Below are 57,152 nucleotides of genomic sequence, written 5' to 3'. Positions count from 1 at the left end.
TCGATGAAAGCGGATGCCGAACGAACCGGCCGCCACCACCACCGAGGCCAGGTCCAAGCCGCAGCCTGCTTCGGTTGAGCAGGCCCGAAGCGATCGCCGGCCTTCACCGTGGTGAATGAGACGACGGAACAGTTGGGGACAACGGTTCCGTCTCTGCTGCGCACACTCGACCGCAATCGCGAAGTCGACGCCTCTGAGCAGACGATCAGCTCGCACAATGGCAACAAGACAGCGGGAGTTGTCCCCAATCTGCCGCCGTAAATGCCAAACATTCGGCGCGATCAAACAAGTAAGGTGGCTGGCACCATATTCAAGGGGGCAAACAGATTGCCTTGCATGGAGTATCATTCGTCGCCCATGAATACACCGATCTCACCCCCGTCGACATCAACCGACCGTTCCGTATCCCCTGGCAAAGGAGGGTGGCGGGTACTTGGTTCACTGCCAATGTTCGTGTGCCTGCGGGTGGTGGTCGTGGTCCAGTGCGTTGGGGTGGGCGGACGCTATCTGTTTTCATCACTTGAAACGGAAAGCGACGTCTATGGCTGGCTGTATTTCGATTGCCATTGGCCCGAAGCACTCGCTCAGTCGATTGACAACGTTGGCGCTCTGATGACGCTGGTCGCCGGTGGCGTCTTTGGCTTGGCCGGCTGGCTGATGTGGAAAATGCCGAGTGACTCGCGGTGGTTCAACGTTGTTCGCAGGTTCGATCAGGCCGCTGCCGGATGGGTTGCTCTTTGGATGCTGTTGATCGCCGCGGCGCACATGATGCGTGCGGCGGTGTTCGCGGAATTGTCCTTTCCCGAACATGCGGTCCGCTACGTCGCGCCCATGACACTGGCCATCTGTGGCGGAGTCGGTGCCGCATCGTGTTCCTCCTCCAAACGGACTCGATTCGCGGTGTTGATGTTGACCGTCGCGGCCGCATTCACCTTCGCTGCGCATGGCTACAAAGCGTACGCATGCTACGCCCCGTTCACCGATCTGATTCTGCTATCAGATATGCAATGGACCGACATCGGTTTCACTCAGACGACGGTCGAAAATATGTTGGTCGTGATTGGCGTGGTCGACATCCTTGTTGCGGTGGCTTTGCTGGTCTTGCGTTCACGTGTCGCGGCGTTCTACATGGTCGTGTGGGGCTTGGTGACGGCGGCGAGTCGCATGACCGCTCTCGGCATCGAGGCTTGGCCGGAAACGTTGATTCGGATCGCCAACGGTGGCGTGCCGCTCGCAATCTTCATCCACTGGACGTTGAACCGGAGGTAAGCAGGAGTCTTTCGGCATTTGAACTGTTTTGGCAAGCGTTGTTGCTCCCACGTGCAGTCGGGGCTGACGCCCAAGCGGCTCACAGGGTTACGCTCGTTCATTCCTGCCGACCTGCTTCGCGTTTGCTTCTAAACCCACGGGGCCTTTCGTCGCGAGTGGCGGCAGATGCAAATTCGTCCACTGGGTGGGGTGAGATTGGTGTTCGATGGACGTCGCAACCGAAACCTTTTCATGCCTCAGCGGTTGAATCAGCATGAACATTCGAAAACTACTTGCGCTGCTGCTCTCGCCACTGTTCCTGGTCTCGTCTGCCTTGGGCGAGGAAGTTGAAAAACCAATCGGCACCTATGCCAGCGTGATCACTCGTGGCGCTGTTCAAAACAAAAACATGAAGGGCGGGCTCGTCCGGGTCACCTGGAGTGAGATTGAACCCAGACCCGGGCAGTTCAATTTCACTCGCATTGAGGAACAGATTCGTCTGCTCCAACCCAACATGAACTGGACGCTCGCCATCCACGGTGGTTGGACTTCGACTGAATCTCGCGAACGCACCCCATCGCGAGCGAACATCGCTCGAGGACGGAGACGACCTCTTTCGCTGTCGCCGAGCTGGTTGGTCTCCGACCTCCATGTTGAGACCTTCTCGATGAGCTTCCGCGGAAATCCGGTCGAGATGCCCAAGTACTGGGACCCGATTGTTCAAGAACGCTTGAAAAAGATGTTGCAGGCTGTTGGCAACCAATACCGCACCGAGCGTTTGAAACTGATCTACGTCCCGCAGATGACCAGCAATGGGACTGAAGGTCATTTCAACGGTGTCCCTTCGGAAACATTGCTGCGTGCCGCCGGGATCAATCCACGTGATCGGGACGCGGAGAAAAAATTTGGCGATCTCTGGCTCCAAGCAGCCACCGAGGCGACGCAAAGTGTGCTCAGTGCCTTCCCCGGAAAAGCCGTCGCGTTCGAGGTGCATGAACTCTTTCGCAGCACCGAGATTCCGGAGCGTCTGATCAGCGAGTTCCAGGAGCCTGAGTATGAAGATCGCGTCGGCATCGGCATGTGGTGGATCTCGGGTAAAACGACCTACCAAGGCAACTTGATCTCTCTCCTGAAAAACTACCAAGGTGATCTTTATGGTCAGGTGATCGGTCGCTCCGACCAACCCAACCGATTTGAGAACAACGACTACACGACCGTGTTCCAACAGGCAGAAGAGCTCGGGATGCGGTACATCGAACCGTGGAACTACGAGTTCGAAAATCGTACCTTCGACAAGGCCTTGCAGGAATTCAATGCGTCCGCCCACTCGAAGTACGCCACTCCCTAAGGACACGTGATTGGGTGAGTCAGCCGAAGAGAGTTCGCTCACGACTCGCGAGAACGAGACGCTGAGACGTTCGGACCATCAAGGTTTTGCCGAATAGGGTTGGCTCAGGTACGAAGGAATCGTTGGGGAACAAGTTCGTCCTCACGAAATGGGGCAAGTCGCCCGGTGGGTCGCCGGAGGGCTCATGGCCTTTTGCACTCACCTGAATTCTAGAAATTGTCGCCCACGGTTCCTTCGATGGGTCATTTGGAGGTTGGTGGTTCCAGCGAGTAGAATGTAGACTCCTGAGCCCCTACCGCGTTTGCTGCAGCATTCGGCAGCAAACGCACCCCCACCCACCGATTGGCCTGACCCGCAGATGAAATCTAGGAAATGCACGCGCACGCTGATACTTGGCCTTGTTTGCAGTCTGATGCTGGGAAGTGGGGCAGTCCGCGCGGATGCTCCCCTGACCGGAACCCAACCAGCTCAGTGGCGTGTCATTTGGACCGCTGACCCGGCGACCCAAGCCACCGTTTCTTGGAGCACGAAAGAAGCGGGGAGCTCGCACTCCGTTCGGTTTCGCGTCCGAGGCAGCGAGGACAGTCCGGCCGAGCAATTGGCCGAATCGGGACGCTACACCGGCGGCGAATTCGAGTCGTATTACCATCACGTTCGTTTGACGGACTTGCTGCCTGCGACGGCGTACGAGGTGCAAATGGTCAGCGACGGGAATGAGTCGCCTGGGTTCTATTTTGTGACGGCCCCGGCAACGGACCGTGCATTCAGCATCTTGCATGGGGGGGATTCCCGATCCGATCAAGACGCCCGCCGGCGGATGAACAAAATGATCGCCGGGTTGGTCGTGGATTCCTATGACAACGATGACTTGGCCGATGACATTTTGGCGTTCGCCCACGGCGGAGATTACATCGTCACGGGAACCAAGATGGAACTTTGGTCGATGTGGTTGTCCGACCATGAATTGACGACCGCGCCTGACGGTCGCTTGCTGCCGATCATCCCGGCTCGTGGCAACCACGACAAAGGGAAACCGTTCAACGAAGTGTTTGGTTTTCCCGATGGCGATCTGAATTACTTTGGGTTCGACATCGGTCCTCAGGTTCGCTTCACGACACTGAATTCCGAGACCAGCACGGCGGGCGATCAGGCACATTGGTTGAAGGCGGAGCTGAAGGAATCGCGTCCCACTCATCGCTGGTTGGTCACTCAGTACCATCGCCCGGTTTTTCCCGCGGTCAAAACACCCGGTTCCGGCTTGAAGAGTTGGGTGCCGTTGTTTGAAAAGTACGACGTGGATTTGGTCTGCGAAGCGGATGGGCACAACATCAAACGCACGGTTCCGATCCGTGATGGAAAGCACGATGAAACCGGCGTCGTCTACATCGGCGAAGGAGGCTTGGGCGTGCCACAACGGACTCCCAAGACCGACCGTTGGTTCTTGGAGTCACCAGGGATGGCCGATCAAGGCAACCATGTGTTTGTCTTGAAATTCACCCGGGACGCGTTGCAGGGCACCTGCTTGCTAGAAGATGGAACGGTCCGCGACCAGTTTACACGCCCGGTCCGCGAGTAGGCGATTTGGTTTTTCAGCAACGGACTCCTCCCTGAGTTCGGTAGGTCAGTTCTCACCAGCAGATGATGACTGACCGATGAGTATCCCCTTTTTGATTCGAGTAGAATACGAACATGACAAAACCAAAGAATCTCGGCCGGCGTCGCTTCGTCATTCGTTCCCTTGCTGGGTCACTCGCGTTGCCAGGATTGCCGTCGTTGATGGCCGATACCGTCGATCGCAACTCACCGGTTCAGGCAACGCGTGGTGCGGGCACCGGGACACGTCGGTTCGTTGCCGTTGGGAACTTACTCGGCTTTCAGCAAAAGCATTTTTTTCCGGAAACACCTGGACGTGATTTCGAAGAGACGACGCTGTTGAAGCCGTTGGCAGAAAACCGCGACCACATCAATGTGTATCGAGGCTTGGATCATGGGATTCGCGGCGGGCACTTCGCAGTGCACACGTTTTTATCGGGCGTGCTGCACCACGAATCCAAGCATCGCCGCGATGGCAATGTGACGATTGACCAATTCCTCGCCGATGAAGTTGGCAAGCAAACTCGGTTTGCGTCGTTGACGGTGGGATCGGAAGGCGGCATTCATGGCGGGTGTCAAATGTCGTGGACCAAATCTGGCGTTCGCGTGCCACCGATCACTGGGCCAGCCGAGTTGTTTGACCGTCTGTTCATGACGGAGTCGAAGCAACGACGCTCGCAGATGGTCAATGAGAACGCTTTGCAAGCATCGATTCTCGACTCGATCACCGAAGAAGCTGGGGCGCTTTCGAAGCGAGTCAATCAAGAGGACCGATCGAAGCTCGATGAGTACTTCAGCTCGATTCGCGAAGTGGAAAAACAGCTGGAAGTCCGCCGACGTTGGGCTGATCAGCCGAAACCGGAAGCTCCATTTGAGAAACCAGCGGACACCAACACGGTGGACGATCTTCCCATGTTGTATGAGCTGATCTCGCTGGCCTTGCAAACCGACTCGACACGGATCGCGACCCTGGAAATCGGTGGGAGTTTCTTGCCGCAGAATCTGGGAATTGACAAGTCTTATCACAGCCTTTCGCATCATGGCAACGACGAGGAAACGGTCGCACATCTGATCACGCTGGAAACCTACCAACTGGAACAGTTCGGGAAGTTTCTGACTCGTCTGGCAGGAATCCAGGACGGTGAGCAGACGTTGCTCGACTCAACCGCCGTGCTCTTCGGCAGCGGCATGGGCAACGGCAGTTCTCACACAAACTCGGATTTGCCGATTGTTTTGGCGGGCGGTGGTTATGGTCGTGGTGAATTCAAGAAGGTTGGATCGGGCAACCGAAACAAAATTCCTTTGTGCAATCTGTATGTTGACATTGCTCAGAAGATGGGGGTCCAAACGGATTCGTTCGGCACCAGCACCGGGACCTTCTCTTAAACGTGATCATGATGCATTCGAGTCTTTCGATCCGGTCCATCGCGTTTCTCGCAACTTGGGTCGTGCTTTCCCTTTTGAACACGCCGGTCGCTTTCGCTGCTGAAACCGAGGCGGAGACGGACGCTGACAATCCCGCGATCGTCGCGAATTTCCTGGGGAAGTACTGCCTGGAGTGTCATGACAAAGCTTCGGCTGAGGGAGAACGCGAATTCGAGTCGTTCAGCCTTCCGATCTCGTCGGAGCAACAACTGATCACGACGGATGAGATCATCGATCAGGTGACGTTGAGATTGATGCCACCGGAGGAATCGGATCAGCCGACCGACGAAGAACGCTTGGACTTGCTTGAGGTGTTGCGAGACGGCATCACGGATGCCCGCGATCAATTCAAGGGGCATGCGGGACGAACCGTGATGCGTCGGCTTTCCAACCGTGAATACGAAGTCACTTTGGCGGCGTTGTTTGGTCGTCGCGTCGACACGTTGGGGCTGACCGCTGACTTCCCGAAAGAAAATACCAGCCACCATCTCGACACCATCGGCGAATCCCTGGTGACGTCGGGTTTTTTGCTGGACCAGTATTTCCAGGCGGCCTCGCGATTGGTGGAAACGCGTCTCGGCAAGCCGACGATGGAGCCAAAATCTTGGCACTTCACCGACAATTTTCAGCAGTACGAAGAGCTGACGGGCGCCCACCGAGCTGTCTTCAAGTTTCAATACTTGTGCCTGTACGAGCAACCCAACACGGACACCCGACAAGGTGGCTATGGGCACATCGAAGACTTCCTCGAAGGTGTCCCCGTGTCAGGGTTTTACGACATCGAAGTGAATGCCCAGGCGATGCACCGCGACACGCACTACGATCCGAAAATTTACCGCATCGATCTTTCGGAACCCTTTCAAATCGCGGTGGTTCCTGGTGATGCCACCAAGGGACACATTCATTACCCCCAAGCGATTGAGCCGATTTTAGCCAGTGCCGTCGTTCCGGATGAACAACCCGAGTGGTTGCCGTTTCGTGTCTGGCTGGAGGCCGGGCAGACACCTCGATTCATTTTCCCCAATGGACCCTATGAGTCACGGGCCTCTGTGATCGAAACCAACCGGCGTTACAAGGACGAATTTAAAAATCCAAAGGAAGGTGTCAGCCGCACCACACTGCTTCGCGAAGGCAAGTTGCCGCACATTCGTATTGGCGAGATCAAAGTCCGAGGACCGGTGGAAGAACTCCACGGCAGCGAAGAAGAACGGGCCGTTTTTGGGAGCGAGGGATTTCAAGAAGATCACGCACTGGAACAATTGTTTGCGTTCGGCCAACGAGCCTACCGTCGCACGCTCGAGCAGGCGGACCGTGATCGGATTGTGGCGATCTACGAGAAACGGTTGTCTGAAAATGCGACTCCGCGACAAGCCGCACTCGATACGTTGAAGATGATTCTGTGCTCGCCATCGTTTCTTTATCTCAGTGAGATCACACCGGAAGAGGAACCGCTGCTGCGTCCCTTCGATCTGGCATCGCGTCTTTCCTATGCAATGTGGGCCGCACCACCGGACGAAGAACTGTTTGAAGAGGCCCAATCGGGCCGGCTGACCGAACCCGCTGTGTTGAAGAAGCAAGTTCAACGAATGCTTCGATCGGAACGCTCCAACGAGTTCGTGAATGGTTTTCTCGACAGTTGGTTGAACTTGCGAGACATAGGGAATCTGCCGCCGCCACGAAAGTCTGTCCCAGACTACTACGCGGAGAATCTGCCGGAGTCGATGAAGCAAGAGACGCGTCTGTTCTTTCGGAACCTCCTGGATGAGAACGGGCCGGTGACGGATTTGTTGGACGCGGACTATTCCTTCGTGGACAAGAAGCTGGCCAAGCTCTACGGGCTGCCAGAGAAAGAGACGTTGCGGTTGGCCGATGGATTTCAACGTGTCAGCCTAGCGGAGAACCGCCAACGCGGCGGTGTGCTGGGGATGGCTGGAGTGTTGACCGTCAGTGCAAATGGCGTCGACACATCACCCGTGACTCGTGGCGTCTGGGTGCTCGAGAATATCCTCGGTACCGTGCCGCCACCGCCACCTGATGAGGTGCCCGCGATTGATGCCAACACGAGCGGAGCGACGACGATCCGAGATCGGCTGGAAAAACACCGTGAGGACAAAGCTTGTGCGGTGTGTCACCGCAACATTGATCCACTGGGATATGCCCTGGAAACCTTTGACCCAATTGGTCGCTGGCGGAGCAAGTATCCCAAGGCGAAGGGGAAGGGCATCGCGGCAAAGGTCGATGCGACAGGGAAGTTTCCTTCTGGTGAAGAATTCACCAATTTTTCAGACTTCAAGCAGAAGCTGCTGGAAAGCCGCCAGGATCAATTCACTCGCAGTTTGATCGAGAAGCTGCTTGCGTATTCGACGGGGCGTCACATGGAACGCGCGGATCAATACGAGATCGATGACATTTGGGAACGTGTCCAAGCGGACGGTGGTGGGCTGCAAACGATGGTGACCGAGGTTCTGACCAGCGATCTGTTTCGCTCCCGCTAAGGAGCCCTTTGATTCCTTGATCTGGTATAAAATTGGATGTGGCTGGTGGCGTTTGTCTTCCGTGCCAACGACGCGATTCCGTTGTCCAGGAATCAAGACTTCAATGTCCCTCCATGCCTGAAAGCCCTGTCCCAATGAAATCGCTGTTTGTGGCCAACTTGTTTGTCTTCGGCCTTGCCATGGTGCTCTGTTCACCGGGACGTGCGGAGGAAGTGGCCTCGGCCGACCTGCCCCGTTCCGAAACGCCCCTTCCGGAGGTGACAGCGATTGCGAAGGAGGCCTACATTTATGGCTACCCGTTGGTGGACAGCTATCGCATCCAGCACGCCTACTTCGTCGATCAAAACAGCCCCTCGTTCAAGGCGCCTTGGAATCAGCTGACCAACATTCCCAACGTTTACACGCCGGCCGACACCGCGATTCAGACGCCGAACTCGGACACCCCGTATTCCTGGGCGGGTTTGGACTTGAGGGCCGAGCCGATCGTGATCTCCGTGCCCAAAATTGAAAAGAATCGCTACTACAGCATTCAGTTCATCGACGCGTACACGTTCAACTTCGCCTACGCCGGCAGCCGCACCACCGGCAACGACGCCGGATCGATTCTTGTCGCAGGGCCAGGCTGGGAAGGGGAAGAGCCCGAAGGGATCGAGGAAGTGATCCGCTCGGAAACCGATTTCATTCTGGCGGCCTTTCGAACTCAGTTGTTCGATCCGGCCGACATCGACAACGTCAAAAAAATTCAGTCGCAGTACAAAGTACAGCCGCTGTCGAAGTTTCTTGGCAAGGCCGCTGCTCCCGCCGCGCCATTGGTTCCGTGGATCAAACCGTTGACGACGGAAGAGCAAAAGACATCGTTGGAGTTCTTCAATGTTCTGAACTTTGTGCTGGGTTATTGCCCGGTCGATCCTTCGGAAGTGGAGCTTCGTCAACGCTTTGCCAAGATCGGCATCGAGGGCGGAAAAACGTTCGACCCCGCCAAGCTGACACCTGAAATGACGGCTGCCTTCGAGCAGGGACGAGCCCAAGCGTGGAAGGCCTATGCTCAGGACGCTCGAAAGTTGCAGGAAGGGGTGATCACGTCAGGCGATGTTTTCGGCACCCGTCAATACTTGAATGGCAATTACCTGCGGCGTTGGTTGGCGACGATCGGCATCTATGGCAACTCGAAGCAGGAAGCGATGTACCCGGTCTATCAAGTGGATTCCAGCGGCGATCCGTTGACCGGCACCCACCGTTACACCCTGACGTTTCAACAAGGTCAGTATCCTCCTGTGAAGGCATTCTGGTCGTTGACCATGTACAAGCTGCCATCCAGTTTGCTGGTGGCCAACCCAATCCATCGCTACCTGATCAACTCGCCGATGTTGCCGCAGTTGAAAAAGAACGCCGACGGCGGTGTCACGATCTACGTTCAGAACGAATCGCCCGGCAAAGAGCGTGAATCGAACTGGTTGCCCGCTCCCGACGGACCTTTTTCGATGTACATGCGACTGTATTGGCCCAGCGAAGCGGCGTTGGATGGATCTTGGAAAGCACCCAAGTTGGACAAGGTGAAGTGACCGAGTCAACGTATCTGCTGACCGCAATCCCAAGCCAACCGACCTCTGACAGCCGCACACTGGACAAAAGCAAGATGAAGACCACTCACCAACGATTTGCCCTCTTCCTGATCGTGGGCTTTGTTACCGCACTGACGTTGCCTGCCTGCGATCAACCGGGTGACCCGATCACCGAGGCCGCAAGTGCCGATGGGCAAGCAGGGATCAACATGCCGAGCTTCGAAGAAACCAGAGCGATCGCCGAAGAGGGCTTCATCTACGGCCTGCCGCTGGTGATGAACTATGCGGTCATGAACGAGTTTTGTGTGGACAAGGAATCCGGGCAGTACAAAGCCCCCTTCAACCAGATACACAACGAAGCACGCGTGTTCACCTACAAGGACACCGCGGTGGTCACAGCGAACAGTGATACGCCCTACTCGAGTCTGTGGTTGGACCTGCGCGCCGAACCCATGGTGATCTCGGTGCCGGCGGTCGAGAAGGAACGTTACTATTCGGTTCAGTTGGTGGACGGCAACACTTTCGTCTATGGCTACATCGGCACTCGCGCAACGGGCGTCGAACCGGGCGACTACCTTGCGGTGGGACCCGATTGGAAAGGGGAGACACCGGCGGGGATCAAGAAGGTGTTTCGATCCAGCACTCCGTTTGGCTTGACCATTTTCCGCACCCAGCTGTTCAACCCCGATGACATGCCGAACGTGGTGAAGGTGCAATCGGGGTACAAAGCTCAGCCGCTTTCCGCCTTTCTCGGTCAACCCGCGCCACCGGCAGCGGCGAAGATCGACTTCGTCCCGGCCAATACGAAGGGGATCAAGGACAACTTTTACGAATATCTCGATGCCGCATTGCAGTTTGTGCCGGAGACGCCGGGCAACAAGTCCATCCGTGCAAAGCTTGCCTCCATCGGCATCGGACCTGGGAAAACCTTCGACTTCAAAGACCTTTCACTGGAACACAAAGCAGAAGTGCTGTTGGGCATGAAGGCTGGTTCTGAAAAGGTCGATTCTCTTGTAGCCGACGGGGGCAATGATCAGAACGGATGGCAAGTCGGTGGACTCGCGGGCGGAGACGAAGCGTTCTTTGGCGGCAATGCTCTGAAGCTCGCAGCGACGGCAAAGGCGGGGATCTACGCCAACGTGCCGGCCGAAGCCATGTACCCCGCGACCCGCAAAGATACCCATGGCGATGCGATCGAAACCAGCAAACACAACTACACGCTGACCTTCCCGGCCGGACAGCTCCCGCCAGTGAACTCGTTCTGGTCAGTCACGATGTACGATGGCAAAAGCCAGTTGCTGATCCAGAATCCGATCGATCGATACTTGATCAACGCGCCGATGCTTCCCGCCATGAAAAAGAATGCGGACGGATCGCTGACGCTGTACATTCAGAAGGACAGTCCGGGGGCTGAGAAGGAGAGCAATTGGCTCCCGGCGCCGAACGGCACAGCCTACTTGGTGATGCGTCTCTACTGGCCCAAAACCGAGGCCCCGTCCATTTTGCCGCCGGGCGAAGGCACTTGGTCCCCTCCGGGTATCGTGAAAGCCAACTGATGTTGGAATAGCGGGGTGTTCGCGGCCCCGTCCAGCTGTCTGCAAACGTTGGGCGGTGCGATCGTTCGCTGATTCACGAAGGTGTTTGCAGGACACGGGGGAGCCGGCGCGGTTGTGATCCAGTGACCGACCACGTGAGTCCCCGCTCCACGATTCGAAACACGCGACAATGGGAATGGCCGAGTCAGATCAATCGATCGAGTCTCGCAGCCATTGGTTAGTGGTTTCGAATCTGCCATCCGCTTCGGGTTTCGGGGCATTTGATTTTCCGCCGGGAATTGCGTTCAACAGCCCGCATCCGAGACCGGTTAGGATCAGCAACAGGCGGAAACCATTGATTCGATCATCTCTCAAGGAAAAATCAGATGCGTTTGCGAAAGTTCTTGGCCATCGGCTTGTTGACGGCACCGTTGAGCCTCGGGTTTGTCTTCCCGGCAATGTCGTACGGGCAAGACTCGACCGACGCTCCCGAAAAGAGTGCCGAAGACGTTGCGGAAGTGGAGCCTGAGGTCCTCTCGATTCCCGATCAAATCCTGCAGTTGGTGAAGGAGGGGAAGCCTGCCGAGGCGGCCAAGGTTCTGGAGACGGCGATGGAATCGGATGCTGTCGCGGAGAAGCTGAAACCATTGCATCAAACGATTGCGACGGGCTTTGTTCGGGCACGCCAATACGACAAGGCGATGGCGCAGTTTGGGGCTGCGGTTGAATTCGAACTGGAGCGGACGGAATCGCCTTCCGACGCAGTGCGGCTTTCCAGTTTGATTCGCCAGGTCAGTGTCTACGGTCTTCCTGCTGCTCAACCCGAGTTGGCTGCCCAGTGGTCCGACCAAGCCATTGAAAAGGTGCAGGCGTTGGAAGCGAAGCATCCCATCGAAATTCAAATGCCGCTCTCTCGTCTGATCCAAGTTCGTGCCTCCATGTTGGCGCGGGAGGATGAAGACGCCGCCAAGGACATGCTGGCCAAGCAAGTCGCGAAGTTAGAAGAGATCAACGCGACGGAGGATCGATCTGAGAAGACAACCGTTGAGTTGATCAATCTGCTGACCACTCAAAATCGTCTGTTCGACGAGGTGGATGGGCAAGAGCGTGTCGCATCCGCTTTTGAACAAGCATTGGGGGCTTATCCGGAGTCCTCCGTTTTGATGGGACAATACGCGAGCAACGAATACTCGGTGATCAGCGGGCTCGCTCGGGTCAGTCCTGACGAGGCGATCGAGCGAATGGAAGCTGCGGTTGCGAAGTTGACGCCCTACGAAGAGAACCGGGGCGTCGCGTCGATCCTTTCTCGAATCAAGTCGTTGGAAAGTCGCATCGAGTCGACCCGAAAGCAACTGGAGATGATCGGTCAGCCCGCTCCTGAGTTGGACATCGATGGGTGGGCCAACGCCGAAGGGATCAGCTTGGAGGACTTGGACGGCAAAGTGGTCTTGTACGACTTCTGGGCGATCTGGTGTGGCCCTTGCATCGCAACCTTTCCGCACTTGCGAGAATTTCGCGAGGAGTTCGGCGATCAAGGCTTTGAGGTCGTGGGGATCACCCGGTACTACGGCTACACATGGGACGAAGAAAGCGGAAAGGCAGTGAACGGATCCGAAGATCCGACGCCCGAAGAGGAACGCGAGGCAATCACGAAATTCCTGCAATCCAAGGACATGGAGCACCCAACCATCGTCGCTCCCAAGGTCACCGAGATGCAATCCAACTTCGGCGTGACCGGTATCCCGCATGCGGTGCTGGTTGATCGCGAAGGCAAGGTGCAGATGATCAAAGTTGGCAGTGGGCAAGCCAATGCGGACGCACTGCACGCCAAGATCAAAGAGTTGGTGGGCGAATAGGCCAGAGCGAATCGTCTTGGGCGAAAAGCATGACGAATTGTTGAGCGACTGGCCGCTGGGCAAGCGAGGGATTCCGATGGTTCACTTGCTTGCGAGCCGGCCGGTGTTGGTCCGCCGGGGCAACTGATTCAATCGAGCGATCAGCGAGGTGCCGGTTCGCTCGAATTGGACGCAGGGTGCTTGAGCGATGTTCGCTCCAGTCGATAACCCAGGACAGCGAAGAGGGTCCAAGCGATCATCGCTTGTCCGATCGAAGCAATGGTTTCGTCGTTGGCAATCGTGACGTGCTGCCTAAATCGAACGTCCAGCCATGAGACTGGAGCATTGAAGTTCGTTTGAACCATCGAGCGAAAATGCCACTCGGTGAAAAATCCATGCGCGAACCAGGTGACCCACGTCAGCAGAATCATGGTCACGCCAAGGACCCATCCCCAAAAGCGACTTTGGTGGCCTGGACGTTGGGTCAATTTGCCCACGCTTGCAATCGACAATGCGATGGGCACGGCCGAGGTCATGCGAACGAACTCCTGCGGTGAGGCGGACCATTGCAACCAACGCAGAATCGCAGCGAAGCCAGCAGCCATCGCGGTCAACGCCATCAGGCGTTGAATCGTGATGGACTTCGTTATCTTTTCGCGGGTGACGTCCTTGTCAACCGAAGTTGATTGCAAGGCGACATTTCGCCACCCGGCTATCAGCCACAGTGCCCCAATTGCGATCAGCCAGGCGATGGAATCACCGAGGAAGTCAAAGACACGACCTTCGTTCCAATCGTCGTCCAGTCGCCAAAGCAGCAGGTCCCAGGAATCAGGCCGAATGTGCCAAAACTTTTGGATCGAGTTGGTCGCAAATGGAAAGACGGCAATGATGAGCAGGATCGTGACCAATCTTGCGATTGTTCTGCTCGCGGTTGCCTGAGCCGGTGGACCATAGGCAAAGAAGATGGCTGTCACCACGTACAGCACCGCGGTGGCCCGCGACATCCACCACTGAAGCGACGATGCGGTTTCCGGGTGCATCATCCAGTGAACGCTCGACCAAGCCAGGGGCAGCGAATTCATCGCGAGGACGATCGCAGCCAAAGCGACCACTGCCCCGATCAACGGAATTCTTGTCGACCGGATTCTGGAACTCATCGTCGGGCAGGGGAAACTGGTGGCGACTGCTTCAAATCATCGAGCAGGTTCAATAGGGTTTCCCGGATTTGGGGTTCCGCATCGACCGCGAGGTAACTCGACTTGGCTCGCCAAGTTTCGTATCCGCCCAAGGCATGTTGATCGGGAGGGGGCAGGTACCCGTTGTAGCCATTGGCGAGTTCGATTGTGAACGTCGGCTTGAAGGGGCTGGACTGTTTGATTGCCAGTCCGGTTTCCACAAACGTTTCGCAGGGGCTGCTGACGATGGCGAGCTCGCCGATTCGAATCGCTTGCAGTTTCACTTTCACGGTCGGCAGGTACTCAGCGAGCTCCAGAGTTTCTCCCGCGTAGATCAAGCGGCGGTCACTCCAGGGGCCCGGACTGGACTCGGCGATCAACTGTTCTGCACGAGCGACCTCATCGGCAGTGGGGCGACGCACGCCGAGTTCGATCTCGGTTTCTCGCATCGCCAGCGGCACCCAGTCTTCGAATTGAATGCGCTGGTAGGCGACACGTGCGGAAGCCGCCACATCGTTGGCGACCAACCGGATCTGTTCGAAAGGTTGTTGGTGGTCGCGGCCTTCGAAGAAGTTGATGTTGTTGATGTTTCCACTGGTGCCGTTGGTCATCGTGGCAACGAAGGGTGGCTCGCTTTCCCCTGCATCGATCATGTTCGTGAATTGGCGAGCAAACTCACCAAAGTAATCAGCGGAAAGCGATTCGGGAGGAACACCGCCGACGTAGTGCAGCGAATAATTCGCCCACATCGCAATCGGTCGACCATCGAGGGCTTGGACGGCGAGCACAGGAACCTCCGGGTCGACTGGACCAGCCGGCTGCAACAGCGTGGGACTGTTCGCACTCGGGTTCACTCGCACTCGATCGGTTCCCAAATCAAATGGGTCATTGATTTCGACTCCTGGACGCAGGAACCAACGACGATTGAAGACTTGGTTGGGATTGTTTCCGATTGCCCAACCGATGCGTGCCGGTTCCAATTGCGCATGGGCTTGGACGATTCCTTCAGCGATTCGTTTGGTGAGAAACGGGAGGTAGTCTTGCTCGACCAAGCTTTGAAAGGTCGGCGCGACCGAGACCGCCGTGTGCGTGTGGGTTGCGGAGCAGAGGATGTGGTCGGTTGCGATGCCGGTGGCTTCGGCGGCCATCTGTTTGGCGGAGTCGTAGATCTCACGCGGGATCATGCAACTGTCACAGGTGACCAACGCGATGCTTGTCTCACCGTCGTTCAGCACCAGACAACGAGCGTGCAAAGGGTCGTGTGCTTGCTTGGCCGTTCGGTGCGTCATGCTGCCCGAGGAGCTGACGGGGAATGTTTCCGGCGTGATGTCGATCGCAACCGCACCGGCGCGAAACACTTTGTCCGTGTCGGCTGCCATCGCAACGCCAGTCACACAGATGGACAATGCAAACCATGCCAAGGTCATCGTCCCGAACTTCGCAAATGAGGGCTTGGTCGCGGATTTGCTTTCGCAACACGGTTGTATCGAGAGTGTCATCCGTTGCATCATCGTGCCTTTCAATCTTGAAGTCGCAATTTGCCAATGGCATTGAGCAATCAGTCCATGATAGGCCGAACGAGGTTGGTCCGCTCGTCGATGCCAGGTCAACGTTCACGAGTTCGGTGGAGATTTTGGCCAAGGTGATTTGGGTTTTGGTTTGGCCGGTTCTGGTGCGGCGTGTTTGCTGGTGTTGGTCTCGCGAACGGAGGGCTCACTTGTGGTTGGTTCGCGTGTGATCGGCTGAGCAGGTGCCGGAGATTTCTCGGTGGCTGGGCGGTCGCTCGCGTAGGGTTTGGGGCCTTGGTATTGGTAGTACGTGCATTCAATACGGCCGTTGTAAAGTTTCCGACGGCGATTCGCGGAACGACCCATCGCCCGTTCCAAGTTTGAGTACGCGGTCAAGATGTACTTCGACCAGGTGGGCAGCTTCTCAAAGATCTGGGGCAACGATTCGTACAACTCGTCGAGTTCCCAATCTTCAGGTCCCTCGCTGTCTGGGTCGCCATGATCGGCGGCATCGAAGCGAGACGAATGGCCGGATCCGATGCGTTGGCCGTAGGGCGGGTTGGTGATCACGCAGCCGAAGCGTTTGCTGCTGCTGATTTCGTGAACCGGCATGGCTTGGAAATGAATGTCATCTTGGACACCGGCGCGAATCGCGTTGTCTCGGGCAGCGGTCAGGACACGACCATCGATGTCGCTGCCCAACAGCTTTTCTTCCAGCGGCGGCAAGCTTTGGTTGGCCGCCGTGGAGCGGGTGTCGGACCAGAGTTCGGCGGAGAAATTGGGCCAGGCTTGGCAAGCAAATTCTCGCTCGAGTCCAGGTGCTAGGTTGCGACCGATCCGGGCCGCTTCAATTGGAATTGTGCCGCTGCCACAGAACGGGTCGATCAGAGGGCGACCGGATCTCCAGTAGCTTAGCAAGACCATTGCGGAAGCCAAGGTTTCTTTCAGGGGGGCTGAGGAGATGTGAGTTCGGTATCCCCGGCGGTGCAGGCTGCGGCCGGTTGTGTCGATCGTCAATGTGGCGACGTCTTTCACGATCGCCACGTCGACTTTGTAGAGCGGTCCGGTTTCGGGCAATTCACTGGTCCGGTGGTCTCGCATCATCGCATCAACGATGGCTCGCTTCACGCTTCGCTGGCAGGCTGGAACGCTGGTCAACGTCGACTTGATGGAGCGGCCTGTGACCGGAAACGCAGCGTCGGCGGGCAGCAGCTTTCCCCAGTTGATCTGACGGGTTGTTTCGAACAAAGCATCAAAATCAGCGGCAGGGAATTCCGCGACGCGGATCAGAATCCGGTCGGCCGTTCGGAGCCAGAGATTGGCTTGGCAAACCATCTCGGGTGTGCCTCGGAACGAAACGCGTCCGGAATCACTGATGGTGGCCTCGATGCCCAGTCCTTTCAATTCCCGTTTGACGATCGCTTCCAAGCCAAACGCGCAGGGGACAATCAAGTCAAATGGCTGGGGGGCGGTTGCGGGGGAGGAAGCGATCGATTCGCTTGGTTTCTTTTCCATCAGTGGTCAGACGTGGACGAAGTGTGGTTCAGAGCTGTTGATGTCGTCAAATTGGACATGGTTTTTGACTGCGTGGACGAGGGACACCATAGTCGATTGGTCGTCCATTTGGACGCACGGTTGTTTGGGAATCACTCTGTTTCGCGGTGGTTATCAGGTTTCGACAGGCCTGGTCCTTGCTTGATCTCAGCCGGAAACTTTGTCTGACCCTCGCGATGCGCCCATTCGCCTTGAAGCGGTCCGGGGTGGCGGCGAATCGTTCTTCCCATTCACCTTCGATACGATATGCTGCGGGACGATCGGAAACACGGCTGCAGCCGATCGAGTCCAAGCACGAGCCGTGAAACTACCCCAGGTATCAGAATGACGACTGAGGCGGCAACCATCCCAACCAATCCGGGCCAGAGCGATTCAGAGGCTGATTGGCAGACGCCAACCGAGTCTCAGAGTCTTGCCTCGGCGAGCTCTCCTGCCCAGGCGGGAACCTACAGCGATCCAACCAAACGCTCGATTCGCTGGGATTACACGATCTTTTTCGTGACCCTGCATTTGCTGACGCTGTTGGTGCTGCTTCCCTATTTCTTTTCTTGGGCCGGCGTCGCCGCGTTTGTGATTGGAGTAGTTGTCTTCGGGCAATTGGCGATTCCAATCGGTTACCACCGGATGCTTTCGCATCGTAGTTTTCGGTCACCCAAATGGTTTGAGCGGACGCTGGTGACATTGGCCATGTGCACGGCTCAAGAAACGCCGGCGCACTGGGTGGCTTGGCATCGCATGCACCACAGTCATTCGGATCACGCGGAAGATCCCCACTCGCCGCGAATCAGTTTCGTGTGGGCCCACGTGCGATGGCTGGTTCACGAAAGTCGGACACGCATGGCGACTTTTTCGATGTACGAAAAGTATGCCCGCGATATTCTGTCGGACCCCTATTACCGATGGATTGAAAAACTGCCCAGCCCAGCGGGAATGTTCTATCTCGCTCACGCGTTTGTGTATGCGTTGTTGGCCGTCGGGATCTCAATGCTCGTTTACGGCAACAATGCAGACGCCTATCAGATGGCGGCCAGCGTATTTGTTTGGGGAGTGATCGCACGAACCGTTTGGGTTTGGCACATCACGTGGTCGGTCAATTCGTTCACGCACGTGTTTGGATACCGGAACTACCAAACGACGGACGACAGTCGCAACAATTGGTTTGTCAGCTTGCTGACCGCGGGCGAAGGTTGGCACAACAACCATCACGCGGATCCGGCGAGCGCGTCGGTTCAACATCGCTGGTGGGAAATCGACCCCAACTACTACATGATCCGGTTGTTCGGAGCCCTCGGTTTGGCAACCCACATCATCCGCCCTCGCCACGTGCGAAAGAGCGGAGCTGAAAGCTAAGCAGGTCGGCAGGAGTCATTCGGCATGGGATCCGTTTTGGGAAGCGTCGTTGGTTTTGGTTCTGTCCCACGCCCCAACGGGGCAGCCCTAACAAAGAGTCCCAAAATGCGCTCGTGGTCTGTCAGGACTTGTTTTTAGGGTAGTGGACGAGGCCACGAGTCCTGAACTGGCGTCAAATCCAAGGACTCGTGGCCTCGTCCACTACGATCAACCCTAACTTTTAGCTGTGACAGACCACTAGGACCGCCCCGTTGGGGCGAAGTCGAGGAACAGAACTTTCGCAGTCCAGAACGGTGTCGTCTCTCAGGTTTTCACTGTCCGGCTAACGCTGGGCTGCGAAATGTTTGCTATTGGCGTTCTGGTAACGAAAGCAATTTTTCTTCCGGCTTCTGTCGTTTTTCATCCCGGTAGGGATTTCAGATGGTAGCCGGGGGTTGCTGCGTAGCAGCGTACCCCCGGAAAACGAACTCCCATAAAACTCTCCATCCCGCCGTGGCCAATGGCCACGGCGGGATGGAGAGTGGCGGCGTGGGGGGCGTGTCCATCGGTGGCGCTATCGCTTACCGACGGCTACCATCTGACATCCCTACCGGGATGAAAACTTGCGCAAACGAATACGCTCCACAACACCAAACATTTCGCGGTCCAGCGTTCGTCTGTCCTCGCCCCAGTCATTTTGCAGTTGCCGGCAAAGTTTGACTTCACGTCGCAGTTTGACTGATCCGCAGTGTTTGCCTGGCCGATAAAGACGATGTTCGCGCGATCGGTGCGCCGGAAATGTCTGGCGAGCCGACCTGACGCGAGGTGTCTTCACGTCATTCAACCATGGGTTTGTCTTCGTCGCTATGTCGGAGCAACAGTCCACGACCGAATCCGTTCTTCGCGTTCAAACCGCGAAGCCGGAGCTGCCAATCGATACCCCGATGCGGCGATGGATCATGCAGTGGGGAACCGCGGTGGTGGGTGGGGTGACTGCGGTCGGTGACTTGGCCATGTTCACCTGGCAAATGTTTGTCTGGATGTTCACACGGATGCCGCGCCGCGACACGGTGCTGGTCAACTTTTACCAGGTGGGCGTGCTGAGTCTGCCGGTGGTGGCATTGACCGGTTCCTTCATCGGGATGGTGTTGGCCGTTCAGAGCTACTACCAATTCCACACCATTGGTTTGGAAACGCACTTGGGAGTGGTGATCAACACCTCTTTGGTCCGCGAGTTGGGGCCGGTTCTGGCAGCGACGATGTTGGCCGGCCGAGTCGGTGGTGCGATGGCAGCGGTCTTGGGCACGATGCGAGTGACGGAACAAATCGATGCGTTGACCACCATGGGCGCTGACCCGATCCACTACTTGGTGGTGCCGCGGTTCATGGCCTGCCTGCTGTTGATTCCCGCGCTGACCATTGTCGCGGACTTCATGGGCATCGTGGGTGGGTACTTCTACAGTGTGATCATTCTTGGAATCGACCGAGCGGCCTACTTGCATCACTCACGCGAAGGCGTCGTTGCGTTTGATTTGTTCAACGGGATCTTCAAAAGCATATTCTTTGGTGGCGTGATTGCAATCATCAGTTGCTACCGCGGTTTCAATTGCCAACCCGGCGCCGAAGGCGTTGGCAAAGCTGCCACGGAAGCCTTTGTGTATTCGTTTGTGATGATCCTCGCGATCGACCTGTTCCTGAACATCGTTTTGGACTGGGTGTATTTCAGTTTCTACCCGGAAGGCACGAGTCTGTTCTAGTGAGCGATCCCAACCCTCCTATCGATCCATTCGACCAAGAAGCTTCCCAAACGCAGGCTGAGGAATCAGCGGTTGCGGTGAAGGAGCCTCCTTTGGTGGAAGTCGAAAACCTGGAAGTGTCCTTCGATGGCCAAGCGGTCTTGAAGGACATCAGTTGCCAGATTGAACGTGGTCAAACCGTTGCTGTGATCGGCGAGAGTGGCTGCGGCAAAACGGTGTTCATGAAGACGATCGTTGCCTTGGTGCAGCCAACTGTCGGTCGGGTGCTGTTCGATGGCGAAGACTTGTCGCTTCTCAACCCAGCGGAGCTGGCAGTGATTCGGCGGCGATTCGGATTTGTGTTTCAGCACGCCGCGTTGTTCGACAGCATGAGTATCTTTGACAACGTTGCGTTCCCGATCCGGCAGAACGAAGAGGGCACGGACGAAGCTGAGATCAACGACCGGGTCCGCCAGCACATCAGCGAAGTGGGATTGCCAGAAGAGGTGATCTACAAGCGGCCAGCCGAACTCTCAGGAGGCATGCAGAAACGGGTGGGGTTGGCTCGCGCGTTGGTGCTGCGTCCTGAATTGGTGGTCTACGACGAACCAACCACTGGGCTGGATCCGATCATGAGTGATGTGATCAACGAATTGATTCTGCATACACGGCGGATGTACCCGGTGACCAGCATCGTGGTCACGCACGACATGCACACCGCACGAAAAGTGGCTGACCGAGTGATGATGTTTTATCCGCGACGTCGGCTTGATGCCGACCAATCTCAAATCCTATTCGACGCTCCACCCAGCCAACTCGAGCACGCCGAAGACCGGCGAGTTCGTCAGTTTGTACGGGGGGAAGCGGGGGATCGCATCCGCGAAATGACTCAGGGGATGGCTTGAACCATGGATGACAGCAAACTTCGTTTTGGTGTGGGCGTGCTCGTGATCGCAGCGATTGGAATCGCGGTGATCCTCACGTTTTTGTTCGGTGCGTTTCCCGCGATTCTAAATCGCGAGTACACGCTGAATGTTTATTTCCCGTCCGCCGACGGGATCAACGTCAATGCGGCGGTGTATCGCGACGGCGTCAAAATCGGACGCGTGGATGACATTCAGCTGCAAGAGAAAGGCGGCGTGATGCTGACCTTGTCGATGGATGAGAGCATTCGGATGACACACGAATACATTCCACAGATCGGGATCGGTTCGTTGATCACCGGCGATTCGAAGCTGGAGTTTCGGAAAGCCGATCGCCGAGAATTGGCTCAGTTGTTTGCGAACAACGAAGACATGATCAATCAGCTTTACACCGATGACGAAACATACCGTTACGGAAGTAAGCGGGAGGATCCGTTCAACTTGATTTTTGGAATGGAAGATGAGCTCGTCTCGACCTTCCGAAGCGTTCGAGGAGCGGGCGATGCAATCCAAGACATCGGCAGTGATATCAAAGGGTTGGTTCGTGACGTTCGCGGTGTGATCGGAATCAGCCCAGCGGCTCCCGCAACGACTCCGTCTGTTCCGATGGGAGGTTTCCCGCAATCGATGGCACCTGCACCAGCATGGGCGCGGCCGATCGCCTTGGTGAGCCAAACAAGTGTTCCGGGGAATGCTTCCAACAACGTGGTTCAGACTGTGGCGATGCAGCAGACGTTCCCTCCGCAAAGCACGCCTCCCCAGGGATTCACGCCGCCCCCTGGGTTCGGCACGCAGCTGGGGACGCCTGTGCCGGGCCAGTCTGGATTGCAGACACCACCCACCATCACGCAGTTGGCAGGGGAGGCTTCCCAGGCGGTCAAGGAGTTCGGGTTCTTGGTGCGAGATATCCGGTCGATCATCGGCGATCCCCGAATTCAGCAAAATGTCAGCGACACGGTCGACCGTTTGCCGGGTGTGTTGGATGAGGTGAAGGTGACACTCGAAGACGCTCGCGACACCTTTGAGACGTTCCGCGAAGTCGGTGGTCAGTTCGAACAGGTTGGGATTGTCGCGGAAGACGCGGTTTCGCAGACTGCGGCTGAGTTGCAGTCGACATTGGAGAGCGTCCGCAGCACGGCCAAGAGTTTCGAAGGCACCGCCCAGAACATCGAAGCCTTCACTGAACCTCTGGGTGAGCGTGGCGCCGAGCTGATTGAAGCGGTGCTGGTGAGCTTGGCCAACGTTGACAACGCGTTGGTGCAGTTGGACACGTTTGGTCGGACCCTCAACAGCAGTGACGGAACAGTTCGGCGCTTGCTGGAAGACGATGAGTTGTTTTACCAGGTCCAGCGAACGGTTCAGAACATCGAAGCCGCCTCCGCGAGATTGCGACCAATCCTGGATGACGTTCGTGTGTTCTCGGACAAGATCGCTCGCGACCCAAGGCAGTTGGGCGTCCGGGGTGCAATCACGAATCGGCCGAGTGGAATGGGGCTGAAGTGATTCAAAACCGGTGTCGCTGGACTCACTCAGCACCTGAGAAGGAGTGGTTCGGCAGCTGATTCGAGAGTAGCGAAACTCGTCAAGAGTTTCGATTTGTTCGACGAGACCCCGAAAGTCTTGACGACTTCCGCGACGGTGATGCCCTTTGGGATCACGCACCGGGCGGCTTGGGCCGTTCCGCTCGAAGAGGAAGTATCAGGGGCAGTGGCCTACGTGAAGCGTGAGATCGTCTGGTAGGCGATCAAGGCGGCAGCTGATTCGAGAGTAGCGAAACTCGTCAAGAGTTTCGATTTGTTCGACGAGACCCCGAAAGTCTTGACGACTTCCGCGACGGTGATGCCCTTTGGGATCACGCACCGGGCGGCTTGGGCCGTTCCGCTCGAAGAGGAAGTATCAGAGACAGTGGCCTACGTGAAGCGCGAGATCGTCTGGTAGGCGATCAAGGCGGCAACGTAGGCCAAGACGGTCATGTAGCCGAATTGGAACGCGGCCCATCCCCAGGATCCTGTTTCCTTTTTCGTGACCGCTTGCGTGGGCAGGCACTGCATTGCGAGCACGAAAAATACGAGCAAACTGACGCAGGTTGCGGGCGTGAAAACACGGTTCCCGTCCGCGTCGGTGGCCGACATCAGGCGAGCGTGCAGCGACGATTCGTCTTCGGGTTCAGGTCCCAGTCCATACAAGATGCTGAGTGTCGAAACGACCACTTCGCGAGCAGCGAAACTCGTCATCACACCGACGCTGGTCTTCCAGTCAAATCCCAGCGGGGCAAAGACGGGCTGCACAATTTTACCCATTCGCCCGATGACGGCGTATTCTTGCGACGCCAGAGCGCGACGGTTTTCAAGGTCCGATTCATCCAGGGTTTCGGCGTCCAGACCGGCTGTCTGAATCTGTTCGGCAAAGCGTTCTTCAGGCAGTTTGGGATACGTTGACAGCACCCAAATGCCAATGCTGATCGCCAGGATCACGACGCCAGCGTCTCGCAGGAATCCCCAGCCCCGTTCGTAGGCATGGCGAAGGGCATTGCTGAGCGAGGGAGTTCTGTATGGCGGCAAGTCCAGAATCAGCGGGGCGGCTTCGCCCGGCAGAATCGATTTCTTGAGAATCCATGCGACGAAGAAGGCGGCCACCATGCCGAGTGCGTAGGCCGACGCAAAAAGCAACGCTGCCAACCATGGGCTGGATGGAAACAGCAACGCAGCGACCATCGTGTACACGGGCAAGCGGGCCGAGCAGGTCATCAGCGGGATGACCATGATGGCCGCCAATCGGTCTCGCCGATTTTCGATGACCTTGGTCGACATGATCGCTGGGATGGCGCACGCATGAGCGGCCAGCAGCGGGACAAACGCTTGGCCGGGTAAACCGACGCGTCGCATCCATCGGTCGATCACCACCACGGCACGTGAGAGGTAACCTGAATCTTCGAGGATGGCCAGCATGAAAAACAGAATGCAGATCTGCGGCAAGAAGATCACCACGCCGCCAATGCCTGCCAAGATCCCGTCGGTGACCAGGCTGTTGAGGTCACCTTCGGGCAGCCAGCCTCCCACTGTTTCGGTGATCAAGCCGAAGGTGGCATCGAGCCATTCCATCGGGTATTGAGCGAGATAGAACACGGATGCGAAGGCGGTGACCATCACGGCGACAAAAATCACCGGGCCGAGAAAGCGGTGCGTGGTCAATTGGTCGACTCGGTCCGTCCATTCGTCCGAGGCAACGTAACCGGTTCGGGTGCTTTCGCGAGCCAGGGTGGATGCCCAGCGGTGACCGTCTGCAAACGGACAGGCTCCGCAAGCTCCGCATTCCAGTTCGGTCGTTTGGGCGTCAGCCCCCAACACAACCATTTTACGTGGTTGGAGTAATTGACGAAGGCTCGCCTTGAGTTGGGGGAGGCCTTCTCCGGTGCGAGCAGAAACGCCAATGACCGGGCAGCCGAGTTTTTGAGAGAGGATCTCCAAGTCGACATCAACGCCGCTTTTCCGCGCCAGTTCGATCATGTTGACCACAACCAGTGTCGGGCGTCCGCACTGGATGGCCTCGCGGGCAACGGCAAGGCTGCGTTGAAGGTTGGTCGCGTCGACCACGACCAACACGCCCTCGGGAGGGCACTCGGATTCGCCGGTGATGAACGCTCGTGCGATTTGTTCTTCGGGAGACGACGCCGTCAGGGAGTACAACCCAGGCAAGTCGACCAGCGTGCAGGACTGACCTTCCTCCAAATCCACGGTGCCAGTTCGACGGTCCACGGTGGTGCCGGCAAAGTTGGACGTCTTCGCAAGCAGATTGGTCAGTCGGTTGAACAGCGACGTTTTGCCGACATTCGGGTTGCCAACCATGGCAACCACACGAGCTTGGCAAAGCTGTTTGGGGGATGAATCTTCCGAAGAGTTGCAACTCGCAACCGGTGAAACGTTCATCCGTCGGTGGCCCGCACGAAGATCTGCTGAGCGATCTCTCCGGCGACGGCAATCCGGCTTCCAGCGGCTTTCAGGATCAGCGGGTTGCCTCGGCGAGACAGCTGGACCAATTGACCTTCAAACAGACCCAACGCTTTCAAACGTGACGCGCAGTTCTCCGGCAGGTCCAATCGAATGATTTCGGCACAGTTGGATCCACAACGATCCAGAGCGAGTTCGGCTATCAAAGCATCACCTGTAAATGAGAACGATTCTCGATTGCGTTCACTTTAGATCTTCGGAGCCCGCATGGGTAGAGGGACGGTCCACCGATTGCGCTTATATTTTTCGGTGGTGCTCCGCTGGCTGGCCCCCCGAACGAGCTGCTCTGCCGGATTCGAAGACGCTGGTTGACGGTGTCGCTGCGGGATGTTGCTGAGGGCTTTGTCTCGATTGGTGGCTCTGACGCGTCGTTTTTACCTCGCTTGTCTCTTTGCGTGGTTCTCATCGAGCTCCCTTCAAACTGTCCTCTGCACGCAGTTCTCTGCGCGCAGCCTGGCTCGATTCGGGAGAGGGGCATCCCGCGAAAATCCGCTGGAAAACGGTATCCAGAGGCCGCACGACCTCGGAGAGTGGGAGGGGCACCGGGTGGTGTACAATTGATGGCGGGAAGAGAAAGGGATTTGGCGGTGGATTTTTGTGCGTCTCGCTGCGTGTATTTCGCGGGGAAGATCATTGCCGTCGTGGCCCATTGGTCCTCGATCACGCAAATTCATGGAGCGAGACCGGAGAAGGAAACACTCGAAGTCCATGGGGGTGATTGAGCAGTTCGGTTTGAGCGTTTCGTTGAAGGAAGCAGATTCGATACGCTAGCCAACCTGCTCGCAATGTGCGTCTGACCAAGACGTTCTTCGACTTTTCATGATTTTCTTCATTGTGCGAGCTCTTTTCTTACGCCGGGTTGATTGATATGTCGCATACGACGGTTTCGAGTTTAGACGAGGTTCACATCTTGCTTGTCGAGGACAACGAAATCGATGTGATGGCGTTTGAACGCGGTATCAAAAAGAATGAGGTTCCAAATCCACTGACGGTGGCCGAAAATGGTCAAGTCGCATTGGACATTTTGCGAGGCGAGCATCCAACCAAGACGGTGGGGCCGCAGCGGATTGTTTTTTTAGATCTCAACATGCCAATCATGACTGGCGTGGAGTTTCTCGAAGAGATTCGGCGAGACCCGGAACTCAATTCGACCGTTGTGTTTGTGTTGACCACGTCCGATCACGAGGTGGATTTGGTCGCCGCGTACAAGAAGAACGTCGCGGGGTACATCTTGAAGTCTCGCGTTGGCGATGCCTGTCGGAACCTTCACGACCTGATGCGTTCTTACTGGCGAATTGTTGTGATTCCCTGATGCAATTGTTCGCTGGAGCGACCGCCCGTACCTGACGCCTCTTCTAGCAAGGAGTCGGTGGTTTGAGGTGTTCGCTTTCGTTCGCGATGTCGAGTCGTCCGTTCAGTCCAGCCAATCAAGTTGGGCTTCGTCGATGACAACCGAGTTGGAAACGTTGTTTCCGAAGTCTTGGAAGCGATCGAGTTGCCAGACGACTTGCTTGGTGGAAGGTTCCAGTTCAATCAGGATCGGTTGCCCGGGCCCTGCATGACAGTTGCCGATCACGTAGTTGCCATTCTCAAGGATTTGCAGGGTGGTGACCCAGGCCAGGCGGATTCCTGGGAGATCGTTTTGGTGGATTTCCCAAACGATTTTCTTGTCCGGTGTGACTTCGAGGACACTGTGCCCATTTCCGGACGCGATCAGCGTGTTGCCGTTGTCCATCCGCAAGGCGGTGAACAGGCGGTTGCCAAACGCTTCGGGGCCGTGGCCACCAGCTTCTTGCTTGCCGAACATCGGCACTTCGTATTCCCAGACCACGTCGCCGTCAGGGTTGTATTCGCGAGCCTTGCCATCGGCTTCATGGGCGACCAGGTAATTGCCTGATTTAAGTCGTCGCACCAAGCGGGTGTCAGTGTGTGCGTGGGGGTGCTCCACTTGGAGTGCAATCTTGTGGACGATGTCTCCATCGCGGTTGACTTCGATCAATCGCTGGGCGCCGGATTCGGCGATCATCAGGTTGCCGTTGGGAAGTGGTTCAAACGCGTGGATTTCGATTCGTTTGCCCTCGTTGCCTCCCTCTTTGCCACAATCGTAGCTCCGCACCACTTCTTTCGTGCTCGGATCGATTTCGACGACGGTTGCCGGGCCTTGGCGAGTCAGGATGTGACCGTTGGGAAGCAGATGTAGATCGTGAATGCCGCCCCAGTCCATTTGCCATCCAGTCGAACCGTCGGGTTCAACGACGACCAAGCCTTTTTTGCCGTGCAACAACACCCGGTGCTGAGCGGTCGTTTCCTCGGCCGACACCGGGCTGGTTTGCATCGCAAAACCAATCAGCGTTGCGGCGATGACCGGCAAGATTGCTCGGCGGGTGGTTCGCAATTGGGATGACGCGGTCGTCGCGCTGGATGAGCCGATCCAAGCTTGGAGTCTCTGAATCATGGGGACTTGCTTCTGCGGGGAGGGGATTTGGGAAGGGATCTTAGCGATCGCGTCCGATGATAGACGAATCTGCCGCCGGGGAGGCCGCGAGGGAACAGATTCACGCAATGATCGGATTGCAGGACTGCCCAAATCTGGCATGGCAAGAAAACTGAGGGTTTCGCGACTTTTATTGCGGGCCGGACGTGTTCTGCGGGGAATCAGACAGGTATTACTGCCGTCGGAGAACACTTTTGTGCAGCAATTCGGTCGGTTCTGCCGATCTTTGCCCGAACAGCCCGTCGCGTTGCGGCCTGTTGATTGAATCCTCACGCGTCGGGTTGTGAACTCGAGTGAATCAACAGGCCAGTTGTGGAGGGTGCGGTCATTTCCACACGGACAACTGCACTGAAACCGGGGCAACCGGGCAGAAACCGGGGGGTCGCCCTAGCAGCTTCCAAGACAATCCGATATGCTTCCCCGCTTCGTTTTTCGAAAATCACCATCCAACCAGTGTTGATGCCCTCATGGGAAACAAAATCAAAACGCACAAAGGGACCAAGAAACGGTTCCGCCTGTCGGCCACCGGCAAGGCAATGCACCGTCAAAGCGGTACAAGCCACTTGGCCAAGGGTTTGAGCAAAAAGCGTCGTCGTAACTTGCGTGGAACCACCTCCGTCGCCGTGTGCATGGAACCGACCATTCACGCAGCTCTGAACGGCCACAGTTACTGATTCGACCGGACTTTCACTTCATTTTCCACCACGGAATCCTACGGCCACCTGGTTGGGCGGAACTTCGGAGATCGAGCGGTCGCGTTGACCTTTCTTTCTGCCGGGGCCTGAATCAGGACGACCCGAAAGATCACCCCAGCATTTAGGAATTCAATTCGATGCGTACGACCAAAGGTGCCGCTCGCCGGCAATCCAAGAAGCGTCTGTTCAAACGAGCCAAAGGTTTTCGCGGTGGCCGCGGGAATCTGACGCGTACCGTCAAAGAGACCCTGCTCCGTTCGGGCGCGTTCGCATTCCGCGATCGTCGCGTCCGCAAACGTGAATTCCGCAAGCTGTGGATCATTCGGATCAACGCTGCCGTCAAGCAACATGGGTTGCGCTACAGTGAGTTCATTCACGGCCTGAACAAAGCCGAGATTCAACTCGATCGCAAATCGTTGTCGGAAATGGCGATTCATGACGCTGCCGGCTTCAAGCAAGTTTGCGACAAGGTCAAAGAGACTCTGGCTGCTTAAGTCGCCATCATGTCACTTGATCCATTCCTCTCCCGACTGGACCAGCTCCAGTCGGACGCTGAATCCGCGTTCGCGTCCGCTTCCGATGCGGCCGCGCTCGAGGAGGCTCGCGTGGTGTTTTTGGGGGCCAAGAAAGGCCAGCTCAAAGACATTCAGAAGATGCTGGGCGGAATCGAAAAGGCGGACAAGCCTGCCGCGGGTGCCAAGCTGAATGCGGTCAAGTCGGCGATCAACGTTGCTTTTGAAGACGCACAGCAGAGCCTTTCCGGTGGGAGCGATTCCGGGGCGGACCCGACCTTCGACCCGACGCTGCCAGGCACTCGCCCGTCATTGGGCCACATTCATCCGATCACGCAGACGATCAGTCACCTGACGGAGATCATGGGGCGGATGGGATTTGAGGTCGCCGAAGGACCCGAGGTCGAAGACCCGTGGCACAACTTCGTCGCCCTGAACATTCCCGAAGATCATCCCGCTCGTGATCCGCTGGACAATTTTTACCTGGCGACCGCGAAAGATCCATCGGGCAAAAGTTCGGTGAGTGCTGGTGATGAAGGCTCGCAGTTGCTGCGAAGTCAAACCAGCACGGTTCAAATTCGTGTGATGAAGCAGGTTCAGCCGCCGATCCGAATCATTTCGCTCGGCCGTGTCTATCGGCCCGACGCACCGGACGCGACGCACTTCCCGATGTTCCATCAGATGGAAGGGTTGCTCGTCGACACCAACGTGACGATGGCCAATCTGAAGACTGTCCTGCGAGTGTTCGCGAACAACTATCTCGGCGAAGACGTTGAGATTCGCTTCCGTCCCTCGTTCTTTCCGTTCACCGAACCCAGCGTCGAAGTCGACTTCTTGTGGAACGGAACGTGGATCGAATTTGGTGGCGCCGGGATGATCGATCCCAACGTGTTTGCCGCCGTTGGCTACGACCCTGAAAAGGTCAGCGGATTCGCATTCGGTCTTGGCGTCGAACGTCTGTGCATGCGGCGTCATGGAATCACCGACATTCGCGATTTGTACAGTGGCGACTTGCGATTCTTGAAACAGTTTTAAGTGGTTGGTGCGAGCGAGTCTTCGCTGGAGTGAGTTGGCTTCCGGCGAGCAGCTTGCCGTCCGAATTCTGGCGAATCCGGCTACCGGGTGTCACTCGTGTTGAAACACGGTCGACGCCAGATTCCGTGATGCTTCCTGTGATTTTCACTCCCTCCGACTTCAACTTCTGCCCACTTCGCTCTCATGCTTGTTTCTTGGAAATGGTTGTCGCGATACGTCGACCTGACGCTGCCGCACGATGAGTTGGTTGATCGGCTCAGTCTTTCGGGCCTGAATCACGAAGGCAGCGAAACGGTTGACGGCGATGTCGTGATCGATCTGGAGGTCACCAGCAATCGCGGCGATTGTCTGGGCCATCTCGGTGTCGCTCGAGAAATCGCGGCGTTGACGGAGCAGAAACTCAAGATCCCAGCGATTGAGTACCAAGAGTCCGGCGCGGCAGCGGATGAATCGCTCGCGGTTGCCAATGAAATGCCCGAAGCCTGCCCTCGCTACACCGCTCGCGTGATTCGCGGCGTGAAGGTGGGCGACAGTCCTGAGTGGCTGCAGGAATCGTTGAAGTCCGTTGGCATTGGGGTGGTCAACAATGTCGTCGACGTCACGAACTACGTGATGATGGAATGCGGCCAGCCACTGCATGCGTTTGATTTGGCGAAAGTCAGTGATGGCAAGATTGTGGTTCGCGCCGGCCGAGACAAGGAGCATCTCGAGGCCATCGATCACCGCAATTACGACCTGAATGATTCGACTTGCGTGATCGCGGATTCCTCCGAGGCATTGGCCGTTGGTGGCGTGATGGGTGGAGCTTCCTCGGAAGTCACCGAAGCGACGACCGAGATCGTCTTGGAAGCCGCCGAGTTTGTGCCTTTGTCGGTTCGCCGCACGGCTCGTCGATTGAAGTTGCACAGCCCATCGTCGTTCCGATTTGAACGTCGCGTGGATCCAGTCGGGATTGATTGGGCCAGTCGCCGGGCCTGCCAGTTGATCACCGAGATCGCCGGCGGATCGGTTGCACCGGGGGTCATCGACACCGCTCCCGAAATTCCTGCTCGTGAGACCGTGTTGCTGCGTCCCAAGCGTGTTGCGGCGCTGTTGGGTTTGGAAATCGAGACCGCGGAACTGGACAAAATCCTGCGTTCGCTCGGTTGTGAGGTTTCCGCGTTCGCGGATGGCTTGCAATGTGTCCCGCCAAGCTGGCGTCATGACCTGACTCGTGAGGTGGACTTGATCGAGGAAGTCGCGCGGATTCACGGCTACGACAAGATTCCCGAGGACTCCCCGATTCCGGTGGCTCCCAGCAGCAAGCGTCGTTTTGACACCGCGATGGAACGCATTCGTGGCGTGTTGACAGCGTCCGGAATCAGCGAAGCGATGACGCCCAGTGTGGTCACCGAAAAGCTCGATTTGATGGTCTCGCCGTGGACCGAACTGCCTGCCCTGCAGACTCGCACGACGATGTTGGAAGGTGCTCGCACGTTGCGGCGATCACTGATCCCAAGCTTGTTGCAAAGTCGCGCCGCGAACTGGGCTTCGGCCAGTTTGGTCGCGGACTTGTTCGAGATCGCTCACGTTTACTTGCCCGCGCCCGCGGGAAGTGACAGTGCGTTGTTGCCGGACGAGACCTATCACATTGGTCTGATCGCCGGGGAAGACTTCTTCTCGCTCAAGGGCACGATTGAAACATTGTGCGATCGCCTGGGCATTCCTGGCGAGCTGACCGTCCGTCCCGTGGATCGCGATGGGTTTGCCAAGGGCGGCGCGGTCGAGTTGTCGCTCGTCAGTGACGATGGCGAGGCTCCCCTGCAGTTGGGCTTCTTGGGATTTGTTGATGACAAGTTGGTCAAGCAGTGGAAGTTGACCGGGCGCGTTGTGGCAGCGGAGTTGTCAGCGGACGTGCTGGTCAATGAATCGCGATTGGTGCCACAGCAACAAGCGGTCAGCCCATTCCCATCGATTCAGCGTGACCTCAACTTGGTGTTGCCTGAGTCAGTGCGTTGGAACGAGCTTTCGGTTCTGGTTCGCAAGGCAGCCAAGGAGCGTTTGGCGGATTTGACCTATCGCGAAACGTATCGCAACGAAAAGGTCGACGGCCCCGACAAGAAACGCGTGCTGTTCTCGATGGAATTGCAAAGCCAAACGGAGACACTCAGCGGCGGCGACGCCGATGCGATCATCAACGAGTTGGTCGCGTCGTGCGAAAAACAACTGGATGCCGTGTTGCTTCGTTAGGTCGCTCTCCAAATTCCGTAGGTCAGGCCCCGCCTGGCAAGGTGATTGGCTGGCAGGTTTGGGGCTTGATGGCGGCGTTGCTGGTCGCCTCGCTTTGTTCCAAAGCATCGGCTGGGTGCCAGGTAGTGACCTGGCCTACTTCGATGCTGGATCTCTGCTTGCAATTTTACAATTTAAAATTGTCAATTGAACTTTTTCAATTCCCAAGTCTGAATCGTTGCAATCGTAGGCCAGGCCCCGCCTGGCAGCACGATTGGCTGGCAGGTTTGGGGCTTGATGGCGGCGTTGCTGGTCGCCTCGCTTTGTTCCAAAGCATCGGTCGGGTGCTAGGTAATGACCTGGCCTACAACGGTGCTGGATCTCTGCTTGCAATTTTACAATTTAAAATTGTCAATTGAACCTTTTCAATTTCCAAGTCTGAATCGTTGCAATCGTAGGCCAGGCCCCGCCTGGCATTGTGATTGGCCGGCAGGTTTGGAGCTTGATGGCGGCGTTGCTGGTCGCCTCGCTTTGTTCCAAAGCATCGGCTGGGTGCCAGGTAATGACCTGGCCTACTTCGATGCAAATGCATCAACATCAACCAACCCGCGCCCTCTCTGGCTCGCAAACCAGCCTCTTCATCCAGCGTCACCCTCTTTCAGTCGTTACATTCGGTCCAGCCTGCCTGGAAAACAAATGAATTCTTGGCGGAGAGCTCCTCGGCTTCCATTGCGGGCTAGGGTTTCAGGCAGCGTACGCTGCCGAATTCGGGTGACATTGAGGTCGGATCGAACAAGAAATTTCCCTGGGAGGTAGCAGCGTGTTTTTTATGGTTGGTTTGATGATGGGTGTCGGCTTTTATGCCGTGCTCAAGGTTCTGGTCGGGTGTTTGTACACCGTTCGGCCGGATCAACGAGCGGTGGTCACCACCTTTGGGGCAGTGAAACGCCTGGGGGCAGGTTCTGATGGTCAAGCTCTCTCCGATGATGAGCGTGAACGTTACGAGTACCCGCAGGTCGAGGTGATTGGACCCGGTGGGCCCTACTTCAAACTGCCATGGCAGCGAGTTCACAAAGTCAGCGTGGCAACGCAAACGGTGGACCTGACTTGGGACCCTTCCAAGGCCCAGAGCACAATCGAAGCCGTGACCAAAGACAACCTCACCACGGGAGTCAACGGCCAGATTCGCTACCGGATCAGCGAGAACAACCTCTACCCGTATCTGTTTGGGGTGGAGAGCCCACTTGAGCATGTGATGGGCTACTTTGTCTCGGTGTTGCGTGAGCGGATCGCGAACTTTGTGGATCCCAAGGGGCAGAGCTTGTTGGCCGATGCCGTTGCCGAAACCGAAGCGATTGCAGGCACGGGCGACGGCGATCTGGAATCAAAATCGAGTGCCGTGGAGCTTTCCGAAGGCGTTTCGATCAACGATCTGCGGAAAAACCTGCCGCTGTTGAACCAGTACATGGAAGAGCAGTGTCGTTCGACGACGGCGCGGTATGGCATTGAACTCGATGCCGCATTGATCACTGAAATTGATCCTCCCGCTGAAGTCGACCGGGCTCTGTCCGCGATCAACAGCACACGCAACCAAGTTGCCGCCGACATCAGCACCGCGCGTGCGGATTCGGAGCAGCAGATCACGATGAGTGCTCGTGCAGTGGAAATCGCGACCAACAACGCGCAAGCCGAGGTGGCACCTTTGCATGAGCTTGCTGGCACGTTGATCAGCATCAAATCAGAGGGCGGATCGGATTGCTTGAAGGCTTACCTGCGGAACCTGCGAGTGCCGTTGTTCAAACGCACCGAACGTATTTATCAAACCGAATCGAAGATTGAAGGGAAGGCATAAGATGGATGTTCTTGGTTTTGTTCCCGGCATTGTGTTCGGGATGATGTTGATTCCGATCTTGCTCGGTTTCGCCCGCTTCTTTGGTTTGTATTGCTGCGTCGCCGAGTGCGAGTCGCAGGTGTTCACGTTGTTCGGCAAGGTGCTGGGCGAGATCAAAACGCCTGGGCTGCAATTTCCTTTGGTGCACTTTGGTGCCAAGGCGATGTTGATCCCTTTCTTTGGGAAGAAGTACGTCGTCGACACGGCGCTGCGTCAGCACTACTTGCGCAGCCAGATGGTCAACTCCGAAGAAGGCACACCGATGGGAGTTGGGATTTGGTACGAAATGCAGGTCCAAGATCCAACCGCGTTCTTGTTCACCAATGCAAACCCGGACGGGTCGTTGCAAGCCAACGTGACCAGTTCGACGATCTCGACGCTCAGCAACCTTGAAATGGAAAAGATGCTCGAGGATCGGCACAGTCTTTCCCGAACTGTCCGGCAGGCGGTGTCGCCTCTGTCAGAAAAGTGGGGCTATCGGTTGGGTTCGGTTTACATTCGAAAGGTCGCCTTCACTGACCGGCATATGGTCGAGAATATCACCGAGAAGGTCGTCAAGCGATTGGTTCAGGTGACCAGTGCGATGAAACAGGACGGTGAAAACCGTGTGGGTTTGATCAAGAGTGAGACCGCGCTGAAGGTGTCGAGTAAGATGGCGGAAGCCGCCGCAGCGCGTCCCAGCGTGGTGGGTGAAAAACTGAACGAGATCGCCAAGCGAGATCCTGAGATCCTGGAAGCAGTGCTTCAGGTGATGGAGGCTGAAAACTTGCTTGAGTCGGGTGCTTCGGTCAGTGTTTTGCCAAGCTCGGCGAATGTTTTGATCCAAGCCAATTGAGCTTGCTCAGAGAGACTGCCCAACCCGCGATTTGAAATTCGATGCCGTTCACTCCGACTCATGTTGCAGCGGCGATTCCAATCGCGTGGTTGGCAAAGTGGCGTTTGCCCTTTTCGGCTCTCGCGATCGGGTGCATGGTGCCCGACGCGGGCGTTTTCTTCCCGATGCTGTTTGACTACGAATCGTTTCACAGCATCCGCGGGCTGTTCATCGACTGCGTTCCGGTCGGCGTGGCGGTGTACTTCGTTTACCACTTGCTGATCAAGCAGCCCGCGGTGGAGTTGCTGCCGGGGCCGTTGCGGACTCGGGTTCGACCGATCGCGGATCGCCCGGTTTCGGTCGAGTGGCAATCCATTCTGTTGGTTGCCATCTGTGTTCTGGTCGGCGCGTCGACGCACGTGTTTTGGGATTCGTTCACGCACCAACATCGCTGGGGATCGATGATCGCGCTGCCGTTTCTGTCATCTGAAGCGTTCTCGTTGTCCGATCGCAGCGTGCGATGGTACGCGGTGGCCCAACACTTGTCGTCGCTGTTCTTGTTGCCGCCGATGGGCGTGTTCGCTCTGAGGTGGTTGTGGAAACAACCCGCCGGTGCACCGGAGCCCAAGCGAACTCGCATCCCGGACTTGGTCACGTTGTCGGTGATGGCGGCGGCGTGTTTGATGATGTTGGTTCACGCATCGTGGGTGTACGCCGTGCATTCGGACTACGGCGTCACGTTTGCACTTCGCCAGAGCGTGATGATCTTCGGTGCGTTGATGATTGTGACGCTGGTTGTTTACAGCGTCATCATGCACGCGATCTGGTCGCGAGCGGAGGCATCCTCGCCGGACGGACAGTCGCCCTCGTGAGAGAACCGGTTGCACGATGGTTTGCATCTTGCGTTCTGGTTGGTGATATCTGCATGGCTTGAGGTTGGCGGCTTTTCAGTGCTGATCCAGCAGCGACTTGAGAACCTCGCCCGTTGGCAACGGGCGAGTCAAGTTTGCTGTCGGTTGGCCACTCTTGGCCGACATCCGCAACTCGGACGGGCAAGAGTGCTCATCCTACATGCGTTAAGCAGGTCGGCAGGAGTGATCAAGCACAACCATGTGAGCCGTTTGGGCGTTAGCCCCGGTTGTGCGTGAAAACCGTGGCTAACGCCAGCGGCTCACATACCCGATGACACCTGCGTACCTGCTTAGAACCTCGTTGACGACTCAATCGACAAGCCGCAGCAGGAGGGGCGGAAAGCGAGATTTCTGGGGGAGGGTAACATGCGCCACTTCCCATTCCCGGCCCCCTCCCTCGCGGACGCCGATTGAAGTTTCGATTTTGCAGTCGGTTTTGTTGGCCAACGGCCATCATCATCGAAGCCAGGGGCATCGCCCCTGGGATCGAGAACGAAGGGGAATTGGTTGGCCAACGGCCAACATCAGCCCACGCGTTTTGGGTTGAACTTGGCCGTTGGCCATTCAACGAAAAAAAGCAACTTCAAAACGTAGGCCTGAACGGCGTCGCGAGACCTCTCCCGAAACTACGTTTCGGGAGAGGTATGCCGTTCGGGAACCCGCCGAACAGCGGCACTAAAAAACTCAGGACGTTTCTCGGCGGGGGACCACCGAGCGACAGGTTCTGGGCGAGGGATCAGTCGTTGACGATCAATCGTTTCGCCGTTCGCGCCAGTTCCAGGAACTCAGCACGGAGTCCATGTTCGTCATCGCCCTTGGCATCCGTTGCGGTGGCGATCACGTCGTCCATCGTCCAGGTTCCAGCGTGGGTGCTGTTGCGAAGCTGCATCCCAAAACCGGCGACCGCGGCAGCGAATTGGAAGTCCGCGTCGGCCTTTTCAAAGGGCTCGCTCTCGTTGACCAGCGGGAAAGTGAGCTTCTCGCTGACGTCGCCTTGCGGGGGTTTGTGACGAATCTTCAACGTCAGGATTTCCTTCGTCGCTGACTCGTCCGCGTCCGCCGGTTCCTCCGGCTCGATAGCTTCCTCAGCAACTACGTCGTCACCGGGTTGGTACTTCAGCGGATCGACATCGGGGGCGATGGAATCGGGGAGCTGACCCACTGGAGCGATCTCGTACAGAGCCGTCACTCGGTGGCCGGCTCCGATTTCACCGGCGTCTTTCTTGTCGTCGTTGAAGTCTTCCTTGGCCAAGATCCGGTTCTCGTACCCAATCAATCGGTAGGCCGAGACGACCGCGGGATTGAATTCGACTTGGATCTTCACGTCTTTGGCGACCGTGAACAGCGTGCCGGTCACTTGATCCGCCAACACCTTTTTCGCTTCGGAAACGGTGTCAACGAAGGCGTAGTTGCCCGCACCCGAGTTGGAGATGCGTTCCATCATCGCGTCGTTGTGATTGCCCATGCCGAATCCCAGCACCGTCAGTTCGGTGCCCGATTTGGATTGGCGAGTCGCTTCGGCCACCAGTTGATCAGTGCCGGTCATGCCGACGTTGAAGTCGCCATCGCTGCACAGGATCACTCGGTTCACGCCGTCCTCGATGAAGTTCTCTCGGGCGGTTTGGTAAGCGAGTTGCAAACCGGCACCGCCGTTGGTGCTGCCACCGGCCGACAGAGCCGACAGGGCTCGGACGATCTTCTTCTTTTGCTTGACCGGGGTCGAGTCCAGGACCAGCCCCGACGATCCCGCGTAGACCACGATCGCCACACGATCTTTGTTTTTCAGTTGGTCGAGCAGCACCTTCATGCCTTCGATGACCAACGGCAGTTTGTTGGGACGCTTCATCGAACCGCTGGTGTCGATCAAGAACACCAAGTTGCACTGCGGACGTTCTTTGCGATCGATGTCTTTGGCTTGGATACCAACTCGGACCAAGCGATTGTTTTCGTTCCAAGGGCAGGAGGCGACCGCCATCGCGGAGGAGAACGGAACGGGATCTTCAGCCGATGGAGGCGTGTACTGGTAATCGAAGTAGTTGATCAGTTCTTCGATGCGGACCGAGTCGGGACGGGGCAGTTGGCCTCGTTGCAGGTAGCTGCGGACTTTCGCGTAGCTGGCGGTATCGACATCGATGGAAAACGTGCTGAGCGGATGCTCGGTGACGCGTCGAAATTCGTTTTCTTGGATCGGTTCGAATTTGTCACCTGACATGCCGGGCCCCTGGCCTTCGCCATCGGGCGTGGCTGGCAGGATGGGGATGACACGTATTTCTGGAGCCGAAGCAAGGCGATTCGTCTCAAGGAGCTCGCTCTTAGCCATTCTTTCACGCGAAGCGCCGAAATCGAATTGCTGACGTCCAAGCTGTTCTGGAACGGGAGCCACTGCAAAGTCAGCCACCACTGGTTTGCCAGCCGAGGGTTCGCTGGGGGCAGGTGGTGCCTCGTCTTTTGGGACGGCAAGCGAAAGGGGGGCATTGGCAGCCAATGAGCCCTCTTCGCGAGCAAAGCGAGGAGCCGCGTTGCTGTCGACCGGCGCACCGCCCATGCCCATGTCCATTCCTTCCATTGCCGGGTCAGCCATCTGCATGTCCATCTCCATCTCCATAGCCATGCCGCCCATCATCATGGAGTCCATGCCCATTCCCATCGCTGGATCCTCAGCTCGCTTGGCTCGTCTCGACCTTACCGCTCGCTCGTTCGCCGAAGGAAACGAGGACTCGGCAATGGTTCGTGGGCTTGCATCCGATGAAGTGACTTCGGCGGCAGGCGATATTCCTGAGACACGGCTGGCTGCTTGCAAGCCAAAGGACTCGCCCTTCGCCTTCTTTTCCGCTGGCATTGATTTGGCAGCGGAACCGTCGAATGGTTGGTAAACCATCTCAACATCTTCAAGTTGCATCTCGTCATTCATCACCATCGTGTCCAATCGTTCCGGACCGGATTGATCGGCGGCACTTGTTCCAACGGCTGGGTGTTGGTGAGAAGCCGTTTCACGGGCGGTATGCACCGCTGGAACTGAAAGCCCAGCCAGGATGCCAACAATGCTTGCTGCGACCGCAAATTGGACCCATCGGGATTGGAACCAGGCGGTGCCAGCCGCTGAGCCGGCGGAGACTGGAGCTTCGTCGGCTGGAGCCGTTTCGCTTTCGCGAACGATGCTTTCGACGCGGTTGGATTCCAGTGGTGGGACCGCGGCGGATTGGAAGAACGACTCGACTTGCTCGGTGACCGCGCGAGCTTCCTCAACGGCGGTGGCGAGTTCTGGGTTGGCGTTCATCTCTTCGGTGAACTGAGCGGCTTCGTTCTCAGGCAGTTCGCCCAGGACGAAAGCGGTGACGCGAGGGTCGTCCCACGGAGGAGAAGTGGATGAATTGGACATGATCGATGATCCGATGACGGAAGAATGAATTGGAAGAAGTGGTCAGGCTTCAGGTGACGGCCAGGCCATCGCGAAGCGACTTGACGGCTTGATGAAGATGAAAGCCGACGTTGCTGACCGTCATGCCGGTGACGTCAGCGATTTCTCGGTAACTCAGTCCAGCCTGCATTCGAAGCTGGATGACTTCGCGTTGTCGGGGCGACAGCGTTTCAATCGAAGCCGCGATTTGCTCGTGGGCTTCGTGGTCTTGGGCCACCGCGTCGGGGCGTGGGGCGGGATCGATGACGGCGACAGCGTCAGGATCCAGTCGGTCAGGGGATCGTTTGCGTTGCATGTCAATCACTCGTGAGCGGCAGACGGTGAACAGCCAGGGGGCCAAGCGGTCGACCAAATCGTCCGGCCGTTTGCGACACAATTGCAAAAACGTTTCTTGCACGGCGTCTTGGGCGGCGGTGCGATCCGCCAGCATCCCGGTGGCGTAGGCCAACAAAGGACGCTGGAACTGGTCGACGACCTCGGCGATCCACTCGGTATTCCGAGTCCCAGAAGAATCTTGTCCGGACGAATCCGGTTCAGACGCTTCTGGATCGACGAGGTCCTCGGCCGCGGAGGTGGAGGCCGGATGACTCATGGCGGTTCATTGCGAGAGGAAGAAAAGGGAGGCGAACCATGCCGCCTCCAAGGACTCAACGAGTGGGGGGCGGGTTTCTTAGGACGACGGCAAAAAAAGATTGGGGCGATCTCGTCCGCGATGCGATGAAATGACAAGACCCAGAGTAGAACAGTTGTCCCCAACTGTTCCGTCGGGCTGCCCTCAAAGGCCGAGCCACGTCGCAGCCAAGTCCATTCGCGTCAGGCTGGTCGAAGACACGAACCCTGTCACGCAAACATTTGGGGACAAATGTTCTACTCTGCTGTGGGTTTGTGCGTCGTTCTTCAGGCCAGGAAGGGCGTCCACCGAATTTCGAACTTTCAATTGATAATTCGACTTTTTCGATGAAACACGAATGGAATGAGATCCGGCATCCCGTGAAAAACAGCTCCTCTCGACGATTTAGCGGTTCGACTGCTATGGTGTGCGGTCTCTTTTAGCAGCCTGCTTCCCCACCCACCGGCCATTTCGCGGATTCTGTCGTGATATTGATTCTGAAAAACGGCGCGACCGACGATCAGATCGACCATGTGATCCAAAAGGTCGAGTCGATGGGGTTCCAGACGCACCTCAGCCGCGGGACGTTTCGCACGATCATCGGCATGATCGGTGACGAGAGTCTGACCACGGAACAACAGCTCCAATCCATCCCCGGCGTGCACCAAGTCATTCCCGTTTTGCCACCTTACAAATTGGCCTCCCGAGAAGCTCATCCTGAATCCAGCGTCATTGACGTGTCGGGAGTGAAGATCGGTGGAGGCAACCTGGCCATGATCGCTGGGCCCTGCAGCGTCGAAGATCGCGACCGGATGATGCGGATTGGCGAGAGTGTCGTGAAATCAGGTGCCAACCTGTTTCGCGGGGGAGCTTACAAGCCACGGACCAGCCCCTACGCGTTTCAAGGCTTGGGCGAGGCCGGCCTGAAGATCTTGCGGGAAGTGGGCGACGCGTTTGGCGTGCCGGTCGTGACCGAGATCACGGACCCACGAAACGTGGAGTTGGTGGCGGAGTACTCGGACATGCTGCAAGTCGGTGCCCGCAACATGCAGAACTTTGTGTTGCTGACCGAGGTGGGCAAATCCGAACGCCCCGTGTTGCTCAAACGTGGGATGGCCGCCACGATCCAAGACCTGTTGATGAGCGCTGAGTACGTGCTGTCGCAGGGCAACCCGAACGTGGTGCTTTGCGAACGTGGGATCAAGAGCTTTGATCCCTCCACTCGCAACCTGTATGACGTCGCTGCCGTGCCGGTCGTCCAAGGTCTGACGCACCTGCCGATCATTGTCGATCCGTCGCACGCGACGGGCCGGCCTGATTTGATTCCGCCGTGTGCTTTGGCGGGATTGGCCGCGGGTGCCGATGGCGTGCACATCGAAGTCCATGACTGTCCCGAAGAAGCCAAGAGCGATGGGGCGCAAGCCTTGTTGCCTGAACAATACAACGAGATCGTCGAGAAGATGGCCGCGATGGCTGAGCTGCTCGGCAAAACGATTTCGCCCCTTCCGAATTCAACCACTAACAACACCCCGCCAACTGAGGCCCTCGCGTGAGTCGTCGCATCCTGATCGCTGGTAACTGGAAAATGAACATGCGTGCCGAGTCTGGCGCGTCGCTTGCCAAAGGCATTGTCGACGCGGTTGGCAAGTCGCCCGCAGTGGAAGTCGTTTTGTGCCCCCCGTCGCTGTACCTGAGCAGTGTGGCGGATGCCGTCGCTGGGACTCCTGTCGAACTGGGCGCTCAGAACCTGTACGCCGCCGAAGACGGTGCCTTCACGGGCGAAGTCAACGCGTCGATGCTGACCGACGTCGGTTGCCGATTTGTGATCTTGGGTCACAGCGAGCGTCGCCAACTGATGGGCGAAACCGACGCTTGCGTCGCGAAAAAGCTGCACGCCGCGTTGGCTGGCAACTTGGTTCCGATCGTGTGTGTGGGCGAAACGCTGGAACAACGCGAAGCGGATGACACCGAATCGGTCATCGAAACGCAAATTCGCGGCTCGCTGGAAGGCTTGGACGAGGCACGTGCTGCCAGCATCGTCGTCGCTTACGAGCCTGTTTGGGCAATCGGCACCGGCAAAACGGCCAGCAAAGAGCAAGCGGAGGCCGTTCACGCCTTCATTCGGGGACTTTTGGGAAAAATGTTCTCGACCGAAGTCGCCGAACAAATCCGAATTCAGTACGGTGGCAGTGTGAAACCGGGCAACGCGGAAGAATTGTTGTCCCAACCCAACATCGACGGGGCTCTTGTCGGTGGTGCGAGCTTGAAAGTGGATGATTTCGCTGGAATCATCAAAGCAGCTCCCTCCGCCTGATCCGACCCTGTTTTCATTCCTACAACCTTTCCATTTCAACGGATTGTTCGCCGTGAGTTTCGCTTTCGATTCTTTGCTCCAACCCGCGTCGTTGGTCAATCACCTGATCCCCACCCTGCCCTTGGCCTCATTCATGAGTGTCGTTTTGGGTTGGTTGATGGCGTTTTTGTCGGTGTTCTTGATCCTGTTGATCTTGATCCAACGCGGCAAAGGCGGCGGATTGACCGGAGCCCTGGGAGGTCCCGGCGGTCAGTCGGCATTCGGCAGCAAGGCCGGTGACACGTTCACCGTCATCACCGTCGGCACCGCCGCGGTTTGGGCCCTGGTTTGCGCGTTTGCGATGTACCAACTGGGAGCTCACGCCCCAGCGGTTGCTGACACCAATGACTCGCAAATCCAGTCCGGTCCTGGCGACGATGTTGAAGACATCACCAGCGGATTGGTTGTGCCAACCGGCGACGATGGAGAGGTCGCGTCGGGAGTCGGTTCGATCGGAAGTTTGTCCTCGGGCGATGCCGAAGTGGCCGAAATCGAAGCCGCTGTTGAAACCGAGGCGGTTGAGGAAGCTGCTGCAGAGGCCGATGCGGCTGTCGAAGAAGCTGAGTCGACCGAAGCCGAAACCACCTCGGACGAGGAAACTCCGTGACGCAGGCGTCCCTCAGCACGCAGGCAAATCTCTCTTCACCGCAGGGCGGGTCGCCGTACCCGTCGCTGCGCAGCATGACTGGCCAAGGTCGAGGTGAAACGTCGGGTTCCACTGGTTCCGTCGTCACCGAGATCCGTTCGGTCAACAATCGCGGCCTGAAAATCATTCTCCGCACCAGTGATTCGGTGTCGGAGTTCGAACCGAAGATCGAATCGTTGGTGCGACAGCACTTGCATCGCGGAAGCGTGACCGTGCAGGTTCGCTTCACGCCCCCGCCCGGGGCCGATTTGCCTCGCATCAACGCAGAGGCGGTGCGGTCCTACGCGGAACAGTTGGCCCAAGTGGCGGATTCGTTGGCAATGGGCGCTGCGGTGACGTCCACGAACATCGATTTGGCGCAGCTGATGCAGATGCCAGGTGTGTTGGAATCGCCTGCCTCCGCTTCGCAGGGGCGTTCAGAAGATGCCGAGGCTTCGCTCGCCAAGTGGGTGTTGATTCAGGAAAGCGTCGAATCGGCGTTGGATCGGTTCAAGCAGATGCGATCCGACGAGGCCATTGCGATGGCCGAATCGATCGAGCAAGACATGACGCTGATCCAGACGCGCTGCGAGGAAATTGCCAAACGCAGTCCCCAGGTCGTCGCTCGTTACCAAGAGCGGCTTCGCGAACGCATTGAAAAGGCGTTGGCGGAGAACGGCTTGTCGGTGGGCGACCCGGTGGATTTGATTCGCGAAGTCCAGTTGTTTGCAGATCGCTCGGACATCAGCGAGGAGCTGACCCGGTTGGGCAGCCACTTGGGGCTGATGCGAGGCGTTCTGGTCGGCGACTCCGATTCAGGGGCGGCCGACGCGACGCCCAGTGATTCGGCCAGTCGCGGGGAAGCTGTTGGCAGGAAGCTTGATTTCATCATCCAAGAACTCAATCGCGAAACCAACACCATTGGCAGCAAGGCCGGGGACGCGGAAATCGCCGAGCATGTGGTGGAGATCAAATGCGCGATCGAACGCATGCGTGAACTCGTGCAGAATCTGGAGTAGCCGTCGGAATGAACGATCCATCCAACCAACACGCCGACGAAACCACCCATCCAGGGAGATTGGTCATCGTTTCAGGTCCCAGTGGCGCGGGAAAATCGACGGTTGTGAAGCAATTGATGAAACGCTGCGACGTGCCGTTGCAACTCAGTGTTTCCGCGACCACTCGCCAACCGCGTCCGGGAGAAATTCACGGCAGGGACTACTTTTTTCTGTCCCACGAAGAATTCGAGCGTCGTCGAAAAACGGACGACTTTGTGGAATGCAAGCAGGTTTTCAGCCTGGGACAGTGGTACGGAACCCTGAAAGATCAAGTTGCCACTGGCCTGAATGCCGGGAAATGGGTAATTTTAGAGATCGATGTGCAAGGTGCGATGGCGGTCCTGGATGATCCGCATTATCGCCCCGTGACGATCTTTGTGCATCCTGGCAGCATGGAAGAGTTGGAACGACGGTTGCGAAATCGTGGCACTGAATCAGAATCTGCCTTGATTGCTCGACTGGAAACTGCTGCGGCTGAGATGCAATGCATGAGCCGCTATCAATACGAAATCATCAATGAATCGGTTGACAATGCTGTCACCGAAATTTGCCAGATCTTACTGGATCAAAGGAAAACGACGCCGTGCTCGAAGAACTGAAAGAAGAAGAAATCGTCAACAAGATCGGTGGCCGTTTCAAACTCAGCACCCTGATCCAAAAACGACTCGTCCAGCTCAACCAGGGCAGCCGTGCGTTGGTCAGCGTGGACACACACGACAAAATGTCGATTGTGCTGCAAGAAATCGTGCAGGACAAAATTTTCCTGAACATGGAAAACGAAATCGAAACGGTCGGCGATCTCGATGCCATCGTGGCTGCCAGCGAAGCCCCTGAGCTGGATCCGTCGGACTTGTAATGGAACCTACGGCGCAGCGGATTCTGTTAACAATCGGAGGCGGAATCGCTGCGTACAAAGCGGCCGACCTGTGCAGCAAATTGGCTCAGGCCGGTTATCAGGTTCAGGTCGTCACCTCGCGGGCGGCCACCGAATTCATCGGCGACGCCACTTTGGCGGCGCTCTCTGGTCGCCCGGTCGTTCACGATGTGTTCGACCCCCGTTTCCCGCTGGGCAGCCACATTGAGCTGACACGGGAAATCGATGCGATGATTGTGGCGCCGGCGACAGCGAATCTCCTGGCTCAGTTTGCCCAGGGGATGGCGTCTGATCTGATCAGCACTCTGTACCTTCAAAACACCAGCCCAGTGTTGTTGGCACCCGCGATGAGCGATCCGATGTGGAACCACCTCGCCGTTCAGCGGAACGTGCAGACGCTTCGCGAGGATGGTTGTCATTTGGTCGGGCCGGAAGACGGTTGGCTGAGTTGCCGTGTCAAAGGCACCGGTCGAATGAGCGAACCGGTTGATCTGTTGCTGGCATTGGAGTCGGTGCTGAAAGATCACTGCTGAAATCGGTGAACCCTGTTCTTCGAGAACCCTGGTCTGTGATCCCGAAATCGTGCTCTTTCGATTCGTGCGACAATCCGTCACCCATGAAATCGGTTGCAGAGACTTTTGGGAATGACATGGCAAACCAGATCTTTGGCACAATTCTGGTGGAGGATACCGACTAGGATTGAATGGTCGTTTCCTCGAGAACCGATCTTTTCTATACGGCTGAATCCTCCCGGAAGCAGCAACCATTTTCGCGAAACGATCGCCACGGATCGCAAGTGAGCCTGGAGTTTCCGGCGTTCGAACGGTTCAATGATTGTATCTGGCTTGGGATTGCCCGGGCGAGTTGCACTGCGTCTCGCGTTTCACCATCGAGTTATTGAATAGCTTTCATGACGGTCCACGTTTTTGGTCACCGCAATCCTGACACGGATGCGATCTGCAGTGCTTTGGCCTACGCTGATTTTCTCCGCCGAACGACTCGCCCCGATGCCGTCGCGGCATGCTGCGGTCCGCCCAATCAACGGACCGAATTCGCGTTGCGAAAAGCGAAGCTGGCGGCTCCCAAAATCATCATGGATGTCCGGCCGGAGTTGGAGGACATCTGCAATCGAGACGTCGTGGTGGCACGCACCTCGGATGTGTTTTACGAAGTCTACGAACGAATGGACGAGCATGAACTGCGGGCCATTCCAGTGTTGGACGACAACGATCAATTGATCGGATTGGTCACGTTGTTGGATCTGTTGGAACTGGTTTTTCAGGGCGGCGTGGACCCCTACCGTTCGCGCGAAGTTCACACGAACCTCGACAAAGTGGTTTCGGTGTTGGGCGGATCGTACCAGCACTCCGTGGATTCCGGCCTCAACGAGGACATGATCCTGACCGTGGGGGCGATGAGTGCTGGCGGATTCTGTGAGCGGATGAAGCAGTTTCCTTCGGATCGGTTGTTGGTGGTCAGTGGTGACCGTCCGACGATTCAGTTGCCAGCGCTCGAAATGGGAGTGCGTGGGTTGGTGGTGACCGGCGGTTATCAGTTGTCCAGCGGGTTGATGGAGCTTGCTCGCGGTCGGGGCGTGACGGTCATCAACAGTCCCTTTGACACAGCCACGACGACGATGCGGATCAAAGCCGCTCAGTTGATTAAAGAGGTCATCACGCGAGATTTCCTGGCGCTTTCGGCCAAGCTGCCGGTTGCCGCGGCCAAGCAGCAAATTTACCGCTCGGCACAAACGGTCTTTCCGGTGGTCGACAATCAGAAACTGATTGGGGTGCTGAGCAAATCCGACATGGTTCATCCGCCCCGGCCGCAGTTGGTGTTGGTGGATCACAACGAAATTGGGCAGGCGGTCGAGGGAGCGGAAGATTCTGACATCGTTGAAGTGCTGGACCATCACCGTCTGGGAGGTTCGTTGAAGTCCACTGGGCCGATCCGGTTCATCATGGATCCGGTGGGATCGACGTGCACCTTGGTGGCACGCATGTTCCGGCAGGAAGGTTTGAAGCCGGAACCCGGGATGGCGCTGTGCATGGCTTCGGGGATCATCAGCGACACGTTGTATTTGCGGTCGCCGACCACCACCGATGTCGATCGCGATTTGTTGACTTGGTTGCAGGAATTCTGCACGGTGGAATTGGCTGACTACGCCAATGAGTTCTTCGAAATTGGTTCCGCGCTTCGATCTTGCACACCGGACAAAGTGGTTCGTGAAGATTGCAAGCAATTCGAAGAGAACGGGCGTCGATTCTCGATTTCGCAAATTGAAGAAATTGGTTTGGATCTGTTCTGGGAACGGCAGGCAGAATTGAGTCAGGCGTTGGTCCGCCTTTCTGAAGAGGAGGGCCTGGAGTTTTCGGCATTGTTGGTGACGGATATCTCGAGCAACGGGAGTTTGTTGCTGATGAGCAGCGAGCCCGAGGGTTGGGAGGAGATCAATTACCCTCAGCTCGAGGATCGGTTGTATAAATTGGACAACGTCGTCAGTCGCAAAAAACAGTTGTTGCCTCTGATCAGCAGTCTGCTGGAGCATTCTCCCGAGCCCACGTGAATCCAACATGCAGTTCCGCATCGTCCATTTGATCTTGGCGTTGACTTGGGCTGCGATTGTTTTCGCATTGGTCCGATTTCACATGGTGTTCTGGGTGGCGCTCTGCCCGGCGACCATCGGGCCGTTGGCCGGCAGGGCCGCATCAGGAACCCTCGAAGGCATGGTCCTCGGGCTTCTGTCGACGATGTTTTGGTGCTTCCTCGCGTCGGTTTTCACAGGCATGGTGGTCACCTCGTTTGAGGTCGGGGCGTCTCTCCAAGGCTCGGGATGGGACACACCGGTGGGGCTCATCATCGGTCTGGCGGGTTTCTATTCTCTGATCAGTTTGTTTGCTGGGTACATTGGTGGTCGCATTGCGATCGCGTGAATTGGCGGATGCGATCGTTGGCGTGATGTTCCAGCCCAAGTTCCCCTTTCCTTTGTTGCGAGGCTGAAGATGGCTCGATGGCCCGGTGTGAAGCTCTTTGATTTGTCCGGTCGGTCCGCGCTCGTCACGGGAGGTTCCAAGGGCCTGGGCGAAGCGATGGCGGCGGGGCTCGCATCGGCTGGAGCGAACGTCTGTTTGGTCAGTCGCAATGAGCAGGAAGCGTCCGAGGCGGCTCAGAGGATCGCGGAGGAATACCCGGTGGAGGCGATCGGCATCGGAGCGGATGTGACCGTCGAAAGCGATGTTGCCGAGATGGTGCGGCGATGCGTCGACCAGTTTTCCAGGTTGGATGTGTTGATCAACAGCGCTGGGATCAATGTGCGGGGGGCCATTGATGAGCTGTCGCTTGAACAGTTTCGGCAGGTTCAGGCAACGAACGTCGACGGCATGTGGTTGTGCTGCAAGCACGCCAGTCAGGTGATGAAGTCCAGCGGTGCCGGTCGGATCATCAACCTGGCCAGCACGCTTGGATTGGTGGGCTTGGCCAATCGGACGCCCTATGCATCCAGCAAAGGTGCGGTGGTGCAAATGACGCGTGCGTTGGGTTTGGAGTTGGCACCTCACAATGTCACCGTCAATGCCATTTGCCCTGGTCCGTTTCTGACGCCGATGAATGTTCCGATTGCTGAGTCGGAAGAGGCCAAGCGATTCATCGTCGGGGCGACGGCACTGGAACGTTGGGGGGAATTGCAAGAAATCCAAGGGGCGGCAATTTTCCTCGCCAGCGAGGCGTCGAGTTACATGACCGGCAGCATGTTGACGGTCGACGGCGGATGGACGGCACGCTGACTTGGAAACCCGCCGCGTGCGCAAGGCATTTGGTGTTGGCTTGAAGGCCTTCGTACGGGGGCTCAACCCCGGGTGGATGTTCGGCGACAGTGCGGATAACAACTGTCGTCGCTCCGCGACTGGTTGAGTGGGGCGGGATGATCGAACAACCGCGGAGCGGTGACAGTTGTCAGCCTCGGGTTTTCAACCCGAGGTCTTGGATGTCACCCTCTCGCTCGACAAGCCGCGGAGCGGCGACAGGTGGCGAGCGATGCGATGGGGAGGATTGAAAAAGTGAAATTGTAAATTGTAAGTTGTAAAATCTGGGCGGCGTCGACGGCGACGTAAATCGGGGGATCGTTTGGCGAGGAGTCTTGCTCCGGATGGGGCTGCCGCCGCGAATGCCGCATTGGCCTCGCTCACGCGTCGGGTTTCCATTTCGACGGGCTGGGAAGGCCTTCGTACGGGGGCTCAACCCCGGGTGGATGTTCGGCGACAGTGCGGCAAACAACTGTCGTCGCTCCGCGACTGAGGAGTTGTATGTCGTGGGCGTGTGACCTTGGGTTGAAAACCCAAGGTTTTCGGCTGCCGTCGCTCCGCGACTGGTTGAGTGGGGCGGGATGATCGAACAACCGCGGAGCGGTGACAGTTGTCAGCCTCGGGTTTTCAACCCGAGGTCTTGGATGTCACCCTCTCGCTCGACAAGCCGCGGAGCGGCGACAGGTGGCGAGCGATGCGATGGGGAGGATTGAAAAAGTGAAATTGTAAATTGTAACTTGAAAACTCCAGGCGACGACGACGCGAATCGGGGGATCGTTTGGCGAGGAGTTTTGCGCCGGATCGGGCGGCTTCCTTTGCTCGGCGCGGAAGCCCCGAGACCGAGCTCAGCGGCGGTAGGAATGAACCCCGACGTCGGTCAGCAGCGTTCCCATCGCCCGGCTGATCTGGACCAAAGACACGCTGTAGTTGGTTTGGTCAACATGCAATTGCCGTTGGGATTGCAGGAGTTCTTCGCTCGCGTCGATCAAGAACTCCAGTTGGATTTTTCCGGCGTCATAGAGGGCTCGCGAGGATGCCAGGCGGTCTTCGCCGGCTTGGACGCGAGCGAGTGAATTCTGCAGGGCAGCGAAACTGGATTGGCTATTGGAAATCGCATCGTGGATCTCATAGGTCACCGCGTGCTGTTGCTCCTCCAGGATGGAGCGTTCGCGATGGAGTTGCAGGGTGGCGTTTCGGACGGCCGATTTCGCTTGCCGACGTTGAGGGGCCACGCCCATCTCAACACCGAATTCCCACTCCGTGTGGTCCAACGAAAAAAGGTCGTCTGCGGCGCTGGCGAATCGCGGTCCTCCGCCGGTCAGATCGTCACCAAACCCTCGCATTCGGGTGCGACCGATCATGTCCAATCGTGGGAGCAAGAAGTTCTTGGCCGCGACGAGCCGGAGGTTTTGTTGCTGGACTTGGAGGCGTTGGCGTCGGAGTTCGGTTCGGTGCTGGAACCCGCGGGCAACGCTGTCTTGGATTGCAAATTCAAAGGGGGCGGTCGTGAATCCATCGGCTGGTCTCAGCAATCTGCCATCCGCGATGGGCAGGCCGATCATCCGCCGGAGTGTTCGTTCCGCGTTGCGAATTCCTGTGTCGCCTGCGCTGCCGCCCAGTGCAATCTCGGCTTCGCGTTGGTAGCGATAGTACTGGGCTCGGGTTTGGGCTTCCTTGTAAGCCTCGCCGCCCATCAGTCCGGACTGTTGCTTTGACAGAACCGTTTGCCAGATCTCGTGCGAAATGTCGCGAGCATGGCAAATGCTGGCGTACGAATGATAGAGTCGCTGAAGCTGCCAGTACGTGGTGTAGAGTTCGAGAAAGTAGTCCCGCAATTGGATTTCAAAATCGGCTTGGCTGATTTGAGTGTTGATCTGGGCGATCCAAATCCCGTTTGAGAAATTCAGTCCCGGTCGTGCGTTGGGGCCCGCGATCAGGTTGAAGGTTTGCCCAGCTCCTTGCAGCAACGGTTGCCGGACTCCCAGTTCCAGTTGCGTTTCCCAGTAGCTTGGGAACGAGTTGCCCGCTCGGTTGTTGCTGTCGTACTGCTGAATCGATTGCAGGTCCCACTGGGTGCCCCAGGTGGTTCGCTTGGTCCAGCCGGATTGGAATTGAGCGTAGTCCTGAAGCAGTTCTTGGACTTGGCCTCCCAACGTCGCGTTGTTGAAGACGCGGTCATTGTTTTGGGTGGTCAGCGAGGCATTGAGTTGGCTATCGAATTCTGCCAAAGCCGCTTGTGGGCCGAACATCGGGTCGGAGGCTTGGATGGCGGTGTCGTACGCCGTGGTGACCGAGGCCGGTGCTTCGAGAACTCGCACGCCAAGCGACCGGATGACATCGCTGTGTTGCAAAGCCAACGCGATCATCTCGGCTTCGGTCAGGTCCCAGAACTCGGGTGCCTTCGTGGGATTCAAAGTCTGCTTGGAGAACGCTGCCTCGACCGGTGTCCGCGATGCAGTGGCGGATTGGTTGGAGACGCTTGCCAGGCGGGTGTGATCGGCGGAGCCCAATCGCATCGGTCGCCGCGCGTTCTGGTTTCCGGCAAAGGGATCGCCGAGATGAGTGGGGGACGGTTGGAAGACGCCATTCCTGGCTTTGTCACTGGTGCTGGGGGACGCCTGGGTGGCAGAGGGTGTTCCCAGTTGGGCTGCGGATGCGAGGCGTTGATCAGGCGTGGGGCGGTTGGAGCGACATCCCAGGGATGAGATTGTCAGTGCGAGAGCCACGCTGGAAAACGCGAACATGCCAGCCCAGCCACCGCGAAAGCGATGGTCGACGCACAGCGATGACGGGTGGCGTTGCAAAGGCATGCGTGGACAGACGGTCGGGAAACCTACAAACTTGTGGGGCGCACTCGAAACCAAACTCTGTCGTGTTATCGTCGTCCGGCGAACACGCCAGGCACTTTGGACCGCGATGCGTGTTCATTCGTCACGACCGTTGACACCCCCCGCCCCCGGAAACCAATGGCATCCCCCGCTCGATCCGTTTCTTTGGTCTCGTTGATCCTGTCGACACTTCGTCACCGTCAAGCTGTGACGGTCGCGGTGGCGTTGGGGGTTGCGACGGCGACCGCGGTGATCACGGGAGCCTTGTTGGTCGGCGATTCGATGCGTGGCAGTTTGAGATCCTTGACCGTGGAGCGGCTTGGGAAAATTGAATCGATCGTCTCACCTGGAGCCTTTTTTCCGCTCGCGGAGTTGTCCCTCGCAGGTGAGCCCGTTGAGGCGGACGGGAACGTGTCGGGTGACACGACGGAGAAGGACTCGTTTGCGACGCCGGTCATTTTGTTTCCTGGTGGCAGTGTGGAAGCAGATGTCGAAGGTTCGGATCGACAACGGCGGATTGGTGGTGTTCAGGTCTTGGGAATTGAGGATTCGTTTTGGGACTTGGACGTGACCGGCATGAAGCCCGGTGCGATGCCGGGCGAACAAAGCGTGGTCTTGAACCAAGCTGCCGCGGAAGAGCTGAAGGTGGCAGTGGGTGATCAGGTCACCTTGCGGTTGCCAGTTGAAGGGGCGGTGCCGGCGGACAGTCCACTCGGGCGTCGCGAAATTCAGAGCGAAGGTTTGCCTCGCATGAAGGTCGCCGCCATCGTGCCAGACACTGGGTTGGGGCGGTTTTCACTGTCGCCCAATCAAGCGGCACCCAAGACGGTCTTCGCATCTCGGGAGGTCATCGCGGATGTCTTGGACCGGGATGGGCAAGCGAACGCGATTTTCTTGACCCGTGAAATTTCGGCGGATGAAATTGGTTGGTCGCTGGAGACGTTGGGTTGGAATCTGCAACACATTCAGCGCGGCGGGGAAGACGGTGGCGAACCCATCATCGATTACGTGTCCCTGACCAGCGAGAACCTGCTGCTGAAGGATGATGCGGTCCAGGCGGTGATGGATGCCTTGCCGGAGGGCACGGTCACGCCGGTGATGACTTACCTTGCCAATGCGATTGAAAAGGTCGATCCGGCAACCGGCGAGGTCGTCGTCAACGAACAATCCCACTCGGTTCCGTACAGCACCTTGTCGGCTTTGGACGATGGCCCCACGTTGTCGCTGGATTATTCGTTGCCGCAACCACTGGCGACGGACCCGGGTGAGACGCCCATTGTTTTGAATGATTGGACGGCAGAGCGATTGGGTGCCAAGGTCGGTGACCAGGTCCGAGTGTTCTTTTATGAACCAGAAGTCGAGGATGGCCGCGAGATTGAACGATCGTTTGATGCGGTGGTGACCGAGATCGTTCCGCTGACCATTCCCAGCAAGCCTTACCGGCGGAATCGCGAAGCGGTGTTTGATGGGCCGATCACTCCATACAACGATCTCGCGTTGACACCGGATGTGCCTGGCGTGACCGATCAAGATTCGATTGGTGATTGGGATCTCCCGTTTCAGTTGGATCGAAAGATCGAGCGTGAGGACGACGCTTATTGGAACGAGCAACGGCTGACTCCCAAGGCGTTCCTGCCATTGGGTGCCGGGCAAACCATTTTTGGCAGCCGTTTCGGGAAGACGACGGGATTGCGAATCGATGCGAGTTTGGCCGCTGACATGCCGGGCTTGCGCGCCAAGATCTTGGCCGCCACACGAAGCGTGCAAGGCGAACTGGGATGGACCCCGCGATCGATCCGAGCGGAACAGTTGGCTGCATCCAAGGGGACGACACCGTTTGATGGGTTGTTCTTGGCTCTTTCCTTCTTCGTGATTTTGGCGGCGATGATGTTGATCGCGTTGCTGTTGCGATTGGGCGTCCTCCAGCGACTCAGTGAGTTCGGCACGTTGCTGGCGGTAGGCTTCACACCTCGAAGAGTCATGAAGCTCGCGCTCGGTGAAACCGCCGTGACTGCTGCGATCGGAACGTTGATCGGAATCGCCGGCGGAGTGGCTTACGCGTGGGCGGTTTTGTGGGCGCTGAAGTCATGGTGGGTGGGAGCGGTGACGGTGCCGTTTTTGCAGTTCCATGCGACCCCGATGTCGATCGCGTTGGGTGGCATCTTGGGATGGTTGGTGTGCATGCTGACCGCCGCATGGACGCTGCGTTTTCTGCTGCGATTGAATCCAGCGGCTTTGGTTGGCGGACGCACGATGAACTCGTCGCAGGCGTTGAGCGGCGGTGCGAAGGCCAGCCAGCGAAGCGGTGGGAACGGTTCGAGGTGGTTTGCCATTGGTTTGACCGTTTTGGCGATGGTGGCCGCGATCGCGGGAGCGATGGGCGGCGGCCAGCAAGCGGCGGGCGGTTTTGTCGGCGCCGGGATGTTGTTGTTGGTGGCGATCTTGATTGGCGTCCATCGATCGCTTCGTCGACGCGGTGATGCAAGCGACGCTGGCCACGCGATGCGAACTCCAGGGCTGGGGGGGGGGGCGTTGAGTTCCTTGGCGATGGCAAACGCACGCCGCAGTCCTCTGCGTAGCACGCTCGCGATCGGATTGGTTGCGACGGCCGCCTTCCTGATTCTGTCGATCAGTGTGTTTCGTTTGTCGCCGACGAGGGAAGGCACTGGCGGATTTGATTTGATTGGGCAGACGGCTCAACCGCTTCATCAAGATTTGCGTGCCGACGATGTGCGTGCTGAATTGCTGGGCCGAGATGCTGAGCGGTTCAGCCGCGAGGACGTGCGTGTGGTTCCGTTTCGGATGAAAGGGGGAGACGACGCGAGTTGCAACAACCTTTACCAAGCCATGCGGCCGACCGTCCTTGGGTTGTCCGAGGACGATTCACTGGACGGGTTTGGTTGGGCGAGTCGGCAGGGCGAGACATCCGATGCGACCTGGGAATTGTTGAACGTTGTGGCGACAGGAACGTTGGAAGATCCGGTGCCGGTTGTGATCGATCAGAACACCGCGATGTGGAGCCTGCAGATGCGTGGCGGTCTCGGTGAGGTCAAGGCCTTCGATTACGGACGCGGCGACGTGCATTTTCGTGTGGTGGGACTGCTGGCGGGATCGGTGTTGCAAGGCAAACTGATTGTGGGTGAGCGAGCGTTTGAGAGCGTCTTTCCTAGTTCAACGGGTTACCAGTACTTCCTCTTCGCGATGGAAGAGGGAGCTGATGCGTCGGCTGGAACACCGGCCGACCCAACGAGCCGTGACGAGGAGGTGGACGAGATCGCAGAGGTGTTGGAATCGCGGCTTGTTGATGCCGGCATGGATGTCCAGCGGGCGGACCGAGTCTTGGCTGGTTTGCTGGCTGTCCAGAACACTTACCTGCGAACGTTCCAAAGTTTGGGCGCGTTGGGATTGTTGCTGGGAACGATTGGTTTGGCGGTCGCTCAATTGCGGAGTGTTTTGGAACGCCGTGGCGAACTGGCTGTGATGCGTGCGGTGGGGTTCACACGGCAACGACTGGCGGCGTTGGTGCTTGGCGAGAACACCTTCTTGCTGGCGATCGGCATTGGGTGTGGGGCTGTGACGGCGATGTTGGCGGTGTTGCCGTACGCTTGGCTGACTGGGGCCAAAATGCCAATCGCGGAGCCCTTGGGGATCTTGCTGGCGATTTTGTTGTTTGGGACGTTGGCTGGTTTGGTGGCCGTTTGGAAAGTGTTGACGCTGCCGTTGATCGAATCGTTGCGAGCCGAAAATGCAGTTGTTGAACTTTAAGGACGAGCCCCGCGAAAATTCCTCGGAGCAGGCCCCGTGCCAGTTCGGTCGCCGCCAACTGGCACGTGACGAAGCAATGTTGCAGTGGGCGGACCAAATCGTGGAGGACGACGAGGCCACAGTGATCGACACCGAGTCCTTGCGGATGTGGCAGTTTGACCGCCCGACCGTTGTCCTGGGGCGAAGTTCGAAGATCAACGAAGAAGTGAACCGGGCCTGGTGCGAGGAACAGCGGATCGAAGTGTTGCGTCGCTGCACCGGTGGTGCCTCGGTGGTTGGCGGTCCGGGATGTTGGATGTACAGCGTGGTGCTGAGGTTGCTGGATGAGACATCGATCCGAAAGATCGATGTGGCTCATGATCATGTGATGCAGCGGGTGCTCGCGGCGGTTCAATGTCAACTGCCCGCAGCGGAACGCAAAGGCATCTGCGACTTGACGTTTGAAAACCGAAAGTTCTCCGGCAACAGTTTGCGTGTGGCCCGACATCACCTGCTCTATCACGGGACGATCTTGATCGGTTCCGATCTTGATTTGATCGACTCTTGTTTGGACTTTGCCCCGAGGCAACCGGAGTACCGTCAGCAACGGCGTCATCGGGAGTTCATTGGCAACATCGAGATCGATGTGACGCGTTTGATTTCGGATTTGGCAGTGCAATTTGGTGCCTCGCAAATGCCCGGCGCGACTGCGGTGGAGTCCATCGAAGAGCACGCGGATGAATTGTTAAGGACGCGTTATGGCACGTCTGACTGGCACACTCGGCGTTGATTGGCGTGAGCCGCGGCCGTGGAAAGAGTGTTCAAGATTGCCAGTCGTTGGCATTGTCAGGGCGTACGAATTGGTTATCTTTACAAGACGATCTGCACAATTTTTGTCGCCATTGCACCCTTTCGTGAAAGGATTCTCATGAAGACCCGCATTCCATTGAGCAAGGCTGAGGAAGAAGCCCGTCTGCGCCGTGAACGTCTCGATTTGAGCATCGCGGAAATGGGTTTGACCGTTCGGACCACGAACTGTCTGGAAGAGACCGGCATTTTGACGGTCCGTGACCTGCTCAACGCGACACCGCGACGTTTGCTGAAAATCAGCAACTTCGGCGAAAAGACTCTCGAAGAAGTCTACGACGCCCTCGAGCAACTTGGGTTTTATCGTCCGGGCCGACAGGCCGCTTCGGCCACCATCTGATTGCGACGGTAGGCCTTGGTGAGACGATCCTGGTCGAGAACGCTGCTGCGTCCCTGGAGTAAGAAACGGGGACGCCGTTCGCGAACCGGGGCATTGCGTGGTGTGCTGGGGGAATTGGCGTTCTATTTGTGCCTGATTCTTCTGGGCGTGTTCGTGCTGGCCCTGGTGGTGGTCTCATCCGTGATGATGTCACGGATCGGCATCGATCTGCCAGAAGAAGCCCGCCGGGTTTTGGAGTCCAATCTGACCCAGGGCGGTGGAAGATGGGGGCGCTGGGTGGTTGCGGTTGTTTCTGTCGCGTCCATCGCCTCGGGAGTGATCGGGCTGGGGTACCGCTTGCTGCATCTTGGATTCAGCCAGGAACGCATTTCCGCCAGTCGCAAACGGGCGATCGATGAGACTCGTTCGTTGGCCGGGCGAGAATCGGCGTCGGAAGAGTCTTCGCAACCGTTCGAACCCGAACTCGACGCACAGGATTTTCCCGAGTTGCCGACAGTCCCGCGGCGTCAGGTTCTGAACGAGAGTCCGGGGGAGCGACTCCGGTTTCGGCTGGCTTCGATTTCGACCGGGCGGATGAGTGTGTTTGGCTCGGCCGCCTTGGCTTTGGGTTGGAATTGCCTGTGTTTGGTGCTGTTGGCCGTGGTGATCTCGGGGTGGTGGTATGGCATGCCGCGGCCCATTTTGGCTTTCCTGATGGTTCCGTTTTCCGGTGTGGCGGTCTGGTCGCTGCGAGTGTTTTTGAGGGAGGTCCGGAAAGTTGCCGGGGTCGGGGCGACGGTCGTTGAGATCAGCGATCACCCGC

46 protein-coding genes and 1 pseudogene (1 of these 47 running past the window's edge) are annotated in these 57,152 nt (G+C 57.4%); 34 read left to right on the top strand and 13 right to left on the bottom strand.

Annotated features, from left to right (window positions below; all coding sequences use genetic code 11):
• Positions 1 to 272 (bottom strand): hypothetical protein (locus tag RISK_RS33075; protein ID WP_236696322.1); only part of this gene is annotated, 272 nt, incomplete at its 3' end.
• 175 nt (positions 273 to 447) lie between these two features.
• Between RISK_RS33075 and RISK_RS14765 the strand changes: the two genes are divergently transcribed.
• The 8 genes from RISK_RS14765 (at position 448) to RISK_RS14730 (ending at position 13,062) form a co-directional block, all read left to right on the top strand.
• A complete protein-coding gene (locus tag RISK_RS14765; protein WP_236696321.1) occupies positions 448 to 1,269 on the top strand; it encodes a hypothetical protein in 822 nt (273 codons plus the stop codon).
• Between the two features lie 253 nt (positions 1,270 to 1,522).
• Complete coding sequence (locus tag RISK_RS28170) at positions 1,523 to 2,596, top strand: hypothetical protein (RefSeq protein ID WP_053061185.1); 1,074 nt, start codon at positions 1,523 to 1,525, stop codon at positions 2,594 to 2,596.
• 412 nt (positions 2,597 to 3,008) lie between these two features.
• Positions 3,009 to 4,172: a purple acid phosphatase family protein gene (locus RISK_RS14755; RefSeq protein ID WP_047815045.1), complete on the top strand. Its 1,164-nt coding sequence runs from the start codon at positions 3,009 to 3,011 to the stop codon at positions 4,170 to 4,172.
• 113 nt (positions 4,173 to 4,285) lie between these two features.
• Positions 4,286 to 5,575, top strand: coding sequence for a DUF1552 domain-containing protein (locus tag RISK_RS14750; RefSeq protein WP_047815044.1), 1,290 nt, complete (start codon positions 4,286 to 4,288; stop codon positions 5,573 to 5,575).
• 8 nt (positions 5,576 to 5,583) lie between these two features.
• Positions 5,584 to 8,109 (top strand): DUF1592 domain-containing protein, encoded by a 2,526-nt coding sequence (locus RISK_RS14745; RefSeq protein WP_047815091.1) that lies wholly within the window; start codon positions 5,584 to 5,586, stop codon positions 8,107 to 8,109.
• Between the two features lie 113 nt (positions 8,110 to 8,222).
• Positions 8,223 to 9,671, top strand: a complete 1,449-nt coding sequence (locus tag RISK_RS14740; protein WP_201778951.1) for a DUF1254 domain-containing protein — start codon at positions 8,223 to 8,225, stop codon at positions 9,669 to 9,671.
• On the top strand, positions 9,638 to 11,227 hold the full coding sequence (locus RISK_RS14735) for a DUF1254 domain-containing protein (protein WP_236696319.1): 1,590 nt from the start codon (positions 9,638 to 9,640) through the stop codon (positions 11,225 to 11,227). The genes RISK_RS14740 and RISK_RS14735 overlap by 34 nt, the downstream gene beginning before the upstream one ends.
• Before the next feature lie 365 nt (positions 11,228 to 11,592).
• Positions 11,593 to 13,062 (top strand): TlpA disulfide reductase family protein, encoded by a 1,470-nt coding sequence (locus RISK_RS14730; RefSeq protein WP_047815042.1) that lies wholly within the window; start codon positions 11,593 to 11,595, stop codon positions 13,060 to 13,062.
• A gap of 140 nt (positions 13,063 to 13,202) precedes the next feature.
• Here the strand turns inward: RISK_RS14730 and RISK_RS14725 are convergent, their stop codons facing one another.
• The 3 genes from RISK_RS14725 to RISK_RS14715 all read right to left on the bottom strand — a co-directional run bounded on the left by RISK_RS14725 (position 13,203) and on the right by RISK_RS14715 (position 17,239).
• Positions 13,203 to 14,123 (bottom strand): hypothetical protein, encoded by a 921-nt coding sequence (locus RISK_RS14725; protein ID WP_236696318.1) that lies wholly within the window; start codon positions 14,121 to 14,123, stop codon positions 13,203 to 13,205.
• Between the two features lie 71 nt (positions 14,124 to 14,194).
• Complete coding sequence (locus tag RISK_RS14720) at positions 14,195 to 15,643, bottom strand: hypothetical protein (RefSeq protein WP_236696317.1); 1,449 nt, start codon at positions 15,641 to 15,643, stop codon at positions 14,195 to 14,197.
• A 186-nt stretch (positions 15,644 to 15,829) separates the two neighbouring features.
• Positions 15,830 to 17,239 (bottom strand): THUMP domain-containing class I SAM-dependent RNA methyltransferase, encoded by a 1,410-nt coding sequence (locus RISK_RS14715; protein WP_047815040.1) that lies wholly within the window; start codon positions 17,237 to 17,239, stop codon positions 15,830 to 15,832.
• 363 nt (positions 17,240 to 17,602) lie between these two features.
• Here RISK_RS14715 and RISK_RS14710 point away from each other — a divergent pair, with 363 nt between their 5' ends.
• The 4 genes from RISK_RS14710 (at position 17,603) to RISK_RS14695 (ending at position 22,769) form a co-directional block, all read left to right on the top strand.
• The gene (locus RISK_RS14710) at positions 17,603 to 18,628 is read left to right on the top strand and encodes an acyl-CoA desaturase (RefSeq protein ID WP_236696316.1); all 1,026 of its coding nucleotides are present in this window, start codon (positions 17,603 to 17,605) and stop codon (positions 18,626 to 18,628) included.
• Between the two features lie 845 nt (positions 18,629 to 19,473).
• Positions 19,474 to 20,364 carry an MlaE family ABC transporter permease gene (locus RISK_RS14705; protein ID WP_047815039.1) on the top strand — a complete coding sequence of 297 codons (891 nt, stop codon included), beginning with the start codon at positions 19,474 to 19,476 and terminating at the stop codon, positions 20,362 to 20,364.
• A complete protein-coding gene (locus tag RISK_RS14700) occupies positions 20,364 to 21,248 on the top strand; it encodes an ABC transporter ATP-binding protein (RefSeq protein WP_047815038.1) in 885 nt (294 codons plus the stop codon). The genes RISK_RS14705 and RISK_RS14700 overlap by 1 nt, the downstream gene beginning before the upstream one ends.
• A gap of 3 nt (positions 21,249 to 21,251) precedes the next feature.
• On the top strand, positions 21,252 to 22,769 hold the full coding sequence (locus tag RISK_RS14695; RefSeq protein WP_047815037.1) for an MlaD family protein: 1,518 nt from the start codon (positions 21,252 to 21,254) through the stop codon (positions 22,767 to 22,769).
• Positions 22,770 to 23,176: 407 nt separating this feature from the next.
• On the opposite strand, the gene feoB is transcribed toward RISK_RS14695, so the two are convergent.
• Positions 23,177 to 25,192 carry a ferrous iron transporter B gene (gene feoB, locus RISK_RS14690; protein ID WP_047815036.1) on the bottom strand — a complete coding sequence of 672 codons (2,016 nt, stop codon included), beginning with the start codon at positions 25,190 to 25,192 and terminating at the stop codon, positions 23,177 to 23,179.
• On the bottom strand, positions 25,189 to 25,419 hold the full coding sequence (locus RISK_RS14685) for a FeoA family protein (RefSeq protein WP_047815035.1): 231 nt from the start codon (positions 25,417 to 25,419) through the stop codon (positions 25,189 to 25,191). Before RISK_RS14685 ends, feoB begins: the two co-directional genes overlap by 4 nt.
• A 722-nt stretch (positions 25,420 to 26,141) precedes the next feature.
• On the opposite strand from RISK_RS14685, the gene RISK_RS14680 reads away from it, so the two are divergent.
• Positions 26,142 to 26,585: a response regulator gene (locus tag RISK_RS14680; RefSeq protein WP_047815034.1), complete on the top strand. Its 444-nt coding sequence runs from the start codon at positions 26,142 to 26,144 to the stop codon at positions 26,583 to 26,585.
• Positions 26,586 to 26,687: 102 nt separating this feature from the next.
• Here the strand turns inward: RISK_RS14680 and RISK_RS14675 are convergent, their stop codons facing one another.
• On the bottom strand, positions 26,688 to 27,728 hold the full coding sequence (locus RISK_RS14675; RefSeq protein WP_047815033.1) for a PQQ-binding-like beta-propeller repeat protein: 1,041 nt from the start codon (positions 27,726 to 27,728) through the stop codon (positions 26,688 to 26,690).
• A gap of 506 nt (positions 27,729 to 28,234) precedes the next feature.
• Between RISK_RS14675 and rpmI the strand changes: the two genes are divergently transcribed.
• From rpmI to pheT, 4 genes are all read left to right on the top strand, one after another.
• On the top strand, positions 28,235 to 28,441 hold the full coding sequence (gene rpmI, locus RISK_RS14670; RefSeq protein ID WP_047815032.1) for a 50S ribosomal protein L35: 207 nt from the start codon (positions 28,235 to 28,237) through the stop codon (positions 28,439 to 28,441).
• A 158-nt stretch (positions 28,442 to 28,599) separates the two neighbouring features.
• Complete coding sequence (rplT, locus tag RISK_RS14665) at positions 28,600 to 28,956, top strand: 50S ribosomal protein L20 (RefSeq protein WP_047815031.1); 357 nt, start codon at positions 28,600 to 28,602, stop codon at positions 28,954 to 28,956.
• Between the two features lie 9 nt (positions 28,957 to 28,965).
• On the top strand, positions 28,966 to 30,009 hold the full coding sequence (gene pheS, locus RISK_RS14660; RefSeq protein ID WP_047815030.1) for a phenylalanine--tRNA ligase subunit alpha: 1,044 nt from the start codon (positions 28,966 to 28,968) through the stop codon (positions 30,007 to 30,009).
• A 183-nt stretch (positions 30,010 to 30,192) separates the two neighbouring features.
• Entirely contained in the window at positions 30,193 to 32,238 is a 2,046-nt protein-coding gene (gene pheT, locus RISK_RS14655) for a phenylalanine--tRNA ligase subunit beta (protein ID WP_047815029.1), read from the top strand.
• On the opposite strand, the gene RISK_RS33745 is transcribed toward pheT, so the two are convergent.
• From RISK_RS33745 to RISK_RS33575, 3 genes and pseudogenes are all read right to left on the bottom strand, one after another.
• Positions 32,235 to 32,402 carry a DUF1589 domain-containing protein gene (locus tag RISK_RS33745; RefSeq protein WP_236696315.1) on the bottom strand — a complete coding sequence of 56 codons (168 nt, stop codon included), beginning with the start codon at positions 32,400 to 32,402 and terminating at the stop codon, positions 32,235 to 32,237. The genes pheT and RISK_RS33745 overlap by 4 nt on opposite strands.
• Positions 32,403 to 32,628: 226 nt before the next feature.
• Positions 32,629 to 32,757, bottom strand: a complete 129-nt coding sequence (locus RISK_RS33580; protein WP_390173938.1) for a hypothetical protein — start codon at positions 32,755 to 32,757, stop codon at positions 32,629 to 32,631.
• A gap of 7 nt (positions 32,758 to 32,764) precedes the next feature.
• Positions 32,765 to 32,809, bottom strand: a pseudogene (locus RISK_RS33575) (hypothetical protein); the annotation flags it as partial.
• A gap of 249 nt (positions 32,810 to 33,058) precedes the next feature.
• On the opposite strand from RISK_RS33575, the gene RISK_RS14645 reads away from it, so the two are divergent.
• The 3 genes from RISK_RS14645 to RISK_RS14635 are packed head-to-tail and all read left to right on the top strand — an operon-like array spanning position 33,059 to position 35,794.
• Positions 33,059 to 34,069 (top strand): SPFH domain-containing protein, encoded by a 1,011-nt coding sequence (locus tag RISK_RS14645; RefSeq protein ID WP_236696314.1) that lies wholly within the window; start codon positions 33,059 to 33,061, stop codon positions 34,067 to 34,069.
• A 1-nt stretch (position 34,070) separates the two neighbouring features.
• The gene (locus RISK_RS14640) at positions 34,071 to 34,943 is read left to right on the top strand and encodes an SPFH domain-containing protein (RefSeq protein ID WP_047815026.1); all 873 of its coding nucleotides are present in this window, start codon (positions 34,071 to 34,073) and stop codon (positions 34,941 to 34,943) included.
• Between the two features lie 41 nt (positions 34,944 to 34,984).
• Positions 34,985 to 35,794, top strand: a complete 810-nt coding sequence (locus RISK_RS14635) for a DUF4184 family protein (protein WP_047815025.1) — start codon at positions 34,985 to 34,987, stop codon at positions 35,792 to 35,794.
• A gap of 775 nt (positions 35,795 to 36,569) precedes the next feature.
• Here RISK_RS14635 and RISK_RS14630 read toward each other — a convergent pair.
• On the bottom strand, positions 36,570 to 39,212 hold the full coding sequence (locus RISK_RS14630; protein ID WP_047815024.1) for a YfbK domain-containing protein: 2,643 nt from the start codon (positions 39,210 to 39,212) through the stop codon (positions 36,570 to 36,572).
• Between the two features lie 49 nt (positions 39,213 to 39,261).
• A complete protein-coding gene (locus RISK_RS14625) occupies positions 39,262 to 39,843 on the bottom strand; it encodes an RNA polymerase sigma factor (RefSeq protein WP_047815023.1) in 582 nt (193 codons plus the stop codon).
• Positions 39,844 to 40,346: 503 nt separating this feature from the next.
• Here RISK_RS14625 and aroF point away from each other — a divergent pair.
• From aroF to RISK_RS14575, 10 genes are all read left to right on the top strand, one after another.
• The gene (gene aroF / locus RISK_RS14620; protein ID WP_047815022.1) at positions 40,347 to 41,414 is read left to right on the top strand and encodes a 3-deoxy-7-phosphoheptulonate synthase; all 1,068 of its coding nucleotides are present in this window, start codon (positions 40,347 to 40,349) and stop codon (positions 41,412 to 41,414) included.
• Entirely contained in the window at positions 41,411 to 42,175 is a 765-nt protein-coding gene (gene tpiA / locus RISK_RS14615; RefSeq protein ID WP_047815021.1) for a triose-phosphate isomerase, read from the top strand. The genes aroF and tpiA overlap by 4 nt, the downstream gene beginning before the upstream one ends.
• Positions 42,176 to 42,227: 52 nt before the next feature.
• Complete coding sequence (gene secG / locus RISK_RS14610) at positions 42,228 to 42,821, top strand: preprotein translocase subunit SecG (protein WP_053061186.1); 594 nt, start codon at positions 42,228 to 42,230, stop codon at positions 42,819 to 42,821.
• Positions 42,822 to 42,895: 74 nt separating this feature from the next.
• A complete protein-coding gene (locus tag RISK_RS14605; RefSeq protein WP_047815020.1) occupies positions 42,896 to 43,858 on the top strand; it encodes a YicC/YloC family endoribonuclease in 963 nt (320 codons plus the stop codon).
• A gap of 8 nt (positions 43,859 to 43,866) precedes the next feature.
• The gene (gene gmk / locus RISK_RS14600; RefSeq protein ID WP_047815019.1) at positions 43,867 to 44,496 is read left to right on the top strand and encodes a guanylate kinase; all 630 of its coding nucleotides are present in this window, start codon (positions 43,867 to 43,869) and stop codon (positions 44,494 to 44,496) included.
• Positions 44,481 to 44,753: a DNA-directed RNA polymerase subunit omega gene (locus tag RISK_RS14595; protein WP_047815018.1), complete on the top strand. Its 273-nt coding sequence runs from the start codon at positions 44,481 to 44,483 to the stop codon at positions 44,751 to 44,753. The genes gmk and RISK_RS14595 overlap by 16 nt, the downstream gene beginning before the upstream one ends.
• Positions 44,753 to 45,304, top strand: a complete 552-nt coding sequence (locus RISK_RS14590) for a phosphopantothenoylcysteine decarboxylase (RefSeq protein WP_047815017.1) — start codon at positions 44,753 to 44,755, stop codon at positions 45,302 to 45,304. The genes RISK_RS14595 and RISK_RS14590 overlap by 1 nt, the downstream gene beginning before the upstream one ends.
• 377 nt (positions 45,305 to 45,681) lie before the next feature.
• Positions 45,682 to 47,337: a putative manganese-dependent inorganic diphosphatase gene (locus RISK_RS14585; RefSeq protein WP_047815016.1), complete on the top strand. Its 1,656-nt coding sequence runs from the start codon at positions 45,682 to 45,684 to the stop codon at positions 47,335 to 47,337.
• Positions 47,338 to 47,344: 7 nt separating this feature from the next.
• Complete coding sequence (locus RISK_RS14580) at positions 47,345 to 47,704, top strand: hypothetical protein (RefSeq protein WP_047815015.1); 360 nt, start codon at positions 47,345 to 47,347, stop codon at positions 47,702 to 47,704.
• A 69-nt stretch (positions 47,705 to 47,773) separates the two neighbouring features.
• Positions 47,774 to 48,553: an SDR family NAD(P)-dependent oxidoreductase gene (locus tag RISK_RS14575; RefSeq protein ID WP_047815014.1), complete on the top strand. Its 780-nt coding sequence runs from the start codon at positions 47,774 to 47,776 to the stop codon at positions 48,551 to 48,553.
• A gap of 863 nt (positions 48,554 to 49,416) precedes the next feature.
• On the opposite strand, the gene RISK_RS14570 is transcribed toward RISK_RS14575, so the two are convergent.
• Positions 49,417 to 51,381, bottom strand: coding sequence for a TolC family protein (locus RISK_RS14570; protein ID WP_047815013.1), 1,965 nt, complete (start codon positions 51,379 to 51,381; stop codon positions 49,417 to 49,419).
• Positions 51,382 to 51,537: 156 nt separating this feature from the next.
• Between RISK_RS14570 and RISK_RS14565 the strand changes: the two genes are divergently transcribed.
• The 4 genes from RISK_RS14565 to RISK_RS14550 all read left to right on the top strand — a co-directional run.
• Entirely contained in the window at positions 51,538 to 55,164 is a 3,627-nt protein-coding gene (locus RISK_RS14565; protein ID WP_047815012.1) for an ABC transporter permease, read from the top strand.
• Positions 55,145 to 55,933 carry a lipoate--protein ligase family protein gene (locus RISK_RS14560; RefSeq protein WP_047815011.1) on the top strand — a complete coding sequence of 263 codons (789 nt, stop codon included), beginning with the start codon at positions 55,145 to 55,147 and terminating at the stop codon, positions 55,931 to 55,933. Before RISK_RS14565 ends, RISK_RS14560 begins: the two co-directional genes overlap by 20 nt.
• A gap of 138 nt (positions 55,934 to 56,071) precedes the next feature.
• Positions 56,072 to 56,350, top strand: coding sequence for a DNA-directed RNA polymerase subunit alpha C-terminal domain-containing protein (locus RISK_RS14555; protein ID WP_047815086.1), 279 nt, complete (start codon positions 56,072 to 56,074; stop codon positions 56,348 to 56,350).
• Positions 56,351 to 56,368: 18 nt separating this feature from the next.
• Positions 56,369 to 57,152: the 5' portion of a hypothetical protein gene (locus RISK_RS14550; protein ID WP_236696312.1), read on the top strand. 377 nt of this gene lie beyond the right edge of the window; only the first 784 of its 1,161 coding nucleotides appear in the window; its start codon is at positions 56,369 to 56,371; its stop codon lies beyond the right edge, outside the window.

It is taken from the genome of Rhodopirellula islandica, assembly GCF_001027925.1.
Classification (GTDB): Bacteria; Planctomycetota; Planctomycetia; order Pirellulales; family Pirellulaceae; genus Rhodopirellula; species Rhodopirellula islandica.
This window is presented reverse-complemented; position numbering and strand designations above follow the sequence as displayed.

Excerpts from the sequence above, each read along its gene's own strand:
- feoB (WP_047815036.1), bottom strand. The coding sequence starts at position 25,192 with ATGAACGTTTCACCGGTTGCGAGTTGCAACTCTTCGGAAGATTCATCC.
- RISK_RS14555 (WP_047815086.1), top strand. The coding sequence starts at position 56,072 with ATGAAGACCCGCATTCCATTGAGCAAGGCTGAGGAAGAAGCCCGTCTG.
- RISK_RS14715 (WP_047815040.1), bottom strand. The coding sequence starts at position 17,239 with ATGGAAAAGAAACCAAGCGAATCGATCGCTTCCTCCCCCGCAACCGCC.
- RISK_RS28170 (WP_053061185.1), top strand. The coding sequence starts at position 1,523 with ATGAACATTCGAAAACTACTTGCGCTGCTGCTCTCGCCACTGTTCCTG.
- RISK_RS14680 (WP_047815034.1), top strand. The coding sequence starts at position 26,142 with ATGTCGCATACGACGGTTTCGAGTTTAGACGAGGTTCACATCTTGCTT.
- RISK_RS14750 (WP_047815044.1), top strand. The coding sequence starts at position 4,286 with ATGACAAAACCAAAGAATCTCGGCCGGCGTCGCTTCGTCATTCGTTCC.
- pheS (WP_047815030.1), top strand. The coding sequence starts at position 28,966 with ATGTCACTTGATCCATTCCTCTCCCGACTGGACCAGCTCCAGTCGGAC.
- RISK_RS14570 (WP_047815013.1), bottom strand. The coding sequence starts at position 51,381 with ATGCCTTTGCAACGCCACCCGTCATCGCTGTGCGTCGACCATCGCTTT.
- RISK_RS14630 (WP_047815024.1), bottom strand. The coding sequence starts at position 39,212 with ATGTCCAATTCATCCACTTCTCCTCCGTGGGACGACCCTCGCGTCACC.
- RISK_RS14740 (WP_201778951.1), top strand. The coding sequence starts at position 8,223 with ATGCCTGAAAGCCCTGTCCCAATGAAATCGCTGTTTGTGGCCAACTTG.
- RISK_RS14590 (WP_047815017.1), top strand. The coding sequence starts at position 44,753 with ATGGAACCTACGGCGCAGCGGATTCTGTTAACAATCGGAGGCGGAATC.
- RISK_RS14720 (WP_236696317.1), bottom strand. The coding sequence starts at position 15,643 with ATGACCTTGGCATGGTTTGCATTGTCCATCTGTGTGACTGGCGTTGCG.
- RISK_RS14675 (WP_047815033.1), bottom strand. The coding sequence starts at position 27,728 with ATGATTCAGAGACTCCAAGCTTGGATCGGCTCATCCAGCGCGACGACC.
- RISK_RS14705 (WP_047815039.1), top strand. The coding sequence starts at position 19,474 with ATGTCGGAGCAACAGTCCACGACCGAATCCGTTCTTCGCGTTCAAACC.
- RISK_RS14745 (WP_047815091.1), top strand. The coding sequence starts at position 5,584 with ATGATGCATTCGAGTCTTTCGATCCGGTCCATCGCGTTTCTCGCAACT.
- RISK_RS14645 (WP_236696314.1), top strand. The coding sequence starts at position 33,059 with ATGATGGGTGTCGGCTTTTATGCCGTGCTCAAGGTTCTGGTCGGGTGT.
- gmk (WP_047815019.1), top strand. The coding sequence starts at position 43,867 with ATGAACGATCCATCCAACCAACACGCCGACGAAACCACCCATCCAGGG.
- RISK_RS14625 (WP_047815023.1), bottom strand. The coding sequence starts at position 39,843 with ATGAGTCATCCGGCCTCCACCTCCGCGGCCGAGGACCTCGTCGATCCA.
- RISK_RS14725 (WP_236696318.1), bottom strand. The coding sequence starts at position 14,123 with ATGAATTCGCTGCCCCTGGCTTGGTCGAGCGTTCACTGGATGATGCAC.
- RISK_RS14580 (WP_047815015.1), top strand. The coding sequence starts at position 47,345 with ATGCAGTTCCGCATCGTCCATTTGATCTTGGCGTTGACTTGGGCTGCG.
- RISK_RS14730 (WP_047815042.1), top strand. The coding sequence starts at position 11,593 with ATGCGTTTGCGAAAGTTCTTGGCCATCGGCTTGTTGACGGCACCGTTG.
- RISK_RS14560 (WP_047815011.1), top strand. The coding sequence starts at position 55,145 with ATGCAGTTGTTGAACTTTAAGGACGAGCCCCGCGAAAATTCCTCGGAG.
- RISK_RS14755 (WP_047815045.1), top strand. The coding sequence starts at position 3,009 with ATGCTGGGAAGTGGGGCAGTCCGCGCGGATGCTCCCCTGACCGGAACC.
- RISK_RS14585 (WP_047815016.1), top strand. The coding sequence starts at position 45,682 with ATGACGGTCCACGTTTTTGGTCACCGCAATCCTGACACGGATGCGATC.
- rpmI (WP_047815032.1), top strand. The coding sequence starts at position 28,235 with ATGGGAAACAAAATCAAAACGCACAAAGGGACCAAGAAACGGTTCCGC.
- RISK_RS14565 (WP_047815012.1), top strand. The coding sequence starts at position 51,538 with ATGGCATCCCCCGCTCGATCCGTTTCTTTGGTCTCGTTGATCCTGTCG.
- RISK_RS14575 (WP_047815014.1), top strand. The coding sequence starts at position 47,774 with ATGGCTCGATGGCCCGGTGTGAAGCTCTTTGATTTGTCCGGTCGGTCC.
- RISK_RS14605 (WP_047815020.1), top strand. The coding sequence starts at position 42,896 with ATGACTGGCCAAGGTCGAGGTGAAACGTCGGGTTCCACTGGTTCCGTC.
- RISK_RS14710 (WP_236696316.1), top strand. The coding sequence starts at position 17,603 with ATGACGACTGAGGCGGCAACCATCCCAACCAATCCGGGCCAGAGCGAT.
- RISK_RS14765 (WP_236696321.1), top strand. The coding sequence starts at position 448 with ATGTTCGTGTGCCTGCGGGTGGTGGTCGTGGTCCAGTGCGTTGGGGTG.
- RISK_RS14635 (WP_047815025.1), top strand. The coding sequence starts at position 34,985 with ATGCCGTTCACTCCGACTCATGTTGCAGCGGCGATTCCAATCGCGTGG.
- RISK_RS14640 (WP_047815026.1), top strand. The coding sequence starts at position 34,071 with ATGGATGTTCTTGGTTTTGTTCCCGGCATTGTGTTCGGGATGATGTTG.
- rplT (WP_047815031.1), top strand. The coding sequence starts at position 28,600 with ATGCGTACGACCAAAGGTGCCGCTCGCCGGCAATCCAAGAAGCGTCTG.
- RISK_RS14695 (WP_047815037.1), top strand. The coding sequence starts at position 21,252 with ATGGATGACAGCAAACTTCGTTTTGGTGTGGGCGTGCTCGTGATCGCA.
- pheT (WP_047815029.1), top strand. The coding sequence starts at position 30,193 with ATGCTTGTTTCTTGGAAATGGTTGTCGCGATACGTCGACCTGACGCTG.